Annotated in this window: 56 protein-coding genes (1 of these 56 only partly in view); 32 read left to right on the top strand and 24 right to left on the bottom strand. The window is 39.0% G+C overall.

Annotated features, from left to right (window positions below; all coding sequences use genetic code 11):
- Nucleotides 1–181: 181 nt before the first annotated feature.
- Nucleotides 182–838, top strand: a complete 657-nt coding sequence (locus CH361_RS06105) for an HD domain-containing protein (protein WP_100789921.1) — start codon at nucleotides 182–184, stop codon at nucleotides 836–838.
- 124 nt (nucleotides 839–962) lie between these two features.
- On the opposite strand, the gene CH361_RS06100 is transcribed toward CH361_RS06105, so the two are convergent.
- A complete protein-coding gene (locus CH361_RS06100) occupies nucleotides 963–1,829 on the bottom strand; it encodes a hypothetical protein (protein WP_100789920.1) in 867 nt (288 codons plus the stop codon).
- A 118-nt stretch (nucleotides 1,830–1,947) separates the two neighbouring features.
- Between CH361_RS06100 and CH361_RS06095 the strand changes: the two genes are divergently transcribed.
- Nucleotides 1,948–2,793, top strand: coding sequence for an SH3 domain-containing protein (locus tag CH361_RS06095; RefSeq protein ID WP_100790047.1), 846 nt, complete (start codon nucleotides 1,948–1,950; stop codon nucleotides 2,791–2,793).
- A gap of 5 nt (nucleotides 2,794–2,798) precedes the next feature.
- The gene (locus CH361_RS06090; protein WP_100790046.1) at nucleotides 2,799–4,052 is read left to right on the top strand and encodes a phospholipase C/P1 nuclease family protein; all 1,254 of its coding nucleotides are present in this window, start codon (nucleotides 2,799–2,801) and stop codon (nucleotides 4,050–4,052) included.
- Here the strand turns inward: CH361_RS06090 and CH361_RS06085 are convergent.
- The 3 genes from CH361_RS06085 to CH361_RS06075 all read right to left on the bottom strand — a co-directional run bounded on the left by CH361_RS06085 (nucleotide 4,049) and on the right by CH361_RS06075 (nucleotide 6,987).
- Complete coding sequence (locus CH361_RS06085) at nucleotides 4,049–4,429, bottom strand: DUF2237 family protein (RefSeq protein ID WP_100789919.1); 381 nt, start codon at nucleotides 4,427–4,429, stop codon at nucleotides 4,049–4,051. The two genes, CH361_RS06090 and CH361_RS06085, sit on opposite strands and share 4 nt — an antisense overlap.
- A gap of 153 nt (nucleotides 4,430–4,582) precedes the next feature.
- Nucleotides 4,583–5,785, bottom strand: coding sequence for a M23 family metallopeptidase (locus CH361_RS06080; protein ID WP_100789918.1), 1,203 nt, complete (start codon nucleotides 5,783–5,785; stop codon nucleotides 4,583–4,585).
- A complete protein-coding gene (locus CH361_RS06075) occupies nucleotides 5,782–6,987 on the bottom strand; it encodes a M23 family metallopeptidase (RefSeq protein WP_100789917.1) in 1,206 nt (401 codons plus the stop codon). The genes CH361_RS06080 and CH361_RS06075 overlap by 4 nt, the downstream gene beginning before the upstream one ends.
- Nucleotides 6,988–7,089: 102 nt before the next feature.
- Here CH361_RS06075 and CH361_RS06070 point away from each other — a divergent pair, with 102 nt between their 5' ends.
- Nucleotides 7,090–7,827, top strand: coding sequence for a glutathione S-transferase N-terminal domain-containing protein (locus CH361_RS06070; RefSeq protein WP_100789916.1), 738 nt, complete (start codon nucleotides 7,090–7,092; stop codon nucleotides 7,825–7,827).
- Here the strand turns inward: CH361_RS06070 and cutA are convergent.
- From cutA to CH361_RS06055, 3 genes are all read right to left on the bottom strand, one after another.
- Complete coding sequence (gene cutA, locus CH361_RS06065) at nucleotides 7,797–8,120, bottom strand: divalent-cation tolerance protein CutA (RefSeq protein ID WP_100789915.1); 324 nt, start codon at nucleotides 8,118–8,120, stop codon at nucleotides 7,797–7,799. The two genes, CH361_RS06070 and cutA, sit on opposite strands and share 31 nt — an antisense overlap.
- A gap of 49 nt (nucleotides 8,121–8,169) precedes the next feature.
- Nucleotides 8,170–9,213: a hypothetical protein gene (locus tag CH361_RS06060; protein WP_100789914.1), complete on the bottom strand. Its 1,044-nt coding sequence runs from the start codon at nucleotides 9,211–9,213 to the stop codon at nucleotides 8,170–8,172.
- A 108-nt stretch (nucleotides 9,214–9,321) separates the two neighbouring features.
- Nucleotides 9,322–10,416 carry a DegT/DnrJ/EryC1/StrS family aminotransferase gene (locus CH361_RS06055; RefSeq protein ID WP_100789913.1) on the bottom strand — a complete coding sequence of 365 codons (1,095 nt, stop codon included), beginning with the start codon at nucleotides 10,414–10,416 and terminating at the stop codon, nucleotides 9,322–9,324.
- Between the two features lie 133 nt (nucleotides 10,417–10,549).
- Between CH361_RS06055 and CH361_RS06050 the strand changes: the two genes are divergently transcribed.
- From CH361_RS06050 to CH361_RS06040, 3 genes are read left to right on the top strand one after another with little or no spacing between them, the layout of a single operon-like run.
- Nucleotides 10,550–11,824, top strand: coding sequence for a valine--pyruvate transaminase (locus CH361_RS06050; protein ID WP_100789912.1), 1,275 nt, complete (start codon nucleotides 10,550–10,552; stop codon nucleotides 11,822–11,824).
- Nucleotides 11,821–14,139: a hypothetical protein gene (locus CH361_RS06045; RefSeq protein ID WP_100789911.1), complete on the top strand. Its 2,319-nt coding sequence runs from the start codon at nucleotides 11,821–11,823 to the stop codon at nucleotides 14,137–14,139. The genes CH361_RS06050 and CH361_RS06045 overlap by 4 nt, the downstream gene beginning before the upstream one ends.
- Before the next feature lie 48 nt (nucleotides 14,140–14,187).
- Nucleotides 14,188–16,452, top strand: coding sequence for an arginine/lysine/ornithine decarboxylase (locus CH361_RS06040; protein WP_100790045.1), 2,265 nt, complete (start codon nucleotides 14,188–14,190; stop codon nucleotides 16,450–16,452).
- A 60-nt stretch (nucleotides 16,453–16,512) separates the two neighbouring features.
- On the opposite strand, the gene CH361_RS06035 is transcribed toward CH361_RS06040, so the two are convergent.
- Nucleotides 16,513–17,154 carry a hypothetical protein gene (locus CH361_RS06035; protein WP_100789910.1) on the bottom strand — a complete coding sequence of 214 codons (642 nt, stop codon included), beginning with the start codon at nucleotides 17,152–17,154 and terminating at the stop codon, nucleotides 16,513–16,515.
- Between CH361_RS06035 and CH361_RS06030 the strand changes: the two genes are divergently transcribed.
- Nucleotides 17,153–18,187, top strand: coding sequence for a calcium/sodium antiporter (locus CH361_RS06030; RefSeq protein ID WP_100789909.1), 1,035 nt, complete (start codon nucleotides 17,153–17,155; stop codon nucleotides 18,185–18,187). The genes CH361_RS06035 and CH361_RS06030 overlap by 2 nt on opposite strands.
- Here the strand turns inward: CH361_RS06030 and CH361_RS06025 are convergent.
- A complete protein-coding gene (locus CH361_RS06025; protein WP_100789908.1) occupies nucleotides 18,177–19,097 on the bottom strand; it encodes a DNA-processing protein DprA in 921 nt (306 codons plus the stop codon). The genes CH361_RS06030 and CH361_RS06025 overlap by 11 nt on opposite strands.
- Before the next feature lie 11 nt (nucleotides 19,098–19,108).
- Nucleotides 19,109–20,026: a tetratricopeptide repeat protein gene (locus CH361_RS06020; protein ID WP_100789907.1), complete on the bottom strand. Its 918-nt coding sequence runs from the start codon at nucleotides 20,024–20,026 to the stop codon at nucleotides 19,109–19,111.
- A 50-nt stretch (nucleotides 20,027–20,076) separates the two neighbouring features.
- On the opposite strand from CH361_RS06020, the gene CH361_RS06015 reads away from it, so the two are divergent.
- Genes CH361_RS06015 through CH361_RS06000 form a run of 4 tightly spaced genes read left to right on the top strand, consistent with a single transcriptional unit; the run spans nucleotide 20,077 to nucleotide 23,135 of the window.
- Entirely contained in the window at nucleotides 20,077–20,505 is a 429-nt protein-coding gene (locus CH361_RS06015) for a GNAT family N-acetyltransferase (protein WP_100789906.1), read from the top strand.
- Nucleotides 20,502–21,275 (top strand): SDR family NAD(P)-dependent oxidoreductase, encoded by a 774-nt coding sequence (locus tag CH361_RS06010; protein WP_100789905.1) that lies wholly within the window; start codon nucleotides 20,502–20,504, stop codon nucleotides 21,273–21,275. The genes CH361_RS06015 and CH361_RS06010 overlap by 4 nt, the downstream gene beginning before the upstream one ends.
- Nucleotide 21,276: 1 nt before the next feature.
- Nucleotides 21,277–22,611 carry a DUF445 family protein gene (locus CH361_RS06005; RefSeq protein WP_100789904.1) on the top strand — a complete coding sequence of 445 codons (1,335 nt, stop codon included), beginning with the start codon at nucleotides 21,277–21,279 and terminating at the stop codon, nucleotides 22,609–22,611.
- A gap of 5 nt (nucleotides 22,612–22,616) precedes the next feature.
- Nucleotides 22,617–23,135 carry a hypothetical protein gene (locus tag CH361_RS06000; protein ID WP_100789903.1) on the top strand — a complete coding sequence of 173 codons (519 nt, stop codon included), beginning with the start codon at nucleotides 22,617–22,619 and terminating at the stop codon, nucleotides 23,133–23,135.
- Here CH361_RS06000 and CH361_RS05995 read toward each other — a convergent pair.
- The 7 genes from CH361_RS05995 to CH361_RS05965 form a co-directional block, all read right to left on the bottom strand.
- Nucleotides 23,112–23,954 (bottom strand): alpha/beta hydrolase, encoded by an 843-nt coding sequence (locus CH361_RS05995; RefSeq protein WP_100789902.1) that lies wholly within the window; start codon nucleotides 23,952–23,954, stop codon nucleotides 23,112–23,114. The genes CH361_RS06000 and CH361_RS05995 overlap by 24 nt on opposite strands.
- Nucleotides 23,917–25,902: an Lnb N-terminal periplasmic domain-containing protein gene (locus CH361_RS05990; RefSeq protein WP_100790044.1), complete on the bottom strand. Its 1,986-nt coding sequence runs from the start codon at nucleotides 25,900–25,902 to the stop codon at nucleotides 23,917–23,919. The genes CH361_RS05995 and CH361_RS05990 overlap by 38 nt, the downstream gene beginning before the upstream one ends.
- A 43-nt stretch (nucleotides 25,903–25,945) precedes the next feature.
- Nucleotides 25,946–26,431, bottom strand: coding sequence for a DUF3015 family protein (locus tag CH361_RS05985; protein ID WP_100789901.1), 486 nt, complete (start codon nucleotides 26,429–26,431; stop codon nucleotides 25,946–25,948).
- Between the two features lie 16 nt (nucleotides 26,432–26,447).
- Nucleotides 26,448–26,951 (bottom strand): DUF3015 domain-containing protein, encoded by a 504-nt coding sequence (locus CH361_RS05980; protein ID WP_100789900.1) that lies wholly within the window; start codon nucleotides 26,949–26,951, stop codon nucleotides 26,448–26,450.
- A gap of 225 nt (nucleotides 26,952–27,176) precedes the next feature.
- Nucleotides 27,177–29,072: a serine hydrolase domain-containing protein gene (locus tag CH361_RS05975; RefSeq protein ID WP_100789899.1), complete on the bottom strand. Its 1,896-nt coding sequence runs from the start codon at nucleotides 29,070–29,072 to the stop codon at nucleotides 27,177–27,179.
- Between the two features lie 143 nt (nucleotides 29,073–29,215).
- Nucleotides 29,216–31,342, bottom strand: a complete 2,127-nt coding sequence (locus CH361_RS05970; RefSeq protein ID WP_100789898.1) for a toprim domain-containing protein — start codon at nucleotides 31,340–31,342, stop codon at nucleotides 29,216–29,218.
- Nucleotides 31,343–31,348: 6 nt separating this feature from the next.
- A complete protein-coding gene (locus CH361_RS05965) occupies nucleotides 31,349–32,719 on the bottom strand; it encodes a DNA gyrase subunit A (RefSeq protein ID WP_100790043.1) in 1,371 nt (456 codons plus the stop codon).
- Nucleotides 32,720–32,958: 239 nt separating this feature from the next.
- Here CH361_RS05965 and CH361_RS05960 point away from each other — a divergent pair, with 239 nt between their 5' ends.
- The 6 genes from CH361_RS05960 to CH361_RS05935 all read left to right on the top strand — a co-directional run bounded on the left by CH361_RS05960 (nucleotide 32,959) and on the right by CH361_RS05935 (nucleotide 41,524).
- The gene (locus CH361_RS05960) at nucleotides 32,959–33,672 is read left to right on the top strand and encodes a hypothetical protein (RefSeq protein WP_100790042.1); all 714 of its coding nucleotides are present in this window, start codon (nucleotides 32,959–32,961) and stop codon (nucleotides 33,670–33,672) included.
- On the top strand, nucleotides 33,669–35,213 hold the full coding sequence (gltX, locus tag CH361_RS05955) for a glutamate--tRNA ligase (protein WP_100789897.1): 1,545 nt from the start codon (nucleotides 33,669–33,671) through the stop codon (nucleotides 35,211–35,213). Before CH361_RS05960 ends, gltX begins: the two co-directional genes overlap by 4 nt.
- A 157-nt stretch (nucleotides 35,214–35,370) precedes the next feature.
- Nucleotides 35,371–35,913, top strand: coding sequence for an ATP-binding protein (locus tag CH361_RS05950; RefSeq protein WP_100789896.1), 543 nt, complete (start codon nucleotides 35,371–35,373; stop codon nucleotides 35,911–35,913).
- Between the two features lies 1 nt (nucleotide 35,914).
- Nucleotides 35,915–37,021 (top strand): glycosyltransferase, encoded by a 1,107-nt coding sequence (locus tag CH361_RS05945; protein ID WP_100789895.1) that lies wholly within the window; start codon nucleotides 35,915–35,917, stop codon nucleotides 37,019–37,021.
- Entirely contained in the window at nucleotides 37,018–39,837 is a 2,820-nt protein-coding gene (gene polA, locus CH361_RS05940; RefSeq protein WP_100789894.1) for a DNA polymerase I, read from the top strand. Before CH361_RS05945 ends, polA begins: the two co-directional genes overlap by 4 nt.
- Nucleotides 39,824–41,524, top strand: a complete 1,701-nt coding sequence (locus CH361_RS05935; protein ID WP_100789893.1) for a hypothetical protein — start codon at nucleotides 39,824–39,826, stop codon at nucleotides 41,522–41,524. The genes polA and CH361_RS05935 overlap by 14 nt, the downstream gene beginning before the upstream one ends.
- Before the next feature lie 35 nt (nucleotides 41,525–41,559).
- On the opposite strand, the gene CH361_RS19675 is transcribed toward CH361_RS05935, so the two are convergent.
- Nucleotides 41,560–41,697, bottom strand: coding sequence for a hypothetical protein (locus CH361_RS19675; RefSeq protein ID WP_165782228.1), 138 nt, complete (start codon nucleotides 41,695–41,697; stop codon nucleotides 41,560–41,562).
- Nucleotides 41,698–41,737: 40 nt separating this feature from the next.
- Here CH361_RS19675 and CH361_RS05930 point away from each other — a divergent pair, with 40 nt between their 5' ends.
- From CH361_RS05930 to CH361_RS05910, 5 genes are all read left to right on the top strand, one after another.
- The gene (locus tag CH361_RS05930; RefSeq protein ID WP_100789892.1) at nucleotides 41,738–42,514 is read left to right on the top strand and encodes a GNAT family N-acetyltransferase; all 777 of its coding nucleotides are present in this window, start codon (nucleotides 41,738–41,740) and stop codon (nucleotides 42,512–42,514) included.
- On the top strand, nucleotides 42,511–43,641 hold the full coding sequence (locus tag CH361_RS05925; RefSeq protein WP_100789891.1) for a hypothetical protein: 1,131 nt from the start codon (nucleotides 42,511–42,513) through the stop codon (nucleotides 43,639–43,641). The genes CH361_RS05930 and CH361_RS05925 overlap by 4 nt, the downstream gene beginning before the upstream one ends.
- A gap of 79 nt (nucleotides 43,642–43,720) precedes the next feature.
- Nucleotides 43,721–44,401 carry a biliverdin-producing heme oxygenase gene (locus tag CH361_RS05920; RefSeq protein ID WP_100789890.1) on the top strand — a complete coding sequence of 227 codons (681 nt, stop codon included), beginning with the start codon at nucleotides 43,721–43,723 and terminating at the stop codon, nucleotides 44,399–44,401.
- 3 nt (nucleotides 44,402–44,404) lie between these two features.
- On the top strand, nucleotides 44,405–45,658 hold the full coding sequence (locus tag CH361_RS05915; protein ID WP_100789889.1) for an MFS transporter: 1,254 nt from the start codon (nucleotides 44,405–44,407) through the stop codon (nucleotides 45,656–45,658).
- A 34-nt stretch (nucleotides 45,659–45,692) separates the two neighbouring features.
- On the top strand, nucleotides 45,693–46,055 hold the full coding sequence (locus CH361_RS05910; protein WP_100789888.1) for an LIC13410 family lipoprotein: 363 nt from the start codon (nucleotides 45,693–45,695) through the stop codon (nucleotides 46,053–46,055).
- A gap of 1 nt (nucleotide 46,056) precedes the next feature.
- On the opposite strand, the gene CH361_RS05905 is transcribed toward CH361_RS05910, so the two are convergent.
- Nucleotides 46,057–46,821: an LIC13411 family adhesin gene (locus CH361_RS05905; protein ID WP_100789887.1), complete on the bottom strand. Its 765-nt coding sequence runs from the start codon at nucleotides 46,819–46,821 to the stop codon at nucleotides 46,057–46,059.
- A gap of 63 nt (nucleotides 46,822–46,884) precedes the next feature.
- Here CH361_RS05905 and CH361_RS05900 point away from each other — a divergent pair, with 63 nt between their 5' ends.
- From CH361_RS05900 to CH361_RS05885, 4 genes are all read left to right on the top strand, one after another.
- Nucleotides 46,885–47,874: a helix-turn-helix transcriptional regulator gene (locus CH361_RS05900; RefSeq protein WP_100789886.1), complete on the top strand. Its 990-nt coding sequence runs from the start codon at nucleotides 46,885–46,887 to the stop codon at nucleotides 47,872–47,874.
- Entirely contained in the window at nucleotides 47,867–49,372 is a 1,506-nt protein-coding gene (locus tag CH361_RS05895) for a DUF2779 domain-containing protein (protein WP_100789885.1), read from the top strand. The genes CH361_RS05900 and CH361_RS05895 overlap by 8 nt, the downstream gene beginning before the upstream one ends.
- Entirely contained in the window at nucleotides 49,372–50,418 is a 1,047-nt protein-coding gene (locus tag CH361_RS05890) for an alpha/beta hydrolase (protein ID WP_100789884.1), read from the top strand. The genes CH361_RS05895 and CH361_RS05890 overlap by 1 nt, the downstream gene beginning before the upstream one ends.
- Before the next feature lie 69 nt (nucleotides 50,419–50,487).
- Nucleotides 50,488–51,297 carry an LIC13212 family protein gene (locus CH361_RS05885; protein ID WP_100789883.1) on the top strand — a complete coding sequence of 270 codons (810 nt, stop codon included), beginning with the start codon at nucleotides 50,488–50,490 and terminating at the stop codon, nucleotides 51,295–51,297.
- Nucleotides 51,298–51,333: 36 nt separating this feature from the next.
- On the opposite strand, the gene CH361_RS05880 is transcribed toward CH361_RS05885, so the two are convergent.
- The gene (locus CH361_RS05880; protein WP_002978805.1) at nucleotides 51,334–51,561 is read right to left on the bottom strand and encodes a hypothetical protein; all 228 of its coding nucleotides are present in this window, start codon (nucleotides 51,559–51,561) and stop codon (nucleotides 51,334–51,336) included.
- The gene (locus CH361_RS05875) at nucleotides 51,558–52,913 is read right to left on the bottom strand and encodes an MFS transporter (RefSeq protein ID WP_208861389.1); all 1,356 of its coding nucleotides are present in this window, start codon (nucleotides 52,911–52,913) and stop codon (nucleotides 51,558–51,560) included. Before CH361_RS05875 ends, CH361_RS05880 begins: the two co-directional genes overlap by 4 nt.
- 69 nt (nucleotides 52,914–52,982) lie before the next feature.
- On the opposite strand from CH361_RS05875, the gene CH361_RS05870 reads away from it, so the two are divergent.
- The 4 genes from CH361_RS05870 (at nucleotide 52,983) to lpxD (ending at nucleotide 55,526) form a co-directional block, all read left to right on the top strand.
- Entirely contained in the window at nucleotides 52,983–53,222 is a 240-nt protein-coding gene (locus CH361_RS05870) for a (2Fe-2S)-binding protein (RefSeq protein ID WP_322113120.1), read from the top strand.
- The gene (locus CH361_RS05865; RefSeq protein WP_100789881.1) at nucleotides 53,219–53,860 is read left to right on the top strand and encodes a RibD family protein; all 642 of its coding nucleotides are present in this window, start codon (nucleotides 53,219–53,221) and stop codon (nucleotides 53,858–53,860) included. The genes CH361_RS05870 and CH361_RS05865 overlap by 4 nt, the downstream gene beginning before the upstream one ends.
- Before the next feature lie 80 nt (nucleotides 53,861–53,940).
- Nucleotides 53,941–54,375, top strand: coding sequence for a DoxX family protein (locus CH361_RS05860; RefSeq protein WP_100789880.1), 435 nt, complete (start codon nucleotides 53,941–53,943; stop codon nucleotides 54,373–54,375).
- Nucleotides 54,376–54,467: 92 nt separating this feature from the next.
- Entirely contained in the window at nucleotides 54,468–55,526 is a 1,059-nt protein-coding gene (lpxD, locus tag CH361_RS05855) for a UDP-3-O-(3-hydroxymyristoyl)glucosamine N-acyltransferase (RefSeq protein WP_100789879.1), read from the top strand.
- Here lpxD and CH361_RS05850 read toward each other — a convergent pair.
- Nucleotides 55,523–55,999, bottom strand: coding sequence for an LIC_13241 domain-containing protein (locus CH361_RS05850; RefSeq protein ID WP_100789878.1), 477 nt, complete (start codon nucleotides 55,997–55,999; stop codon nucleotides 55,523–55,525). The two genes, lpxD and CH361_RS05850, sit on opposite strands and share 4 nt — an antisense overlap.
- A gap of 10 nt (nucleotides 56,000–56,009) precedes the next feature.
- Nucleotides 56,010–56,921: a nucleoside triphosphate pyrophosphohydrolase gene (mazG, locus tag CH361_RS05845; RefSeq protein ID WP_100789877.1), complete on the bottom strand. Its 912-nt coding sequence runs from the start codon at nucleotides 56,919–56,921 to the stop codon at nucleotides 56,010–56,012.
- An 83-nt stretch (nucleotides 56,922–57,004) separates the two neighbouring features.
- Here mazG and CH361_RS05840 point away from each other — a divergent pair, with 83 nt between their 5' ends.
- Nucleotides 57,005–57,517 carry a DUF6580 family putative transport protein gene (locus tag CH361_RS05840; protein ID WP_100789876.1) on the top strand — a complete coding sequence of 171 codons (513 nt, stop codon included), beginning with the start codon at nucleotides 57,005–57,007 and terminating at the stop codon, nucleotides 57,515–57,517.
- Nucleotides 57,518–57,534: 17 nt separating this feature from the next.
- Here the strand turns inward: CH361_RS05840 and CH361_RS05835 are convergent, their stop codons facing one another.
- Nucleotides 57,535–57,671, bottom strand: partial view of an alpha-L-glutamate ligase-like protein gene (locus CH361_RS05835; RefSeq protein ID WP_100789875.1) — the 3' end only. The gene runs 814 nt beyond the window's last position; 137 of the gene's 951 nt are visible here — the last part of the coding sequence; its start codon lies beyond the right edge, outside the window — the gene reads right to left on this strand; it ends in the stop codon at nucleotides 57,535–57,537.

The following is a 57,671-nucleotide window of genomic DNA, read 5'->3' as shown; positions in this document are numbered from 1 at the left end:
AACCAAGTAAAAAGGTGAACTTATTGGATAAGAATTTTTGGTTTTTGGAAATGGGTTTGTAGGAAGGGAGTAGATGTGATAAAAGGTGTGTATTGGGAGGCGGGTCTAGTTCCCCACCCATTCAGGGCGGGGATATAAGATTCACACCCCACAATACCTTTTTCAATAGAGGTTACAAACCATGAATACGGAAGAGGAATGTAAAGCTAGATTCCAAACCCTTCTAGAAGGGTACCAAGGCATTACTCAGCCAAAAAAGGATTCTCTGTGGGAAGAAGTCAAGAATCGGTATACAGAATCCCACCGAAGCTACCACAACCTAAACCATCTCTACCAAATGTTGAAGGAATACGATTTGGTATTCCCAAAATGGAAAGATCCAGAGGTCGCACTCTTTGCCTTATTTTACCACGACTTGATTTATGATGTCACATCCAAAACTAACGAAGAAGAAAGTGCAAAAATCGCCGAAAAAAGATTATCCGAATTAGCAATCACGCAGAATCGAATTGGAATTTGTGTAGGACATATTCTAGCCACCAAATCACATAGATTAGGTGAAAATTGCCACCCAGATACTTCTTATTTTTTAGATATCGATATCTCTATCTTAGGCAGTGAAGAATCAAAATACATAGAATATGCAAAAAACATTCGAAAAGAGTATTCGATTTATTCAGATGAAGACTACAAAAAGGGAAGAACCCAAGTGTTAAATCACTTTATCGAAAATGTGAGGCTCTTTCATACAGACTCTTTCTTTGATCGTTATGAAATGCAAAGTCGTCACAATATAAAAAATGAAATCCATAGTTTACAGAAAGGTAAACTTATTTGATAAGAATTTTGGATTTTACGAAAGCGAGCTGTCAGGGAGAGGAAATTATGGTAGAAGGAGCATATTGGGTGGCGGGTCTAGTTCCCCTCCCAATTCAGGGCGGGGTGATTAGACTCAACACCCCCTACCCCCCAAACCGCGTAAGCATCGGCACAAGCCCCTCTTTGGTTTGGTTTGCGGTATCATAACCTGGAGAAATCTTAAACAACTTAAGATAAAAATGTTTTTCAATACGTTTGTTCCCGCTGCTTGTTTTTTCAAAAACATCTTTGTTAAACAAATGAAATTCAAAATATCCCACCTTGAATTTCCCATCGGCCCCCAATCGATTTCCAACCCGAAACCGTATTGGATGATTTGTATCAAAACTTTCAAAACAATTTTCACCTTCAAAAGAAAGAGACTTAGAAATATATACTTTTTCTTTTACACCCATCTCTCGAAAATCTCTAACACCGGGTAATTGGATCAAAACTTTCCCTTCTCTTCGAAATTCCAAACTATATGATAAAATTTCTAAATTCGAAACATCTAATGCTTCAATATCGATAGTCAGGTGATGGTCTAAAACATCTGTAGAAAATGTGACGACATTACCTTCACGTTGGCCAATGGTTATGATTTTGTTTTTGTTTAAAGGAACCTGATACTTAAACACTAATCCAGGATTTGGCAAATCCTTTCCCTGTATGGTCATCGCAGAATGAACTGGAGTTTGTGTGATTGTATGGATATCAGGAAGTGAAACTTCAGACGTAGATACGAAGCCTGGTTTCGTTAAAACATTTACATCTTTCGAATTTGATTTTAATTTGAATAGTTCCAAAGATTTTAACTTGGCAATCGTCAGTCTTTGCATGACAGAAATTAGGACAAGTACGGCTACTAGCAAAACAAGCACAAACACCCAAGTTTCATAGGCATTCATCCTTTCTTCTAACAATCGTATTTGCTCCAATGAATACGGTTTTATAACTTCTGCGAGTATCATTTAAAATCCTTTTCGATGAAAGCCTACATTATGATTGTCGACTGATCATTCCGAGAAAAAAACCCTCTCTTTGGAAAAGAGATCGACTCTGAATCCTCTCTTCACTATTTTCTACACTATGTCGGGTTATAAAACTTTACTCTACATTCCCTTATTTTTAACCATTTTTCCTCTCTTTGCACAAAACCACTGGGATGATTATATAAGTGAGAAACAAGAAGGTTCCACCTATCAACTATTTGGTGATAATGTAAATTTAAGAGAAGCAGACAATCTCAAAGCAAATGTTAAAAAGAAACTTTCCATTGGTTCAGTAGTGACCATCCTAACAAAAACGAACCAGATCACAGAACAAGATTCAGTAAAAGAATATTGGTATAAAGTAAAGTCTGGAACAGACATAGGATATATCTGGGGAGGACTCATTGCCGATTACTCTTTCCCCTTGGAAGAAGGTAACACCATCTTATGCAAAAACTTGGGCGTCAAACTTCGAAAGATCGAATTAAAACTCATCCAAGGAGACAAACTCATTTCGCAAGCACAATGGGAAGTGGGACCAGTTAGTAACGAAACCTGGAAACACAATATTTATCCTAGAGAACGGTTTTCACCAAGTCCAAAATTCCTATTTGCATTAACATATTTAGTTTTTTCTGAAATTGAATATGGTTATACAAACGAACAATTGATTACGATTTCACCAGATCAAAAACTAATCTCACAGTTTTCTTGGAACCCGGGAGCTTGTGATCCACCTTCCTGTGCCGAATCTTGGTTAGTGTTTCCAAATGAATCACTAGAGCAAGATCCTAAAACGCAAAGACAGCTTACCAAAGGAAAAAAGAATACCATCCAAGAGTTAACTCATAGTTTCGACATAGAAGACTCTAACTTTCACGAATACTACAAAACAGAATATATTTGGGACGGAAACAGTTTCCAAAAAAAGGATACAAAATAAATTTTATGAAACAATTCATCACCTCTATTGTTATTTTAACTTTAGCGATGCCCGTTTTCTCATGGAACAATCATGCAGGAATTACCTATCTAATTTTAAAAGATCATTGGAAAAACCAACAAACTCCAAAAGTTAAGGTAGAATCCCTAAAATCCTTTTTATCTAAAGAAAAATCATCCATTCAGGATACACTCACGATCTCTGAAGAATGGTCCCTAAAACAACTTCCACACCTAACAAAAACAGCTGATAGTTTAAAATTCTCTAAAACAACTAAAGATGCAGATTTGGTCATAAGTTTTTATAAAGCCCTTAGGGTGAACCCAAATCATAAAGCAGCATTATACATTCAGTCAGTTCCCAAAAGAACTGGAAACAAACTTCCTTTGGCGGAACTCACCACTTTAAAGGAAAAGGGAAAGTTAGTAAACGAAACCTTTTTAGCCTTACAAGAAGGCCAGATGATTGGAGCCGATGAGGTTTTGATTTCCGCAACGGATGAACCTGACTACGATTTGGATTTATATCTATTCGAAGATAATGGAAGTGAGGTTGGAAAAGTTTATGGGTTTGGAAACCAACCCTTTGGGAATCCAGCTGTTGAATTTTCATCCCAAGCACCATTTCATATGGGATTTTATTATGAGCCAGGTCTTATTTTTGCCTTAGCAGGATTTCTAAAAAAAACCTATCCTGAATATCGTATCCATCAATTCACTGAACTTTCAAATTTAGCTTTTAGAACAGGCCATCCTTACTGGGGTTATCGTTTTGCAGGTTGGGCTTTGCATTACATTCAGGATCTTACACAACCTTACCATTCCTCAGTTTTACCAAGAGTGAGTGCGGCAAAACAAATTGGCGTACAACTTGTATCTTTTGTAGGATACCAATCACCAAAAGAAGATATGATCCGTTTTGTTTCGGGAAGGCATACGCTAATTGAAGAATATCAGTATTATCTAATTCGGAATTTGATTGAAACAAAAAATTGGAACCACTCAGTTGCAAGTTCCATCACAGAATTTTCAAATCATAATTCTACTAAATGGCAAGGAATTGATTTTCTACGGGAGAATGTTTGTAAAGAAGCTTATAATGCTGGAGAACCTACAGATGAACAATTGGAAAACCTAGAAATTCCAAAATATGAAACTCTTTATGAACCAACACATCCGATTCATACAATATTAGGGAGTTTACTCCATAATACATCCAAACATACAAGAGCCTATTTGGATGCATTAAAAACAAACTAACCCAACTCTTCAACGGCAAATCGTTCCAATAATTCCAAAGGAATGATTTCTAACGCGCGTTTGTGGGTAGATTCCAAAAAAACTTTGGGAGCTACCCCATTTCGATAAGCCTCCAACCACCTAGACGCACAGAGACACCACCTTTCACCAGGTTTTACACCGGGGAAGGCATACTGTGGCCAGGGAGTGATGAGATCATTCCCACTTTGTTTTTGGGACTCTAAAAATTCTTCAGTGGCAAGAACACATACTGTATGAGATCCAAGATCTTCATCAGATGTATTACAGCAACCATCCCGGAAAAAACCTGTGAGAGGCCGGGCAGAGCAAGGAACCAGTGGCCCACCAAATACATTTAAAGATTCATCCATTTCCATAGGAATCTCAAACTAGGGAAAGAACAGAATCTGGGAAGACGTTTCTGAATTTAGGTTAGAAAAAAGAGGGGGTTTGCACCCCCAGTAGAACGACCAAAAGGTCTTGGAAAGCCTATAGCCAATCTACTATACATACATTTACTTGTCAAACGATTATGGTTTTACATCAAAAAAAAGAATCTTTTTTTCTTCTCCATTCACCCGCACTCGCGCCTTCCATCGCCCAACTAATTTAGGGTTATTGGGAATGGAAACATACCTGGCCTCAAAGGCCAAATTTTTCTCAGCAACCCAGTCCAACTTCATTGGCTCAAAGGACTTTCCTTCAATCGATATATCTACCTCAATTTTTTGATTCCCCGGTCTTACAAACTCAAGAGAGACAAGAAAGTTTTCTCCCAATTGGAAAGCGGTTTTGCCACATTCCACCCTTTCCCGTTTTGGACTTAATTTACAAATCTGGATGTCTTCTTCTAAAATTTCAGCTTTGATCGGGTCAATCCCTGGTCTTGGATGCCAATACATAAAATATTCTTTTAAGGTATCTCGTTCGGAATATTGGGTTTTGAATGATGTCGGAATCGTTGTCACATCCAATTGTCTATTTGGTTTATGAACCTCAAAATGAAGATGCGGCCCTTGCGTATAACCAGTATTACCTGAATATCCAATTAACTGTCCCGCCTCTACGCTATCTCCAACTTTTACCACAACGCCATTTTTCATTAGGTGTGCATAATTTCCTAAAGTCCCGTCTTCATGTTGGATGATGATAAAATTAGCCTTGGACAATAATTCCTTTCGAAACCCACCTTCTGAATATTTGGATTCAGTTGCCGTGACATAACCTTTTCTAGCCGCATGAACAGGGGTTCCAACAGGAAGTCCAAAATCAATTGAGTGAGCAAAAGTACCAAAATGAGTCACCGATCCATTATAGCCTTGGACAACTTTGGTACGAATCCCACGAGCAAATGGTAAAAGGTAACTCACAGAATCATCATGTACACTATCCCAATCACCAGGTCGAAAAAGAAAAGAAAAGGAATGAAATGCATTTTTGGTTTTGTCATCTAATACAAACTTAGTAATATAAACAGGAGAAGGACCTTTTACCACTACATAATATGGAAAACTTATATCCGTTTTAAAATTAACTAATGTTGCATTTAATAAAACAGAATTTGTGACTTGAGGATTGGTGTTGTAATTACGAATAGAAAGGGTAATACCATCTTCGTCCTTTGTTTGAATCAAACAAATCCATTCTTGATTACATTCTTCGGTAACGTTAGATTCCGCATAAATAGCAAAAGAGAGAAAAAAATATAAAACAAAGAATATTAACCTTATCACTTTACACTCGTTAACTGGAATGACAATTCTTTTTGGATGACCCCATCAATCGAAACTGTTGCGACCCAATCGCCCTCCAACGGTTCCGCAGATTCCTCAAGTTGGACATCTAAATACGTGTCCCACCATTCAGGATTTGTCTCCCAATTATACAATTTTACAATAGAGGTGCCAATTTTACGAACGGAAATTTGTATCTTATAACGAGAAGGCTTCAAAAGCGGGATATAAAAATAGATAGGTCCTGTTTTTGCAAAAGAGGTAAGATTACACCCCAACCTCTCCAAAGTTTGAACTGATTCACAAATTTGAATTTCGTCTACGTCTGAATCAGTTTTGACCAGGGGTTCACTTGGATCTCGTCGCCAATGGAGTTGTCCTTCCGAAACGATCTCTGCTTCAGAGGATTCCGTACGAAACAACGTAGGGATTGTTTTTTTTCTTAATCCGGAAGTGGGTTTGTAAACTTCAAAATGTAGGTGGGGGCCGTCGCTGAATCCGGTACTTCCCGTATAACCGATAGGAGTTCCGGAAAGGACCTTTTGACCTCGTTTAACAAGAACACCCATATAACGAAGATGAGCATATTGACCAATTGTCCCATCCTCATGTAGAATTTTTACATAATTGGCTGAGTGAATGTATTTAATTTCAAACCCACCTTCGCTGTTTTTTTCTTCTGTATCAACAACAATCCCATCCCTAGCAGCAGTAATCAAATCCCCATCTTTCAAACCAAAATCAATTGAATAACGGTTGTCACCTTGATGACTTTTTGTTCCTTTATAACCTTGGTAAATACGAACCTTTTGACCTTTTTCAAAGGGTAAATCATAGATGGCCTTTGGGTTGTGTGTCACCGAAAAATCCCCCAAAATCCATTTGTATTTAATTTGGTATACCCAACGTTTATTGGGTTTATTAACATTTAAACGGAAAAGTTTTTTTCGTTTAGGACCGCTTAACACTGTGACCAATGGAAGTTTCACAGAGCTTTTCATATTTTTATAACTAGCATTCACTGATAAAGTTGTGTTCGTTTCTTCAATGGCAATTTTATTTTGAAAGTATACATCTACCCCTGTTTTATCTTGAATATAAATGACACAAAGCCTGTCCATGGAACAAAACTCGGAATGTTCTTTGGCAATTAAGAATCCAATTGGATAAAATAAAAAAATTAAGAAAATGCCAAATCTCATAAAACAGGAATCATGATAACGAAAGGAAAGAGAGATGACAATCTATTTTCCATCATAAAAAACTTGATTGCCGAATGATTTCTTTTCCGCAAACTTCAACAAATGAGTTCAACCCTATACACCTTCCCCATCTCACATTTTTCTGAAAAAGCTAGATGGGGTCTGGATCTTGCAAATTATCCCTACAACCTAAAACCAATGGTTCCCGGTGAACACATCCAAACCCTAAAACCTCTCGTAAACGATTTGTATGTGCCAGTTTTGGAGACTGAAAATGGAATCATCCAGGGTTCCGGAAATATCTTAGATATCATTGAAGAAAAAGCTTTTGGCCACAAGGCTTCCCCTGAGGAAAAACTGATGGAAGAGAAAGTGGACATTCAGATTGGAAAAAGTTTACAGACTTTTTTGTATCACTTTATTCTAGATTACCCAGAGATTGTAGGTAAACTCTTTTTGTTGGAACCTGCCGCGCCATCAGATTCAGTAGCAGCCCCTGAACATTTTGATCTCATCGCTCTTTCACTCAAAAGAAGATACAAAATCACACCTAAAAACCTTGAGGCCGTAAAACAAGCACTAGATGAAGGCTCAAAGGAATTAATTGCCGTTTACAAAAATCAAAAATACTTTAATGGAAAATCTTTTGGAAGAGTTGATCTGACTTTCGCTAGTCTTATGGGAATGCTCGCCGCACCTGAGGAATCACCAGCTTATCCTTGGTTTACATCGGTTCAAATGCCAGAAGCGTTTCTCACCTGGAGAAAAGAATTAGGATTTGAACTCTTATTTGATAAAATCAAAGAGTTCTATAAAGAATTTCGTAACCAATCCAAATAGTCAGAATCTGCAGTTACAATGGGCCAAACAACGATGCAGGGAGTTTCATAAGAATGTAATTCTTTGATTCTCTGCATTAAATGGTCCAGTTTCTCCTTTGTGGTTTTAAATAAACAAACAGTTTCCATAGACTCTTCTATTGTTTCTTTCCAAATGTAAATAGATTCCATCCCTTTGATGACGTTGGCACAGGCAGCCAATCTTTCGATTACAACTTGTTTGGCAATTTTCTTTGCCTCATCTTCTGTTGCATAAGTGCTATAAACTGTGTAGTATTCCCATCCTTCATTCATTGAATTCACCTCCAACAGACGTAACATTCATGATCTTATTATCGAAAGATTAATCCATCCAAGATTGCCAGATGGATTCCACCACGGAAGGTTCATTTTCCTCCTTGGTTTCAAAATAAACAACCGCATTTTGGTATGGTTTTCCTGAAAGATCTCTAACGGGCGTTAAAAGAATTAAACTTATTTCTAATTCTTTTTCCAATCGTTTGATTGTAGACCATTCCTCAAGGGAACCTTGTTTTGGATAAGGCAAAATTAAAATCCCAGATACAACTTCGGGCTTCGGATTTCTTTTTTTACGAACTTCCCAAAGAATACGTCCAATCGAATAACGAAAATTAAACTCAGATACTGGTTGGATTTGTAACCTTCCCTCTTCCCGGAATAAAAACCCATCAATCGCACATGGGCCGGAGTATTCCTTAGGGATAAATCCTTTTGTATCTCTGACTAAATCCATCACAGGTGGTAAAAAGTGAGCCGCAAAGGTAAGTTCACTCCCACCAATACGAATCCCTCGAAATACACCTTCTTTGTCTACCAACATGGCGGTTGATGTTAGATAAAAAAATTCTCCATCATTTACATCCCAAAGTGTAGAAAAATCAAAAAACCGCTCTTCTCCCACCCAAGACTCAGCAACCACAGGAAAACCAAACAGGCGTTTGTTTACTTGTGACATTTTCCAAGAATCAGAAGGAGACTTAAAAATAATATGATTTCTGCCTGCTAACCCGAATTCACTTTTAAGAACGATGGGGAGTTTCACCTCTTCTAATTCAGCGAACAAATGTTCTTCGGAAGAAATTACTTTTGCAGGAAGTGGGGAATGGTTTTTACGAAAATCTAGTTGGGTGATTTTGGAATTGAGATAACGCGAGGTTTCTGTGCGAATGGGATCTTCTACAAGCCTACCTTCATACCATTCGTTTCGACACCCCCATTCTAGCAAATTTACCTCACCAAGTAATCCTCCTTCTAAATGAGGGGTGCCAGGAGTAAAACCAGAATCTTTCCAATGAGAATAGAGTTCTTCACTCGGTAACTCTTCCACAAGGATAAAATCCTCTTCACGAGAAATCGGGAAAAACATCTTCTCTAAACAACGATTCCTCCGTTTAAGGGAGGAATCTAAGTTAGGAGGTGTGGATGGTAATCTATACTCAAATAATGAGTCTAGATAAAAGAGAGTTGGTACCAATCAATAGATTCGGCGGATGGCAGTGGCAATCCGTTGAACATTATCTTTTGTTAGGTTTGGATAAATAGGAATACAATGTCCTCTTTGATAGAGACGTTCCGCATTCGGGAACTCTAATGGATTTTCTTCCAAAACTCGATGGAGAGGTTCATCCACAGTTCTTTGAGTTCCAATATGGATGGATTTAAAATATCTTTGGATCTCTTCGTAGTTTTGTCCAGAGACTACAATAGGAAATCTTTGGAATGTATCTTCGTTCGAATTTTGAAAATAAGTTTCCAATCTTGAATTTTGAACGGCTTGTAAATAGGCAGAAGCAATTTTTTTCTTACGTTCTAAGATCACTCCAAGTTTGGATAGTTGTTCGATTCCAAGAGCTGCTTGGTAATCCACTAAATTATAATCATACTTTGGTTCGCCAAAGTTACGTTTTGCGGAAGAACCTGATTTATACGATTTTACAGAATTAGAGAGAGAAACTTCAGAAGTGATGATCATCGCACCATTTCCAGTAGTAATGATATTTTCAGCACTTAACCCACAAAGAGCGATTTTCGATTGTTTCCCAACGGAGATCGTTTCTGAGGTAGCACCGATGGCCTCTGTAAAGTCTTCTAAAACTTCTAATCCTTCTATAGAATAATCACTCAAACGAATGAGAGATCCAAAACTATGATCAAAAAGAGCGAAACGAGCACCCGACTCATTTTTTTTGCGAAGGAATTCTTCAGGGCATGGATGGAAAGAATTTCGTTTTAAATCCACAAGCACTGGTTTTGCTTGTAAAAGAAAAATGGCATCTAAAGCAGAAATAGGAGCATAACTGGAAAGTAAAACGGAATCTCCCGCCTTAACACCTAATGCAAGTAATGCTAAATGATAAGCAGAGGTGAGGGAATTGGAAGAAATGGCATGTTTGATTTTAAATGTATGGCAAAAAGTTTTTTCAAATCTCTCTACAATTTCACCATTGGAGAGGTGTTCTTCCACTAGGCATTCCAAAACACCCTTGAGGTCTTCGCGAGAAAGGGTAGGCTTAAAAAATTCGATGTCTTTTTCTTTTCGAACGGGTCTTTGTATTGTTTCGGTGCTCATCCAACAGCACTCCTATATATTATGTCACTTAAATACCCTATTTCCGAATTATGTCACTTCATTTTTCGAAATGAGAACATAATTTTAGAAATCCTTTAGAAAAAGGGTTCTGGAACGGGAAAGTCTCCTGAATATGACCCCCATGACGGACTCATCCACTTCCCTTTGGGCCACTCGCCTCCGCCAAAACCAAGGAATCCGGTCCCTGATGGAGGATCTAGGCCAGGTGACAGGCCATCCAGACGAAATCCTTCTCGGAGGTGGAAATCCTGCCCATATCCCGGAAGTGGAAGAAATTTTTGCCGAATGTTTTCGCATCCTCGGAGAAGATCCGTCTTTACGTTCTCTTCTCGGTGACTACCAAGCTCCTATTGGAAATGATCGTTTTCGTTCCCTCGCTGCTGAATATCTATCTCCGCATTTTGGTTCCAATCTCACGAAAGATCAAATTGCTTTTTTTAATGGCAGCCAAAATGCTTATTCCTATTTACTCAATATCCATTCAGGATATATGAAAGATGGGAGTTTCAAAAAAATCCTTCTTCCTATCGTTCCGGAATACATTGGTTATGCGGACCAGTCCATTGAAGAGAATGCTTTTTTAGCAAAAAATCCAGAAGTCATCAAAACGGGAAACCATCGATTTCGTTATGCTTTAAACAAAACAGATTTCGACCTATCTGAGGTTGGTTCTGTTGCCCTCTCTCGTCCAACGAATCCCACAGGTAATGTTTTATCCAATGCAGACATTGATTGGATGGAAGAAAGGACCAAAAAAAAATCCATTCCCCTCCTCATTGACTTAGCCTATGGAAACCCTTTCCCCAACTTAATTGGGTCAGAAGATCCTATCAATTACAATGAAGGAAGAACTCTCTCTTTAAGTTTTTCTAAAATTGGTCTACCGGGTGTACGATTAGGGATCATCATCTCAAATCCAGAAACAATCGAAATCCTTTCTTCTTATGCTGCTGTAGGCAATCTTGCAGTGGGGAACCTCGGCGTTTATATGATGGAAATCCTCTTTCAAAAGAATATCCTACCACACTTATCAAAAAACATCTTACGTCCGTTTTATGACAAAAAAAGAGAACTAGCCATTTCTATTTTTGAATCTGAATTCAAAAAACATGGTATCGACTATGAAATTCATGACCCGATGGGTGGCTTTTTCCTTTGGATCCGGTTTCCATCCCTATCTGTATCCAACCACAAACTCTATCACCTTTGTAAAGATAAACGGCTCTTTATTGTTTCAGGACATTATTTCTTTCCGGGATTAAACTCTGATTTTTCCCATACCAAAGATTGCATACGTTTGACATATTGTCGTAAGGAAGAAGAATTAGCCAGGGGAGCCCATATCCTTGCGGAAATTGTGGCCTCTCACCAGGCGAAATCCCAATGAGCGAAGACAGTATTGATCTATCAGACACAGTCCTAGACAACCCCTCATCGAAAGAGGAAAGTTCTAACGATAGACCATCCGCGCAGTCTTATATTTTTTTGTCGGATTCGGTAGGAAGCCTCACACCCACTGCACGTTGTATCTTGGATGAACTCAAAGACTGGCACAAACGTGTAGAAAAACACGGCAGCAAAGAAAAACATGCATCTTACCTCATGACTGTGGACAAACTTCCAGAAGCCTTGGGTAAATACACCAATCTCGGTGCACAGGGTCGTTCGGAAAATGCCATCTACCATGCCCTTCGGCAAATTTTAGACATTGACCACCGTGGCCAAAATAGAGCCGCTTACGCCTATCCTTATCTCATCCGCACAGGTAGTAAAATCTCTTCTAAAATTGCTCTCGTCGCACCACAAAACGAGAATAAGACGGATACCCAACCATATAGGCAAGCTTGTTTTCGGTTCTCACAAGAACTCATCAAAGTCCTCCTTGAGAACCGTGCCAAAAAAGGAAGAAGTTGGGATGAGGACAATCCAGGAACCTTACTATTACAAAAGAATAAAGAAGGAAACACTTGGTTGTATCCCAAACTTGGATCCCTGGAAGCAGAGATTTCTTCTCTTGTAAGAAAAGGATTTGGAAGTCTACCATACATCCCTATGCCAGACTTTCTCCAAGACTTCACTGTTTTTGCTAGAGAACAAAACCTTGCACTTTCTATTCTTTCTGATTACCATATTGTCATTGATGAACTAAACATCTTACCCGATGGAAGTTTCAAAAGATTACCAGAAGTTGTGAACCAAATCCTAGCTCAAATGAACGGGTTAGAACATTTTACAAAAGATCAACTCACCAAACTTGCCAAAGATGCAAAGTATGAGTCTTTCCTTGCCACTTTTAGTGATTATATATCCAAACCAAAATTTTCTTCTTTAGATTCCAAAATGAATCCAGAAGAAGAAGTAAAAAAGTTTGTCTCTATTATTGAGAACTTTCCTTATCCCCCAGAAAAAGGAAACAAATCTCTTTCTATCAAAGAAACAATTGAACTCAGTGTAAAAATTTTAAAAAGACTTTCGGAAGAGAAAGGTTCCGTTCTCACCCGTAAAGACGATAGTATTTACGGAACAGTTAAAAATGCAGTCATCTCAAGGATTCCAGAACATACAAAAAATCACAACACTCTTCTTAGGATCAACTTTGAAGAAGAAGTGGCAAAGGCAGGAATCACCTCAGAAGAAAAAGCAAACGAATACATCAAACGCCTGAAAGATGATGTCTTCTCTGATCATTCCTATTACGAAGAAAAACTCCCCGACGGGAGATCCGTGTATTATGTAGTGGATCATGGTTATATGGCTGCGGTCATCCACAAACTAGCGTTTGAAGGCAGAACCAACCCGGAATACAAAAAACAATTGGGTTATGCTAAAATCATCAATCATAAACTATCCAATCCAAAACATCCGGAACTCAACAATAAACTCAAACCCGAGTTAATTGCCAAACTCAATGCAGATGTTAAAAACATGGAAGTGGAAGAATTGGAAAAAGAACGTTCCAATGAAATTCGGTCTAGATTCAATGTAGTTCCAGGAATTTTAACTTTTGTAGTGAGTACGCTGATATTCATCACTGGAGCTTATTACCTTCGTTCCGCGATGCCAATCTTCTTTGGTGTCCCTTTTTCGGTGGTACTTGGTTTTATGGCAGCAATCTACTTCCGCGAAAAAACAACCGAAGAGATTCGAGAAGACATCAAAAATTCGGGAAAGTTTTCTGGAGTCGGTGATTGGGGAAAACCAACCTACAGTTCTGGTGCTTCCACTTCTTTCGAAGATGAAGCAGAAACGAGTAAAAAAGAAGAGAAACTTTCTCATATCTATAAAGCCGCAGATAATTTCGTATTTCCAAAACGTTTTAATAAAATCACAGACAAAGTTTTGGATCCGAAGTCACTCCGATCCCGTATCTACGAAAATTTAGACAATATCAAACGTAATAACATGACTCTCGGCAAAGAAAAGGATGATGATAAAGTAGCCTCTACCGTGGAATACGCAGTTCTGCAATCCGTATCAACCATCCTCATTCCTGACGAAGTGGCAATTCGGGATCTTCCGAGTACCATTCTCATCAACCGCAACGATATGAAGTCTGCCCTCTTCCGTGGCCAACTTGCAGACCACTACAGGGAGGAAATGAACAAAAAGAAGTTCGATAAAAAATTGGTTAAATACTACACCTACCTCATCAACACGGTAGAGATGGAGTATTATAAATACCTTCCGAAAAAACGAGTTTAAATACTAAAATCATTTGATTCCCTAGGGGTCGCTCCTCCTATGGAGTTGATGTATCAAAACGGTATCGTACAATTTCCTATCATCATCATTGATGAAGATTTTCGTTCCGAAAATGCCAGTGGTCTTGGCATTCGAGCTATTGCAAAGGCCCTAGAAGGTGAAGGGATTGAAGTGCTGGGAGTTACCAGTTACGGAGATTTAACCAGTTTTGTACAACAACAAAGTCGGGCTTGTGGATTCATTCTTTCCATTGACGACGAAGAGTTCACTCCCGAAACAGAAGGCGAAGTTCCTGATGCGCTTCGCCAACTCAAAGATTTTGTGACGCAAGTTCGCCATAGAAACGCCGACATACCGTTGTTTCTTTATGGTGAAACAAGAACCAGTCGCCACATTCCTAATAGTATCTTAAAAGAACTCCACGGCTTCATTCATATGTTTGAAGACACTCCAGAGTTTATGGCCCGTGCCATTCACAGAGAAGTTAAGTCCTACTTAGATAGTTTGCCTCCACCATTTTTTCGGGCACTCACACAGTACGCGCATGACGGAAGTTATAGCTGGCACTGTCCTGGTCACTCCGGTGGTGTTGCGTTTTTAAAAAGTCCCGTAGGCCAAATGTTCCACCAATTTTTTGGCGAGAACATGTTACGAGCTGACGTTTGTAATGCAGTGGATGAACTAGGACAACTTCTGGATCATACAGGTCCCATTTCTGCCAGTGAAAGAAACGCAGCACGGATCTTTCAATGTGATAGTTTGTATTTTGTTACCAATGGAACATCCACTTCCAATAAAATTGTTTGGCATAGTACGGTAGCACCAGGAGACGTTGTGATTGTCGATCGTAACTGCCATAAAAGTATTCTCCATGCGATTACTATGACAGGAGCCATTCCTGTATTTCTTATGCCAACAAGGAACCATTTTGGAATCATTGGCCCTATTCCCAAATCCGAATTTAAATGGGAAAACATTCAGAAAAAAATTGCAGAACATCCATTTGCCAAAGATGTAAAAGGGAATCCAAGAATTCTTACCATAACCCAAAGTACTTATGATGGAATTCTTTATAATGTGGAAGACATCAAATCAGAGTTAGATGGCAAAATTTCAACCTTACATTTTGATGAAGCATGGCTCCCGCACGCATCTTTTCATAGATTTTACAAAGGAATGCATGCCATCGGATCTGATAGGCCTCGTCCGAAAGAAAGTATGATCTTTTCCACTCAGTCCACACATAAACTTCTAGCAGGACTCTCACAAGCAAGCCAGATCCTTGTACAAAACAGCGAAAAAGAAACCTTAGACAGAAACTTATTCAATGAAGCATTTTTAATGCATACAAGTACAAGTCCACAGTATGCCATCATTGCTTCTTGTGATGTGGCAGCTGCGATGATGGAAGCACCTGGAGGGAATGCCCTTGTAGAAGAGTCCATTGAGGAAGCACTCGATTTTCGTCGTGCCATGCGCAAAGTGGATTTAGAACTCGAAGAAGATTGGTGGTTCAGCGTTTGGGGCCCAGAAGCTCTAGTTGATGAAGGTGCCGGAGAAAGAGACGAATGGATTCTCAAAGCCAATGATCGTTGGCATGGGTTTGGTGACATTGCAGAAGGCTTCAACATGCTTGATCCCATCAAAGCAACTGTCATCACTCCTGGTATGAGTGTGGAAGGGGAATTTGCTGATTGGGGAATCCCTGCTCTTATCCTCACCAAATACTTAGCAGAACATGGAATCATCGTTGAAAAAACGGGACTTTATAGTTTCTTTATCATGTTTACGATTGGAATCACCAAAGGTCGCTGGAACACCATGGTGACCGAATTACAACAGTTTAAAGATGATTATGATTCCAACCAACCCCTCTGGCGTGTGATGCCCAAATTTACGACTACTTATCCCAAGTATGATCGAATTGGGTTACGAGATCTTTGCCAATCCATGCATGAAGTATATAGGGCGAACAATATCTCTCACCTAACAACGGAGATGTATTTGAGTCCCATGATCCCTGCCATGAAACCTTCGGAAGCTTTTTCTAAAATGGCACATAGAGACATCGAAAGAGTTCCAATTGATGAGTTAGAAGGAAGGATCACCTCTGTATTGTTAACACCATATCCTCCCGGAATTCCACTTCTGATTCCAGGAGAAAAGTTTAACATGACCATCATTCGGTATTTGCAATTTGCTCGTGAGTTTAATTCGAAGTTCCCAGGTTTTGAAACCGACATCCACGGCCTTGTGGAAGAAAAATCAGAATCAGGACACGTAACTTACTTTGTTGATTGTGTATCGGAATAAAAAGAAAAGATTTTAGAAAAACCAATATCAGGTTACGAACCTGGTATTGGTAAAGTCTCTTCATTCCCACTCGATCATACGAATCACATCTTTCAGGCAGTCTTCTCTCGTTCCTTGCTCGTGTTTCAACGATGGTAAACCGGAATACCATTTTCCATCCGGATACTTTAAATCCACCCAATAGGAAAAGAGAGTGGTGTCTCCATTATTATTTTTGATTTCTACATTCAAAAGTTTTAAATCAGAAACCCCTGTTTCTTTATAAAAGACTTCTCCATTGCGGGTGCGGATTCGGATTTTTTTTGGCACCACTTCATAGGTGATTCCTTTTTTTTCTTCTCGTTTTTGTTTCAGTTCCCAGGAATCAATCCGTATCGAATCTAGTTCGCTAGTTGATAACTTTTTTTTATAGAGAATTCCATCCTTAGAGTGCTCAAAAGACATCGACTGACTACCGCTAGATGATTCGCCACGAACTGTCCGTCCATCACAAAGAGTTAAGTTGAGAACCTTGGGATCGGTAGATTCTTTGTCACCTCGAGCGTTCCTTGGTTCTTTTGATTCTTCCAAAGGGATAGAGGGAAGAGTTGGCTCTTTCGGAAGGCGTGGTTCTGCGAGGATCGGAGAAAAAAATCCGAGGGTTCCTACCCAAAGAAAGAGTCGCAGCCGGATGAAGTTTTCCATATTCTGACCTTTATCCATGGATGCATTTCTGACTGCAACTTTTCAAACCCTTCCTTTGCCAGTTCTTTTGCTTATCATCATCGGTTCCATCCTAGTTTTGGGAAAAGCCGCTGATGTTCTAGTCGACGAGGCAGTTTCACTCTCTACCCGTTGGGGAGTTCCCAAAATGATCATTGGGGCAACCATTGTGAGTTTAGGCACAACCCTTCCCGAAGTTTCCGTATCGGTTCTTTCCGCCCTTGATGGAAATCCAGGGATCGCATTAGGAAATGCTGTGGGTTCGATTATCTGTGACACGGGTCTCATTTTGGGAATTGCCATCCTCATTTCTCCACCTGACATCGACAAACGACTTGTCAACCGCCAAGGGTGGATCCAAGTTCTTTCTGGATTTTTACTTGTGTTTGCAGCCCTCCCCTGGTCCAACCTAACATCTGCTTTTTCCACAGGCGGGCGAATTGAGCAAGGCACAGGATTTGTATTTTTATTACTCCTCGCAGTCTATATTTATTTTAGCATTCGTTGGTCTCGTTCCAAACCCGGAGAAGTAGAAGCCGGTATCGAAGCCACAACAGAATTCGATGAATCGCCTTTTTGGATTCTTTTCTTAAAACTCGTTGCTGCCATTACTTTGGTCATCTTATCGTCTAAAGTCCTGATCCCTTCTGTGCAAGAAACGGCAGTTAGACTATCAATTCCTGATTCTATTATTGGTGCGACGCTTGTTGCTTTTGGAACTTCTTTACCGGAACTAGTAACTGCCATCCAAGCCTCTAGACGAGGCCACTCGGAACTTGCTGTGGGAAATATCATTGGAGCCGATATTCTAAATGTGCTTTTTGTATCAGGTGCTGCAGCGGCCGTTACTCGCGGTGGGTTAGAAGCTCCGGTTAGTTTTTTTACATTTTACTTTCCGTCGATGTTAATTGTTCTCATCCTCTTCCGACTAGGAATTGTTTTTTCTAAAGACAAAATCAAACGACCGTTTGGTTTATTTTTACTTTTTATTTACGTCCTAGCAACTGTTGCTGGCTTTGTTTTTAAAGGGTAAAATTGAAACCCAACCCACCATCTCTTCCCATTGCAGAAGGGATGGTTCGTTTTTCTTTCCATTCTTCATAACTCATAATTTCAGAATCGACTTTCTCTTTTTTGATCTCTTGTGTATAAAACAAGGGAACGGCACCCTGGCGTAGCAAGAACCGCCCACCTTCATTATCAAATTGTTTGGGATGATCAAATACATAAATCTCACGATTTTGTTCCATGGCACTGTAAGCAGTCGAAATGGTTCCCGACTTTCTCCCCGACTCCATAATGTACACCCTCTCGACAAGACCAGAGATCACACGATTGCGTTTGGGGAATGTCCATTTAGCGGGTTCTGTTTTTAAAAGAAATTCAGAAAGGAGGAGTTGGTTCGGATCTTCTTTGATTCGTTTGTATAAATCACGATTTCCAGGAGGATATTCTATCCCAAGAGTGGTTCCAAGAACTCCTACCACGGGAACACCAAATTCTAATGCCGATAGGAATGCCTTACGATCAATTCCAAGAGCCATACCCGAAACAACCGCCAAATTTTTGTTTGTTGATAGTAACCTCACCAACTCTTTTGTCGCAACAAGGGAAACAGGGGATGACTTTCTTGTGCCAACGATGGCAACTAATTGAGATTGTAATAAACTAAGATTCCCTAAACAAACAATGACCAAAGGAGGATCATAAATCTCTTTCAAATTTTTAGGAAATTCTGGATCATAAAAATGGACGAGCTTCCATTGAGGGTCTTTACGTTCTTCCCAAGATATACATTCCTGCAAACAATCATTCCAAAATTCCTCTTCGAAATAACTGGGAAGGGAATGATATAAATCTAGGAAGTTTGAAAATTTACGCCAAACCCTTGTTTTACGTAGAAAACTAGAAATTCGCGGATGCCCTAAAATTGAAACGACCACAACTAGTGAGGTCAGTTTGGCTTATTTTGGGCCCCTAATTGATTTAAGTTTTTGATGACATTACGATAAGATGAGTTTTCATCTAAGGGTTCGCGGATGTTTCCTTTTTCTTTCATCTCTTCTAAAATCGATTTGATCCGAGTGTATTCATCATAGGCTAAATTCGATTTACCTATTTGGTATAAAAAATTTGCCTTAGCGAAACGAGCGGGAACGTTGTATGGTTCTTTCCGTAAGATTTGATCCAGAAGGGAGAAGGCTGTTTCCACTTCATCATACCCACTTCCAAGTTTTCCATTCCACGCCTCATCCTTTAGAGATGAATCAAAATAAATGAGAGCCAACTGAAAAGGAAATCGAGAATCTTCTTTGTCCAATTTGGAAAGTTGTTTGAATAAACCAATGGCTCGAGTTCGACGAACGGGTTCCCAACCCATATCTTTCGATGCATTGGCATAGGCAACTGCCGTTTCATATAACAACTGTTTGTCTAACTTCCCTGACTGAATGGCTTTTTCAAAAAAAGGCAAAGCTGATTCGTAAGAATGAATTTCAAATCCACCTTGTTTGGCGTTGGGAAGACTTTCCGTAATGGCTTCTTCATAATAACGTGCGCCCAAATCAGAAGAACCAGCTCTCATATAAGCCCGGGCAATTTTCCAAGAAAGTGCTGCCGATTGGTTGGACTTCTGAACCATTTTTCGGATCCGTTTGTCCATCTCTTCAATTTCAGCCCCTTCCAAAGCCAATTTTTCTTTCCAATTCACAATGTCTTTCTCAGAGGGGAGTTCTCCCCCAATGCGTTTGCGGTATTTGGATTCGGTCAGTGACTTGAGATAGTCACAACCAATCAAACTAAAGCCTAGCAGGAAAATTAGAAAACCAAGTGGCAAGGAAACCAAAGAAAACCTGCTGTTTTTTGTGCCCATCGGTTCGATTTTAGTTTCTTTCTTTTGGATGAAAAGAAAAAAATGTGATTATGTCTCATAGTTTTCGAAGGTTGAGTGAATCAGATCTTCCCCTCATCCTCCAGTGGGAATCCTTATGTTTTCCTGGAGAGGAATGGACAGATAAAATGATCCAAACCCATCTAGAATTCCATGTGGCTTTTGGTATGGGAGACCAGGAAACAAAGAGTTATGCTCTTGTTTGTGAAACTCCTTGGGAGATTGAAATCTTCCGGATTGCAACACTCCCCAACTATCGAAAGTTAGGTTTAGCAAAAGAGCTAGTGTTTGCACTTTTCCAAGAATTTCCAAAAAAAGAATTCTTTTTGGAAGTGAAAGAATCAAATACGGCGGCCATTCGACTTTACGAGTCCGTTGGATTTATAGAATTAGAGAGACGTAAAAAATACTATCCGGATGGATCTACCGCTGTCCTGATGAAAAGGAATCCCGACGAATGAAAAATGCATATGTTACAGGCGCATCCCAAGGAATTGGAAAAGAATTTGTTCGAGCCCTTGCCAAAGATTATAATGTCTTTTTAATTTCCCGTACGGAATCCGATTTAAAAAAAGTAATTTTAGAATTAGAACCAAAATCTCGCGGTATCTTAAAATATTTTGCACTTGATCTTACCAAAAAGAAAGATGTAGAAGAACTTGCAGAAATTATTTCAAAAGATAAGGATGCGGAACTTGTTGTGAATAATGCTGGGTTCGGAACTGTAGGAGAGTTTGCCGCGTTACCTCTTGATAAAGAACTCGATGAAGTAAATCTAAATATCAAAACTTTGGTTCATTTAAGCCACGTTGCCCTCAATAGGTTCAAAAAAAATAAAAAAGGTTATTTGATTAACGTAGCGTCTATCGCGGGTTATTTGCCAGCACCAGGCAGTGCCATCTATGCTGCCACCAAAGCATTCGTAAAATCATTCACAGAGTCCATCCATGAAGAAGCGAAACTTCATGGAATTTATGTACAGGCACTTTGCCCTGGACTCACCCATTCTGACTTCCACCAAAGGGCAGGAATTAACAAATCCAAATATCCATCTTTTATGTGGCAAGATGCCGATGTTGTTGTTGAGGAATCATTAGATGCCCTTCGTTATAATCAAGCAGTATGTATCACAGGTTCATTCAACCAAGGTGCCGTTACTGTTTCCGAACTGATCCCACGAGGTTTTTTACGAAAGTTAAGTGGGAAATACTTAAAACTAGAAGAGGATTAGGATGGACGTTGCTAAATTAGACGCCTGGTATCGTAGACTACTTATTATTTTTTCCATCATTGGTGGAGGTTTCCAATTATACTACGAAGGTAATGTTTGGGTTAATGCGGTTTTTGTGATCCTTATGGCTGGAATGGTTGGATATTTCACCAATTTCCTAGCAATCAAAATGTTATTTCAACCTAAACATGGTAAGGTGCTCGGCTGGTCCGGCCTTGTTCCCAAAAACAAATCAAAAATTGCAAAATCTCTTGGGGAAAGTATCCAAAGTAATTTATTACATCCTGACATTATTTTAACCTACATCTACGAACGTAATCTTGTCGAAACAGGAATCCAAAAAATTGTCAAAGAAATCGATGAAGCCATCCATAACGATGAAATTCGTACGGTGCTTGTGACAAAAATCATTTCTATGTTAAAGGAAAGAGGACCTGAAATTTTAGAAGTCATCTTTGATTTTTCGGAAGAGACTATGAAAAAGATGGCGGAACGACCCGAGGAAGTTCAAAAACTTTGGGATTATACAAAGGAACGCCTAACGTATTATCTAACAGAAGAAACCAATCGCGAGGAACTGGGAAAACAACTCCGAGTGGTGCTTTTAGAAGAAATGCCTAAACTCGCAAACTTACTCAACGAAGGTTTAGAGGAATATTTAAAAACAAGAAGTACTCTTGGCAAAATTGGGATCGGAGTGAAAAAGATTTTTTCTTTTAATGAAGATGCTATCCGTGAACTTTTAGAACGTTTTGTCAAAGATCCAGAAACCTCAGACCAATTTATGAAGATGATGGATGAAATGATGGGTGGTCTCCAAGAACGACTAAACTCTAAAGAAACTCAAGAATTCATAACAGGAAAAATTTCCAATTGGTTAGATGCTAGTGGAGACTATGCAAGACAAAACCTTTTACCTTCCGGGATTGAAAGGTTACAATCTTATTTGGACGACCCCAACAACTGGGAAGAAATCGAAAAGAATTTCTTTCGTGCGGTAGATTGGGTAAAAAAACGCCTTCTCGAATTTATGAATAGTGAAGAAGGGAAAGTTTATCTCAAAACCAATATTGAAAAATTTGTTCACAATATTAATGTTACAGCTCTGGTAGAAGAACGAGTGATGGCCCTTGACACCGATGATTTAGAAAAAATGATTTTGGATAATACAGGCGGAAATCTAGTCGTAATACAGTTCTTAGGTGGAATTTTAGGAATGATTGCAGGACTTATCCAAGTTCATATTTATTTTTCCGTGCCTGTGGGAGCTCTTGTTCTCATTACCTATATTGCTCACTATAGAAACCAAAAACGGATTGTAGTAGAGGGATCGTAAAAATAATGAATTTAAAAAACAATTTCGGGAGAGTCACATTTCTCATTTTTTTTTCGACATTGATTTTATCCACATCACAATGTGCTAAAAAAAATGGTTTTGTTAGACTTATTCCCCCTGAATCAGAAACAGGACTTTTGTATTTGATCCGTCCAGAACAAGTTTCCCTTGCTCTTTGGGACTATGATTGTATTTTATCTCGTTATCCTGGGAAATTTTCTTCCCAAATCCAACCAATACCCATTTACAAAATACAATTGGAAAACGCTTCGTTAGGTTATCTTAGATTACAAGAAGGTACATATAGATTGGATGTAATTGGAAAACAGGATGTTACCAAAGTATTTCAAATCAAAAAAGGGGAGGAAAAATACATAGAATTTAAAATCTTCAGTGAAACCAGATTCAGCAGAAGCGAAATGACCTTCCGCGAAACCGATAAAGAATTTACTTTGGGCGAAATTCTATCCGTTCCCTTGTTCGTAGAACGCCCGTTTGAATCAGTACAAATGCCGATTGAGTAAAACTAAAAAATCTTTGGCAAACTTTGACTGACCCAAATTCATCCAGTCAACATGCCCTCCTCCACGAATTTCCCAAAAAACCTTCGGTTCTCCAGCCAAACCAAAAATCTGTTTTCCATTCTCAAAAAATACAACCGTATCTTCTGTACCATGAATGATGAGGATCGGAATGGGAGATAAATTTGCAATCGAATCACGAGGACTTGTATGGTCATGGAAAAGCCAAGAAAACAAGTTTCCTATCGGCGGAAACAAAACATGATTCATTGTTTGTTTGGCAACTTCTCTGTAGGAAGGGAAAGAACCATCGATGCAGAATAACACAATTTCCTTTTTCTCTTCCCAATCGGCAACAGCTCGCATAGCAACAGCACCACCCAGACTTTGTCCATAAACAATGAGTTTTGATTCTTTTTCTTTGGTTTCCTTTAGTGCGAAGTCTAATACAAGTTTACTATCTTCTAAAATATCCTCTGGATCCGGCTCTCCTTCTGATTCACCATACCCTCGGTAATCAAAAACAATCAGTTCATAACCATGATTCACAAGCCAAACTAGAGATATAAAATGAGAACTCATGTTTTGACCATTCCCATGAAATTGTAAAATTACCGCTTTGGGTTTTTCAAACTTTTGAGAATAGATTTTCCATACATTGAGTTTCAATCCATCTTTTGTCGTAATGGAAACAGGGGTGTAAGAAAATCCCATCTGTTTTGGCGTAAAATATGTTTCTTTCGTTGGATGGTAGTATAACGAAGAACAGTTTAAAAAAAGAAAATTAAAACAAATAATGATAAGATATAAGAGCTTCTTCATAAAACCTTTCTCCGTTTACTTCTACGCGCAATTCATGTGTATTTGAAAAGGCGTATCTAATTTTAAATGTAGCATAATAAGTATTTAAGTTCTGACTGAGTTGATAATTTTGAGCAGTGGCCCCTGTATAAACTTTCCAATTACCCAACTCCTTTTGATAGAGCAAACTGAAATTAACGCCATAACGAACATTATTTTCAAACATCCTACCATTTTGAGCCTTAACCCCACCAAGAACAGTTAACACTCCTAAACTCATCGGGTTTTTTCCAAATTCGTTTGAAAATGAATATCCCATTCGCAAATCAAAATTACCCACTTGTTTTCGTAAGGTTTCATCATTATTTCGATAAACGGCCGTTTGTACCCCAGTATCTAACATATAAGAAAAATCTTTAGAAATAGAATTAAAAGGATTAATCGATGTTACCTTGATAACACTCATCGAAGTTAGTTCCGGCTTTTTGTTTTCATAAGCTCTTATCGTTGTATCAAAAAAAGCCAATTCAGAATTGGGAGCATGTCCTTTACTGACATTCAACAAATCATGATAGGCAATTCTATACTGAAACTCTGCAAAATTCCCGAGCGAAGAAGCTCCAAATGATGTGGCTACCCGACTAAGAGGATGGGAAGCCTCGGGCGGTGTAGACAAGGGGATTTGTTCGTTTATATTGTATTCATCACTTTGTTTACTCCGAAAAACGAGCAACTTATCATAGTATTCTTTATGTTTTTTCGGAACTTCATTCTTTGTTGCATAACGATAACGATAAGTATCCAAAACAGCATCTGTGATCAAAGATAACCGAAGAGTTTCTTTTGGTTCAGGAAGAAACGCATTTTCAAAACGGATCATATCAAAGTATGTTGTTCGTTCCTCTTCCGTCATATCATAGAGTTTATATTTAATTTTAGAATAAAGTGAAGGACGATATTTCTGGGAAACTACAAGTCCATCCTCAGCTAAATAAATTTTAATTGTATCACTTGGAGCAACAATCCAACCAGGTTTATTACTGATATTTAATTCAGGCATTGCTACTTCTAAAATTTCCATCAAATGATAAGAACAGTTCTCATTGATAAAATAATAATCAAAGTCAGCTCTTCCCATCTCCCATAGGTGGCGTAAAAACCTTTCTCTTTCTTCTGGTTTTAATTTGAGTTTGTATTCCCAAATGTCGCGGCTTTCCATATCATTGTATTCATTGACTTTCAAATAGTAAGGAAAAATAGCAAAAGATCCAGGATATCCTCCCGTCAAACCCTTGTAAGAATAGGAAAACGCATTCATTTCCCCAGGAGTCGCTGCATAGTTCACACCATAGTCCAAAAGTTCCGCGTTTTCATTTACCTTATTATTGAGTTTGATCAAAGTATGACCAAACATAGAGGCTGGTGCTTGCATATAATAAGAAGAAAAAATGACAGATAAAGAATCAGGATTTAATGAATCCTTCCAAACCTCAAACCGAGGACACTTAACTTCAGCTAAACGCCCAGAATCAAAATTCAACTTTTCTTTCAGCCAATGGTATCTTTCTGGATAAGAACATTGTGGGTGTAATAAACCATCTAAAATAGGTTCATCGGTAAAAAAACTATGGAGAGTTGCAATGAGTTCTTTTTCAGGATTATATTTCCCTGATTCGGAAAGAAAATAACGTTTGTTATCCACCTCACTTTCCCAAAACCCCCATCGTGTTTTTTTAAAACGCATGAGTCGATACCAATGCCTATCTTCTGATAAATGTTTTTCCTTCGCTTCATTAACAAGTTCCTGAAGGTATTGTTGTGCTTTCGGAGACTTGGGAATGTTCTCCCCTTGTATTCGAGAGGTGCGAAAATCAAGTTCGAGAATATCTGCATTGCCAAGAGGTTCTATAGCCCCAAGCGAAGAAGTAAAGATGATGATGAAAAGGGTTAGTAGGTACAGAGGAAACACCAGAGTATCCAAATGATTGAATACTCTGATTTTTTATAAAGGATTAGATTTTGCAGTAATTTTTTACTGTTTGGTCTTTTTCCAAAGTTTCATGAAGATTAGACAACATTAAACTAGGGTTTGCTTTAGATTCTTCAGTGAAGATTCTAGAGTAGTTTTCTTTCACAACTTCATTGAAACGAACACCAGATTTACATTCGAAAAGAGTCGCTAGGTTAGAAAGTTTTTCACCTTTACCAGCTGCCATTTCTTGTTCTAAGCTATCAAAGTTCATGTGAACGTAAATTTCACGTGCATGTTCTTTTTGAGCAACACCGTCAGCTGTACAGTTAGATGTTCCTGTAGTGATACCGAAAGTTTGGCTTCCCGCAGTTCCGTTAGTTGTAGCCGCAAGAACTTGGTTACCACCAGGTAATACAAGAGTTCCAAGACCACATCCAGCCATACCGTATTTAGGTGCAGCAGACATTTGTGAAGCAAGAAGAATCATAGAGATTCCGATTGTGGAGATGAGTGTTAACTTTTTCATTTTATTTCATATCTCCTTAGATTTGTGAACAAGACTTAGCGAGGATTTTATCGCTTTTTACTTCAGATTTAACAGCTGAAAGTACACTTGCAGGTGTTGAGTCTTCAGTGATGAGTTTAGCGTAGTTTTCTTTCGTTACTTGGCCAAATCTTGAAATAGAATCGCTAGAACAACCAAGAAGGTTTCCAAGAGATTCTAATTTTTCACCTTTTCCAGAAGCCATTTCTTGGCCTAAAGAATCGTAGTTCATAGTGATGAACAACTCTTGAACTTTGTCTTGTTTTACAACGCCGTCAGCAGTACAATTGGATGTTCCAGATGTAATACCGAAAGTTTGGTTGTAATAGATACCGTTTGAAGTTGCAGCAAAAATCTGAGTTTTGTCATTGGTCGTGATGATCAATGACCCCAAACCGCAACCAGCCATACCATACTTTTTTGCTTCTACAGCAGTAGATGTCATAGTGACAGCTACAACAGCAGCAGACAAAAATAGGATTGAGGTAATTCTTTTTCCCATTTCGAATTCTCCTTTTGAAACTTTCGAATCAAATTCCGACGAAGACTATTCGATCTTTACGATTCGTCAAAAACTTTTTTGACTAGAATTAGAATTTCTTTCCTAAATGTTAAAGCGACAAAAAAGACTTAGAATCAGAGTAAAGGAACCATGGGCCGTATAACCCCTGCTTTTGTTTCAATTTGATGAAACAAATTCTCTGAATGGAATTCAGAATTTGATCTTTTAGATTGGTTCTGTCGAAAATTCGATTCCCGAATAAAGCAATCTGGGTTTCCCATCGACTTTCTTTAGTTCTATTTTTTCTGCTAAATTTCGCCCATATCCCAAAATTCGAAGGTTTGTGGCAGATTCCATCTGGCAAGGTAAGGTGGAGGAATACCCTAAACCACCCAACGAGTAGTGAATTGTCACCAATAAGAAACCACGTTTATCTTTTTTTAATTCCAGACGGGGAATGATGGAAACAGGATCCTTAGTTTGGTAGGTGGTGAAGTAAGAGGAGTCTGGAAGTTTGTGGTCTGGTTCAAACCTGAAAGCAAAACCAATACTTCCCTTTGTTAGACTCGAAGAGTACAAAGTAAAAACTTTGTTTTCTTCCCAAGGTTCAAACTCCAAACGAAAACTATCGATCGTTTTGTCTTTAATCGGAATGAGGCCGAAAAACAAATACAAGTTGGTTCCAAAACGGTTTTCCTTTTCCACCAAATCAAAGTTAATCCCCATTATATCCACTTGCGGAGGTTTTCCATTTTTCACCTCATGAACGCCATAAGGTGATGCATACATTCCGTAATAACCGTCCAACTGGTTTTGTTCTTTTCGTTCTACGAGAGGGGGAGACTCGAGCGAACCTCCGGTTTTATATTCATAAATAATATCCATAATCGTTTGGTTTGTTGGTTGGATGTTTGCCGTTGCAAAACCTGCAGTGTTTCCTGCAATAAAGCTAGCAGTTTCCGTTTCTGGGTCGTAAACCAAATCCGCAAAATAAGGTGGTAATGATCCGGAATGTCCAGCAATCCAAATGGATTTTCCTTCCACTACTTTTTCCTGGAGGATCAGAGGAAGCCCCATTTTCATTTGGAAATTAGAACTTGGACCTTTTTGAATGTGATGGAATTCTACAAAACTAGATTTCGAAAGTAGGCCCTCACCTTTTTTACTTTGGAAAAGAGCCTTCATAAACAAACCCATATCCTCCCCTGTGGTAGAGAGTGATCCTGCTGTCAGATCTCGAATGATCTGTCTCTTGGTTTTTGTTTTCCAAAACAAACCCGAATATCCAGATACTAACTCCGAACCTTCCTTTAACTCTAACAAGGTGGAATGTTTCATTCCTGCTTTTGCAAAAATTTCCTTCTGAAAGTATTCATCGATTCCAAAACCAGAAGCCCTTTCGATGACTATTCCTAAAAGTCCAAATCCAAAATTAGAATAGGAATGGACTTTGCGTGGAGGATTTCTTTCGGTCCGAGATAATTGTTTCGAAAGAGAATGAAATGAATCTAAAATTTCTTTGTCTGTAACTTCGGGCGAAAGAAAAAAACCAGAGGCAAAATCAGAAGGAAGGCCTGACTGGTGAGTGAGTATGTCACGGATGCTAATTTCTGATAAATTTGTTTCCCTAGTTTGCATTTCAGCGATTTCGGGAAGGTATTTGGAAACAGGATCATCTAATTTTAATTTCCCTTGGTCTTGGAGTTGTAAAAGAGAAATCCCTGTAAATAATTTAGTAATACTTCCTATTTTAAATCTTTGGATCTTATTTTTATCTGTTTCTCCCAGATTTCCAACATGAATCTTTCCATCACCTAACAAATACATATATGACAATGATTTGATTCCTGATTTTTGTAGTTCCTCTAACTTGGAATGAACTTCCTTTTCTGTATTTTCAAAATGATTGTGATAGACCTCTTTGTCTTTTTGCTGAATCGAAGAACATTGTAGTAAGATCAGAATGTTTAAAAAAAGAAACAAAGATTTCCGTTTGCGATTGGAGAGTGGAGGGATGGGGAAAAGTAAAGGTAAGGGTTGGAAGGGAAGTAGGGATTCTTCCTTTACCTTAGTTTTGGGCTGATTTGAAGACTTAGTTTTTTTGGGAGATCTAGGTTTCATCCCCCTCAAAAAATAAAATCATAGATTACCGTAAAGCCCATAAAACAACAAACTCCTCAAACCTACGGAATGAGGAGTGATCGCTATTCAAAGGAGAATCAGTAACATACAGCATCTAACACCGTATGAATTTTAGAACGAATTTAGTCTTCGATGACACTCATTGAGTATTCAGAAATCGCTTCGCGGCGTTTTTCTGCATAATCTTTGTGGAACCAAAGGTCTTGGGTATTTTTAGCAGTTTTTTTGTTTCCTACAGTAATCGTAGTCATACAATGATCGACTGCATACTTCATGGCTTCTTTACCCGTTTCTCCAAGTCCCTTGTTTCGTTTTTTACGAGTGATTTCCGCACCTTGTTTGTTCACTTTCGCAACTAACTTATCATAGTCGGAGTCATCAATACAGAATACAGTTTCTTTTTTTGCATCTTTCCATTTCACATCTACCTCATAAAGAGGGGCAGCTGAAATATTGATAAATCCTAACTCAAAAAGTTCCGGCCAATATTCATAGAAAAAAGATAACATCAGGGAACGAATTGCATACCCATCAAAATCCGCATCAGTAATGATACTAATTCGATCGTAATGCAATTCATCAATAGACTTCACCTTTTGGTCGAGAGGAAGGCCCACAATGGCAACAATGTTTTTCATCTCTTCATTTTGCATTGCCTTAGCAAGAGACATACCTTTACAGTTCAGTGGTTTTCCCCGAAGAGGGAAAAGGCCGTGGAGTTTTGGATTTCTGGCAGGACGCAAACCCGCAATCGCCGAGTCCCCTTCCGCCACAAATAGAATTCGGCCAGGATCGTTTGGTTTGCCTGTCGGAGGCATTAGCTTAGGGATATTGTTCCGAGACGCCTTACGGAGGCCTTTCTGAGCGTCCTCGAGCTGTTTCATCTGGGTTCTACGTTCCATCACCATCTTAATTTCTTCAATGAGGCCCGTTTTTTTCAAAAGTTTGTCCAGGTGTTTGTCCACAGACTTTCGGATGTCCTCATTCAAATCATTGATGAGATAGGACTTATCTTGGGATTTAAAACGTGGATTGAGAATGCGAAGGTTCACATACATGTGAAAACAACTTCTCACATCATTCCGTGTACATTGTGTATTCAGTTTCTTTTCTAAACTGACAATTTGAGATTTTTTACGAACCTCATCACAAAGCCTGTTTTCCAAATACTCAATGGCAGATCCGCCTTGTGGGCAAAAAATCGAGTTTACCCATGTTAGGTTTTTGTTTTGGCCCAAAACCACATAAGTTTCCATATGGATTTGAGAAGCAGAAGTTTTGTCTGCATAATCTAATTTATAGTAAACCATCTCCGAGTTACTAAAAATCTCATCAAAACCCTTTTTGAACTTATACTTCTCTTTTCCAGTTTTGTGAATGAATACAACTTCGAGTCCTGGGTTCGACATGGCGATGTCTTGGAGATACTGCTTCACCAAATTAATGTTAAAAGTAGTATCTAGATTATTAAAATAAGCAGGGTTTAATTCAAACTCTACAGTAGTTCCATGGTCTTCTTTTTTAGCAGTTTCAACAACAGCAGTCATCCCTGTTTTGTCACAAGGCGCTTTGAGTTGTTTGATTTGGTCTGCGGAAAGAAGAGGACAATCTGCAAAAGTTCCGTGTTCATCAAAATACAAAAACACTCTTTCCATGTCTTCTTTAGGAAGTTTGAAACTACGAATGACTTTTTTAGCATCATCATGAATGCTAAACATCTTCTTATATGCTTTTCCACCATTGATGGTTTTCACTCTGAAAAAAGAAGATACCATTCTTACAAGAGAGATCCCCACACCGTTTTGTCCGGCAACATGATCTTCTTTTGCAATATCATCAAAGTTTTCTCCATACATCAAATGGAGGTAAACCCCTTCCGCATTGTCTGCAGGAATTCCACGACCATTGTCTTGGATGGTCACTCGTTTGCGATCCGTAGACAATTGAATGATGAGTTTATTCATTTTGTCTTTTTCTGGAATGGATTTGTCGTTTAAGTTTTTACGATACTCATCCACACAGTTCATACAAGCTTCATCTAAACATTTAATTTTAGCCGGAATGTCAGAGAGTTCTTCGTGGGACACTTCATACGTCCCTGCATTGTTCTTAGTAAAAAAATGTTGCTCAAATGTAGATAATGAATTCTGGCCAAGCCACATCCCTGTCCGCATCCGAACGTGTTCTACGTGAGATAATTTCTTAAAATTTCGCGAATTTCCTGAGGTTTTTTCAGTTTTTTGAGCCATAACTTATTATTTCGGATCCCATTTTTTCTTCAGTTCATCAAGTTCATCGGTCATAAAACCGGTGAGTTTTTTATCATCTTTTTGTAACGCGGTATACTCAGTGTATTTCGTTTTTGCTTCTACAATGGCATCTTCACATTTACGAACTTCTTCCAAAGTCATTCGATAAACAGGAATCGAACTCAACCATTCGAAATAAACGAACTTGGCTGCTTTTAGTTTTTCCTCGAATTCCTTCTTAGATTTAATCCCTGTTACTTTCTCGTTCCATTTTTCTTTGATGAATCGGATGAGTTCGGAGTTACGATCGATCTTTTCTTTTTCGAGTCCTGCGAGTCGTTTGAAACGACGAATGAGATGGGTCTTTCTAAAATCACAGAATCTTTTGATGATTTCTTCAGGGTTAAAGTTACGAAGTTTTCCTTCGTGAGTGATTACGTTGATCGTAAGCACTTCATTGTTTTCTTTGGAAAAAAGTTCCTTTATTTCTTTTTCAGAAGGTTCTTCCCCTTTTTTGGCAACGAGTTCAATTTTAAAAGTTTGGCTGGAATGATCCACATAGTCTTTCAGCCAATTGTCTTTCTTTTCTATCAGGTCATCCAAATAACCCACTACTTTTTCGCGGTTCCAATTCATAGGAGCATCGACAAGAAACAACTTCCCATCTTCTTTTTTGAACCCAAACGTAGTCGACATCACAGTGCTACCATTGTCGTTTTTGGACAATTTCACTTCTCCACCGTACCCTTTGTACCATGGTGTGATCTTTTTCGGTTTCCCTGTTTTTAAATAAGTAACTTGAGAATCAATGACATCACTCAGTTTATGAGCTGGAATGAAACAACGAAACCCCGTTGCAATTCCTTGGATGTTATTTAAGAGTACAACTGGAACTTTTCCCACAAAATGAATGGGTTCATCTTCGGTTTCATCATAGTTTTTGACATAATCAATGTCTGGTAGACTTTCAAAAAAGCCTAAATCCTTAGCGAAGTCGGACAGTTTGACCTCTGTATACCGAGGAGAAGCAATGGCATTGGGATCTAAAACATCTCCAAAGGTTCCTTCTCCATTCACTAAAGGATAATTATTCGCAAATGCAAAGTCTTGTGCCATTTGGGAAAGGGCATCTTGGATGGACCTATCTCCATGTGGGTGGTATCCCATGGCAAGACCAGCCACTTTTACTGTTTTGGTATGACGATTTCGGGCATCAGAGTTCCACATCGCCCATAAAATCCTTCGTTGAACAGGCTTTAGACCATCAATTTCTTGCGGAATGGCTCTTGAATCGCATACATAGCGAGAGTATTTCCTTTGGTCATCATTCACTTGGTCTTCAAAGGGGCGTTTCGGATACTGTTCTTCGTTCTTCATGGTTCCAAATGACACAGGGATGGGGTGAATTGACTTGTCAAGCGGTTTTCCCTTTTTAGACTGGCGATACACACTGATCTATGTCCCCAGAAACTCAAGAATACTCCCGATTCTATTGGCTTTTATGTACCTTGATTTTTTTTTCTGGATTGGGCTGCCAGAACCTGAAATCACTCATCATTAGAGATCCAATTTCAGAAATTCCTGCATCCGTTCTCTATCTAAAATCTCCCAGAAAAATGAACCAAACTTTCTTCAGAGAAGGGTCGTCTCACTTCAGAATCATTGGATGGGAACCAGGTAAATCCACCGGATATGCGGAAAAAATTGAGCTCAGTTTCCTTGCTTATGATACCAATTTTGTAACAAAAGTAAGAGCTGAGTTTGGTGAGGAACCTTTGGAATCCTATAAAATCATTTGGAATAGAAAGGTTGGAAAATTTAAAAAAGAAGAATCAGAAAAACGATTTTTCTTTGTTTATACGGAATCTTATTTTTCGGAAACTAAGGGATCTTCCCTCACAACATTACTTGAAAACAAAGTAAGTGCAAAAGAAAACAAAACTCAAATTGAAGAGTTCGATATATTTGAATTAGGTGGTGATACAGGTCTACTCATTGAAGAAGGAATTCGTTCCCCTTTAGGTGGTGATAGTCGATGGTCGCATAGTTTTGGAAGTTTAGAAATTTTTTCTCCTTCTACTGTATTCACCAAACAAGAAGCAGGCACAATCAAATCGGAGCATGTTTCCAATTATTACGATTACTTACAACTTCGTTACGAATGGAACGAAACAGAATCCGATAAACTATTCTTCAAACTCATCTATAAGGAAAATGATACACAAATTTTCTTTGTTCCGCCGTATACAAATGGACTGACTACCAAAACAAAAGAACCGTTTGGATACAAAAGGATCGGAGACTTTTTACTCAAAGAGGAAATGAAATGACAGAAGTTCGCACTCGTTTTGCCCCGTCCCCATCTGGATTTCTCCATGTGGGTGGAGCAAGAACCGCTTTATTTAATTATTTATATGCGAAAGCTAAAAAGGGAAAGTTTTTACTTCGGATTGAAGACACCGACCAAGATAGATCCACAGAAGCATCTTTTAAAATCATTTTAGAATCTTTGAAATGGCTGGGAATGGAATGGGATGAAGGTCCCGGAGTGGGCGGTCCGAATGGTCCATACACTCAGTCCGAAAGAATTCATATCTACAAAGAATATACAGACAAACTGATTTCTGAAAAGAAAGCATACCGATGTTTTTGTTCTGCAGAGGAACTCGAAGGCAAAAAGAAACAAGCCGATGCCATGGGAATTCCCTACATCTATGATGGGAAGTGTTCCGGCCTAACCGATTCTGAAATTGAGTCCCAAATCGATAAAAAGATTCCTTTTACAGTAAGGTTCAAAACACCAAATAAGATTGTAATCGTTGACGATATGATTCAGGGGAAAGTGAAGTTTGAATCCAAACTCATTGGTGACTTTATCATTGTAAAATCGGATGGATTTCCTTCGTATAACTATGCCGTGGTGATTGATGATGCCCTCATGAAAATCACGCATGTGATTCGGGGAGTGGGGCACCTTTCCAACACACCGCGTCAAATTTTAATTTTTGAAGCCTTTGGATTTCCCCTCCCACGATTTGCTCATGCCAGCGAGATTGTAGGAACTGATGGAAAAAAACTTTCCAAACGTGCGGGTGCTACTTCGGTATTAGCATTTCGTGATTTAGGTTATTCCAGCGATACCATGCGAAATTATATGGCACTCCTCGGTTGGACTTCACCCGATGGAAAAGAATATATGAGCGACGCAGAACTTTGCTCTGTCTTTGATGTAGAACGTTGCTCTAAGTCTCCTGCAACCTTTGATGTATTCAAAAAACTAAAAGAAGAAGAAACTGTTGATTTCAATAAATTAACGCTTCTTGGACTTGCCGAATACCTAAACCCCAAATCAAAACTCAATTGGATGTCGAATAAATACATTCGTGATGTGAAGATTGAAACCTTAGGAAAAGAACTCGAACCCTTCCTCAAAGATTGCCAAATCCCTGAGGAATATAAGTCGGGAACCAACCCACAACTTTTATCGATTTTAGATTCCGTTCGCGTGTATTTGGACAGACTCATCCAAGCCCCGCCCTACATCGAAGAATTCTTTTTAGAAAACCTTCAATTTGAAAACGAAGAAGCCAAAGGGCTTATTTTGGAAGGGAATGGAAAAGCAGTTGTTTCTGCCTTTTACCAATACGTAAAATCAAACACTTTAGTAAGTCCAGACGAGTACAAAGAAGCCATGGCAAAAGCTGGTGAGACTTCAGGAGAAAAGGGAAGGACTCTTTTTATGCCGATCCGAGCCATCACTACGGGGAAATCTCATGGGTTAGAACTTCCTATCCTTTTTAGCCTTCTCGGTCAGGAGAAGCTCATCAAACGGATGGAACACCTGGCTGCGGCCTTAAACATCACAGTTTAGGAAATTTTTTCCCCAGGGAGTTGCGTTTCTTGGATTTTTGACTTTTTTTCTCCCTCTCCTTCGTGTAATATGAGTAGAGAGGGGGAGAAAGCGGCAGTTGACAGCACCATCCGAAGTTTTACCGTATTTGTTATGTCCCTCCGCGGGGTCGTATGCGATGTTTTTGCCTCCCGATATGTCCTCTGTCAGACATTTCCGAAAAGAACTCAAACGCACTCTGGAAGACAATGGCTTCAGCTCCGACAATATCATGCACATTGAGCTGGCTGCAGACGAAGCCCTGACCAACGCAGTTGCGGCCAATGTATCCTGTCATTGTGATGAAACCATCATCTGCCGATGGCGAATCGATTCTTCCAAATTCACACTTTATATTTTAGATTATGGATCTGGTCTTTCAGAAGAGACCTCCCTTCCAGAAACAGACAAAGAACTCCTAAGATCCAACCAATCCCAATGTTTTAGTAATTTTCTAGACCACATCAAAAACCACCAAAGTAAAAAACCGGATACCCTTCCTTATAATGGTTCAGGCCAAAAACATAAGAACATGGGAAAAGGATTGAAAATTATCAATGCCATGATGGACTCCGTTAAAGTAATGTTTCACGGAGAAGGAATGGTAGACGAAGCGCCGGCTGGGTTCAAAGTTATGGGCTCCATCATCGCTCTCGAATACGATCGTTCCAAACACTTATAATTTGATCCTTCATATCAACACTTCCCGCGAATGGCGTGGTGGAGAACAGCAGCTTTATTATTTAGTCCAAGGACTCGCCAGTTATAAAATCTCACAAATCGTTGTAGGCCAACCAGATTCTCCTCTAGAAACAAAATGCAAAGAAAATGGATATGAATTTGTCCCAATAGATATGCGAGGAGAATGGGATAGAAGAGCATATAAGAATATTCGATCTCTCTGCATTTCCAAAAATATAAAACTAATCCATACTCATACAGCTCATGCTCATACCCTGGCATTACTTGCCAAACGGAATCATTTGAACATTCCACTCATTGTTTCGAGAAGGGTGGACTTTAAACCGAAGTCGAGTTTTTTCTCGAGATGGAAATACCAACATCCAGCAAACGACTATTACCTCCCTGTTTCTCAAAAAATAAAAGAAGTGATGATCGAAAGTAAAATTGCTCCTGAAAGAATTATCACTGTTTATTCGGGAATTGATTTAAAACGATTTTCCAAATCAGTACCTCATGAATATTTAAGAGAAGAGTTTCATATTCCCAAAAAAAGTATTGTGATTGGAAATGTGGCCGCTCTTGTCGATCACAAGGACCAAGAAACCCTACTCAATGCTATCTCTAAAATGAGAACAAATATTGATTTTCGCCTAATGATTGTAGGTGATGGCAAACTAGAAACCAAACTCAAAAACCAAGCAGAACAATTAGGAATCACAAACAAAGTTATTTTTACTGGATACCGCAAAGACATCCCCGCCCTACTTTCCTTATTTGATATATTCACACTCACTTCCAAAGAAGAAGGGCTGGGAACCTCTGTTTTAGATGCCATGGCTTCTGCCCTTCCGATTGTTGCTACAAATGGTGGTGGGATCGGAGAGATGTTAGACCACAACGAAGGAGCTTATGTATGTTCTGTGGGTGATGCAGAAAGTATTGCCCAAGGCCTCGACAAACTAGTGGGATCCGAAGAACTAAGAACCAAGTTCGGAGCATTCAATAAAACTTCAGTCAAACGATTTTCAGTCACCAAAACAGTTGAAAAAACAAAACTGATCTATTATTCCTTTTTAGGAGATACTTTGTACGGAGAAGGGACATGAGCGGAAGATTACTCATCATTGATGGCCATGCTTTGGCTTTCCGAGCTTATTTTGCTTTTGCTGCCTCGAACCTTACCAATTCCAAAACAGGACTTCCCAGTGGAGCCGTTTTTGGATTTTGGAGGATGTTATTCAAACTCTTGCAAGATGAAAAAGTATCTCATATTGCCTTTACCTTTGATCCCGGCACAAGGCTCGAAAGAAATGATTTGTATGAGGACTACAAGGCACACAGAAAACCAATGCCTGAGGATCTAAAACCACAGATCCAAAAAATCTATGAGATGTTAAAGGCTTTAGAATTTCCAATGTATAAACTAGATGGAATCGAAGCAGACGATATCATTGGTTCATTATGTAAAAAATTTGGAAAAGACTTTGAAGAAATCGTAATTTTGTCGAGTGATAAAGACTTATACCAAGTTCTTGACAAAAACATACATATGTTACGCGGGAAACGAGGAGTTTCTGAATTTGAAAAAATTGATCCGAAATGGGTGAAAGCCAATATCGGAATCACCAAAGAACAAGTTACTGACTATATGGGTCTTCTTGGGGATGCCTCCGACAACATTCCTGGTGTCAAAGGAATTGGAGAAAAGGGAGCCGCCAAACTCATCCAAGAGTTTGGAGATTTGGAAACCATTTATAAAAAACTAGATAAAATCAAAAACAAATCTCTGATCGATAAATTGGCTGCTGAAAAAGAAAATGCATTTTTATCGAGAAAACTGGCAACCATCGTCACTAACCTGAAACTCGATATTAAAAAGAGTGATCTAAAGCTTCCTAACTATTACGATCCAGCCAAAGTACAATACTTCAAAGACGAAGGTTACAATGTCCTTCATAGAGATCTTGCCAAACAAGCAGGAATTCCTATCGTTAGTGATGGAGACAGTAAAGAAGCAACACCCGAACAGGCGACAGGGAAAAAGGGTAAAAATTCTAAAGAAGATACAACAACCGGTGGAACAGATACGAAACCAAACAAAGGTTCTGTGGCCACAAAAAAAACTTATAAACGTATCCAAACTTTAGAAGACCTAAAAAAAATAGTTTCAAAACTAGATCCGAAAAAAACAATTTCGGTCGATACCGAAACCACTTCCCAAGATCCTATGCTTGCCGAGTTACTCGGAGTTTCTTTTTCAGAGGAACCAGGTGTTGCCTATTACGTTGCATTTTCACATCCTGAATCAATTTACAGCCACATGCTTCCTTCCCCAGAAGAAGGCCTTGCCGTTCTAAAATCAATGTTGACCGATTCCAAATGGAAAAAAGTAGGTCAGAACATCAAATATGATCTTTTAGTACTTCGTAATTATGGAATAGAGCTCGCAGGCATTCATTTCGACACCATGCTTGCTTCTTACCTTTTAAATCCAGGAGAACGACGCCATAATATGGATGATATGGCTGTTGATTATTTGAATTACAAAACTATCACCTACGAAGAGTTAGTTGGGACAGGCAAAAAGAAACAAAATTTATATGATGTAGATCCAGAACGCGTTTCCGAATACGCCTGTGAAGATGCTGACATCACTCTACAACTATATAATGTGCTCGCTCCTAAAATGGAGGAGAACATTCACAAAAAATTGTTTTTTGAGATTGAAATGCCAGTTCTGTTCACTTTGGCAGATATGGAATTTGAAGGAATTGCTGTGGAGCCAGGTTACTTCGAATCTCTTTCCAAAACTTTTGAGGCAAAAATCAAGGAACATGAAAAAAACATTCATTTCTTTGCGGGTAGACCATTTAACATTAACTCAACGAAAGAATTACAGACCGTTTTGTTCGAAGACCTAAGACTCCCAGCTGAGAAAAAAACACAAACCGGATATTCCACCGACCATTCTGTCTTGGAATCTCTTCAAGGAACTCATCCTATCATAGATCATTTGTTAGAGATCAGAAAGTTTTCCAAACTCAAATCCACTTATACAGATACATTACCAACACTTATCAATCCGAAAACCAGTCGCATTCACACAAGTTACAACCAAACCATTGCTGCTACAGGAAGATTATCCTCCACAAATCCTAATTTACAAAATATTCCCATTAAAGACGAAGAAGGAAGATTACTCCGTAAGGGTTTTATTGCAAAAAAAGGATATGAAATTCTTTCTCTAGACTATAGCCAAATTGAACTACGAATTATGGCTCACTTTGCCAATGACTCGCAGATGATGGATGCTTACAAATCGGGAGCAGACATTCACAAAAGGACGGCGGCAGGGATTTTTGGTGTTTCCGAAGACCAGGTAACATCAGATATGCGAAACAAAGCAAAAGTAGTAAACTTTTCTGTGATTTATGGAGTCACTTCCTTTGGACTTTCCAACAACTTAAGGATCAGCCGTAAAGAAGCAAAAGAATTTATCGAAAAGTATTTTGCCACCTATACTGGTGTGGGAACTTATATGGAAGAAATCGTTGAATTCTGCAAAGAACATGGATATGTCGAAACATTACTCGGTCGTAGACGTTACCTTCCCGACATTCACTCCAAACATAAAATGGCAAGTGAAGCTGCCAAACGCGTAGCGATCAACTCACCCATCCAAGGAACTTCAGCGGACATGATAAAGTTAGCGATGATTCAGATTGATAAAAAAATCAAAAAAGAATCTTTCCGCTCCAAACTCCTACTGCAAGTTCATGATGAACTTGTATTCGAAGTGGATCCAAAAGAGAAAAAAGAATTCTACCAAATGGCCAAAGAAGAAATGGAATCTGCGATGAAACTAAAAGTCCCCATTGTCGCCCAAGGGAAGTTTGGCGGGAACTGGGATGAAGCACATTAGGCCATATGCCTTAGTTTTTCTTTTTTTTATATTTTATCTTTGGAACACAAAAGTCCTATTCGAGACGGACAATCTCTATGGCCGTTTCGATTGGGATATGTATTCCTTCCATGTTGAATTTTTAAGAAAGTCATTTTTAGAGTTTGGAACTTTCCCTCTTTGGAATCCCTATTATGGAGCCGGGTTTCCTGTTTGGGAAAATCCAACAAGTAAGGTGGGGAGTTTTACTCACCTCTTTGTTTTATTTTTCCCGACACTCACTGCACTCAAAGTTAGTTTTCTATTCTACTTCGTCCTTTCTGGGTTCCTGAATTTACATTCATTTCGTCTTTATACAAAATCGAAAGATTTAGCTTCACTTATATTTGTATTTACCTTTCAATTTTCCGGATTTGTCTTCCAAAAACTCTATGCAGGTCACCTAAACCAGATCCCTGCTTTGTTTTTGCCAGCTTTAGTATTTTACATTTTATATTTTATCAAAAATGGGAACTGGTGGATTGGAATTTTAACCACAATGATCACCTATATTTTGTTATCTGAAGGAAGTATTTATCCTTTAACACAAACAGCTTTTTTACTTTTTTTTCTAGTGATTAGAGAAATACATTTATCCGATTCAAAGAAAATAGCAATCAAACGTTTGATAAAACTATCTTTCTTTGTACTTGGGATTTTATCCTTCAAATGGATTCCTATGTTTCAATTTGTCCACTCGGTGGGAAGGTACTTTGTGGGAGACGAATATCCCTTAAGTGGAAGGGATTTTTATTATATTTTTTTTGGATCCTCGCAACATCCACTCCTTGCCCAACCTTTCGCTCCCATGCAATACAGGTATTGGGAATACGGAAATTATTTAGGCCAACTTCCATTTTTTATTTCTCCGCTTCTCCTCTTTGTCAGAAAAAAAATGTTATCTGTGTTTCTGCTTCTAGTTCTTGTATTACTAGTAATGGCCGGGAATTTTTCCCTCTATTCACCGGCTGCCTTATTAGAAGGTCTACCTATTTATTCCTGGGAACGAGTGTATCCTCGTTGGAGCCTTAGTGTCGTTTTCCTATTTAGTTGGTGTTTGGCGGTAGGATTTCAAAATCTATGGACTTTGGTTCCGTCACGGTTTTATAAAATATTAGGAATCATTACAGTTCTATGTTTGGTCTTTCATACCCAAGATACAAAACGAATGAATACAAAGTTTCTTTCTGAAATATTTATTTTACCTTTGCCAGCGGTAGATATTAAAAATCCAAACATCTATCCAATCACTGTGTCCACAGTTCCTGATTATGGTTCTGATTCGAGGATGTTACCTGCTTTAAAAGCAAATCTATCAACAAATGATATCTATGAAAATTTAACCTTCTATTTTACGAATAAGACTGTAAAAGAAAAAGATTATCATGGTGAGTTTTATCTTCTTAGCACCAAAAAAACGTTTATTCCTAAAGTTTGGAATCCAGATCATTCTGAATTTGGTCCACTTCCCAAAGGAGAGACTTTAATCATCAATCAAAAGTTTCACTCTGCATTTACCACTTCCATTCCTGGATTAGAACCTTGTTCGTATCATGGATATTTGGCAGTGTATACAAAAGAAAATATTACTAATGTTGCGATTAATTATTCTTTGTATCGAAGTTTTAAAATTGAACCCGCGTTATCAAACGGTTGTGAACTTGATTGATTGTATTGATTTTTATAAAAGCTTACGGGTTAGAACTAAACAATGGCCGTATCTTTACACCCAATCAAGATTCGACTGTCCAAGTTCTTTGTGTCACAGATTTGTAACATAACAACTTTAGAACGATACAAACTGATTTTCACCTTATTGTAACATTGTCGTAACCGATCCATTTTATCTTATCCCATAGATAAACAAGAGGATAACACTCCGATGAAACCAAATACAATTAACAAAACAGAACGAATTTTAGAAGTTCGTTTAGCTGAAAACCAACTAGAAATTGAAAGAGCACTTGCTTTACGTTATGAAGTGTTCAACTTAGAAATGGGTGAAGGTCTGCCACAATCTTCTGCCACACGAAAAGACCGTGATGAGTACGATTTGTACTGCCACCACCTAATCGTTATCGATAAATCTACTGATGATAAAAAAATTGTAGGAACTTACCGTATTTTAACACGCCAAAATGCAAAAAACGGAATTGGTTTTTACAGTGAAAACGAATTTGATATCACTTCTATTTATAACCTCCCAGATGAAATTGCTGAAGTAGGACGTTCTTGTGTTCACCCTGACTACCGTGATGGTTCTGTGATTTCACTTCTTTGGCAAGGTCTTGCCGAGTTCATGAACAAACATAATGTTCGTTATTTGATGGGTTGCGGATCCATTCACTCCACTGATGCAGATATCGCTTCACAATCCTATGGATTTTTAAAGGCGAAAGATGCAATTGCTCCTGAGGAATTTCGGGTGTATCCAAACCCTGACTTTGTGCTTCCTGGGTTTGATGCTAATTTTCATGTAGAAGATCCGAAAACGATCTCTAAAAATATCCCTCCACTTTTGAAAGGATACCTCCGGGTGGGTGCTAAAATCTGTGGAATTCCTGCACTGGATTCTGTTTTTGGTACTACGGATGTGTTTATTCTTTTCGACCGCAAGGAAATCACGGAGAGATATGCGAAACACTATATGAATGCATGAACCCTAACCAGGAAATAGATTACCAGCACCCCACAAAAAAGGACCAAATTCGATTCTTCGCTTTTACCCTTTTTTTGGTTCTTACGATCTGTGCCGGTTATTTCCTGGGCCTTCCTCGGTATTATCTCGGATGGTTTTCTTTTGCGATTGCATCGTTCTCTGTGGCTGGAAACGATGCAGTCCAAACCATCGGAACCTTTATCGAGAGTAAAAAATCCGTCCACTGGCTCCAAAAGATTCTCGTTTTCGGTGGTCTTTTATTTTTTGTCCATCTTTTGGCTTGGTTTTTACATGGTGGGGAAATCCACTTCCATAGACTTGATTCCATCCCTGAAACCAAAGATTTCAATCTTCTCCAACTCTTAGCTCCTGTCCTTCTTGTTGTCATCACAAGACTGAGAGCACCTGTTTCAACAACTTTCCTCGTCTTAGGATTGTTTGGTGGAAAGAGTATCGATCAAATGTTGACCAAATCCTTTTTTGGTTACGGCCTTGCCTTCCTTGTTGCCATTGTTGTCTGGGCCATCCTTGTCAAAGTCGACCCACACGAATACCACGAGGTTCACACACCCGACCCAGTAACGGAACGCCGCTGGTCTCAATTACAATGGCTTTCCACTATGTATTTATGGGTGGCGTGGTTATTCCAAGACACTGCCAATATTGCTGTGTTTTTACCCCGCCAGTTGGGAATCATTGAATTTTTAACTGCTGTTTTCATTCTCATCGTCGCCCTTCTCATCATCATCCGCACAAATGGAGGGACGATCCAAAGGGTGGTCTCTGAAAAATCAGACATCCAATGGGCCAAAGCAGCAACCATCGTGGATTTGGTGTATGGAAGTTTGTTATTCTTTTTCCAGTACATCAGCAATATCCCCATGTCCACCACTTGGGCCTTCCTTGGACTCCTGGCCGGAAGAGAAATCATCCTCAATGTCATCACTTACAAAGACCTACCCTACCTAGATACCTTTCGCAAAGTGGGAAAGGACGTAGTTCTGGCCACAATCGGGATTGCAGTCTCCATTTTAGTCTTTTTTCTCTCCTATTTCTTCTATCCGGAACAAAGGGCGAACACCCCTCTCGAATTCTGGAACTCCCCCACTCAGGAAGATTCTCTATAATTTTCTTTGACAGGACTTGCAATTGTCAGGGTAGTGTCATATATGAGATTGATTCTCACATAGAGACCAAGGAGCCATTATGTCTATAGCAATGATGTTACGAGAAGGAACAGCAGACAAACACCAGGAAACTGAAAAAGTTCCTTATATCCGGGCAATTTTTCGAGGCGGACTCGACACCCAAACTTATACTTACCAATTGGAAAGTCTTTTAGCAGTTTACACTGTTATGGAAGAACTTTACCGCCAAAACAAAGACAACCCCATCTTGGCTAAACTTTACTTCCCAACTCTTTTCCGTGAAAAGGCGCTAAAAGAAGATATCGCTACATTTCAAAAGAAATTTGGCACAAAACTTCGTGGAAGTATTTCCCAAGCCACTCAAAACTACATTGACCATATCAAAAATACAGCAGCCACCAAACCAGAACTTCTCGTAGCACAGGCTTACGTTCGTTACTTGGGAGACCTTTCTGGCGGACAATCCATCAAAAAAGTAGTAGCAAAAACTTTTGAATTAGAAGGAAATGAAGGAACTGCTTTTTATGAATTCCCAGAAATCGAAGATCTTATGGCTTTCAAAGGAATTTATCGCCAAAACTTGGATACTCTTCCTTTGAACGATTTACAAAAAGCAGAACTATTAAAAGAAGCAAATGCTACTTTTGATTTGAATAAGTTTTTGTTTATTGAGCTCGATTCCGATCTAAAAGAAAATATCGGAATGGAACGTTACCAAACTCTTTTACCAGCAGGTTAATTTTTGAGCTTCCCGTATACTTTAGTAACTTTAGTTTTTTTATCCATGTTACCGGTGACAATGATTGTGCCGGTAGTCAAGGATGTAGTAAAGGATCGGTTACTTGGATCCAACTGGGAAGTGGCTTACTTCACAAGCATTCCCATGTTAGGTTCCTTTCTTTTTTCACCGATTGCGGGAATCGTTTCTGATCGTTTTAAAAACAGAAAATATTTCATTAGTTTTTTCTGTTTTTTGGACGCTGGACTTTTTTATTTACTTACCATCGTTACCGATATGAATCTCTTTCTTTTTTTGAGATTCCTTGAGGGTGCTGCTCATATCTTTATCATTGGACTCCTCCTGAGTTCTGCCGCAGATCGCGAAAACGATCCAGATAACAAACGTTACTATGGCAAAGGAATTCTAATGGGCATCACGGGAATGTTTTTATCCCTGGGTGGTGCTTTTGGAATGCCACTTGGAATTTTAGGAAGAAAAAACCCTCTTTTGCCTTTTTATGTAGGTTCAGGAATTCTTATCTTTGTTGGCCTATTTAGTTTACTCATGTTAAAGGATAGAGGCATTCATAAAGTTAAGGACTTCAAACTGAACGACTTAAAAGTTGCTATTTTTGAAAACCCGTTTTTATTTGTTCCCTTTTTATTCAACTTCATCGACAGGTTTACGGTTGGGTTCATTATCTCATCCTTTAATATCCACTTACGTGAAACACTTGCCTTCCACCCAGGACTTCTCGGAGTTTTTCTAGGACTCGTTCTTTTTCCTATGAGTTTACTTTCCTATCCATCGGCTCTTCTTTCTCGTAAAACAGGTGTTTTGCCTTTGGTTCTTGTTGGATCTACAATTTACGGAATTTTTCTTGGCCTTTCTGGAACCACCAATGATTACTGGTATCTTTTTATATTTTTACTCATTTGTGGGATTGGAGCCGGTGTGATGTTTGTCCCTTCCATGATGCTTGCCAGTAAAATGTCAAAACCGGGCCTTACCGCAACTACAATGACAGCATTTACGGGTGTGGGTTCTCTTGGATTTATGTTAGGTCCCATTGTTTCAGTACAAATGCAATTGGTCTTTGAATCGGCTTTACCACCAGAGTATAGTTTTTCTGCCCTTTCTTTCTTTTTTGGATTTTTGGAGATCGGACTTGTGTTTTTAACCATTCCTTTTTTCAAAAAGATTTTGGGAAAAATGAACCGAATTGATGAAGAAAGAGAAAAGATATCACTTGCCAACCCTGATCCTATCCTATAGAATCTTTCCTTAGTCCATCTTAAGGTAAGGGTTTATGATCAAAAAACTTTTGATACTCAGTACACTCGCTTCGGTTCTGTTTTTGGTTTCTTGTACTTCCGGAAACAAAGTAGACGCAGGAAGCAACAAAGTCCATCCACACACAGCACTTCGTAAATTAGAAATCGATATGATTAAAGTGGGGGATGGTTTGGTAAAAACAGAAGCTGTTCTTGGTAAATCAACAGAAAAATCTTCTGATCCAAGTGGAACCGTTATGGTATGGTATTTTGCAGAAGACCGTGATGTTCCAGAACAATACTATACTTTGAAAGAAAAACCAGATGTAGTAGAAAAGTTTTTGAAACTGACTTTTGATCCGAAAAACAAAATCACTGCCAAAGACTTTAAACTATAAATCATTCTGCTGATTCAGACTCAGTTTCTGCATCAGTAGGAGCTGGAAAAGGAAAACCAGGGAAACTTGGTTTGACTTTTCCTTCCACATCATCATCTAACAAATCAATAGTGGTAAAACCCACTAAAAAATCAAAAACCTCTGCTACGTTAAATCCAACTCTAGCCCCACCATAAATTCCGGCTGTCAGTTCCACATTCCAAGAGTAACCTGGAGGATATCCAAATGGCTTTAGGTCTTCCTCTGGAAGGTAAATTAAAAATTCTTTCTGACCCGTTGCCGCTACCAAGTCCTTTGTTAACTCACGACGAAAATGTTCTTTTTTTCTTCTTTTACGATCCTTAACCGGATCATAGAGATAAGAATAATAACGCATTTTATAACTTTTGATATTGGCTCTTTCTTCATTGGTAAGTGGGATTCCCTTTTTATCCACAAGCCAATTACCTTTGGCATCCATTGTTGGTAACCCAGAATGGAAACTCTCACCACCTAAGATTCCAAATACGAGCTGTTGAGAGTGGTAAGTACCAAACTTACCTCCCCGTAGGCCAGCACCACGACCCAAATCTTTTTTACCCATTTCTGACTCCCCACCTTGGAAAAGAAATCCAATCGGTAAAGGGCCTACTTTAACAGCTGCTCCATACATAGGTGTTTCGACCCCAACAGTGACAATGTCTTGAAAATCATTTTTACGATTTTTCCAATAAGTTGCACATTGTAGAAAAAAAGATAAACTAAGGAGGAGGCCTGTGATTCGCATTCTTTTCCAGTTTTTTTCATTTTCTACTTTTCGGAATCAAAAAAACGCACAATTTAGGAAGATATGACTTCTTTTGAAGACTTTCCAATGATTGAAGTAAAAAAAATGAATGAGACGGAAGTCCGCCTTTTTGCTCTTCTTTTCAATCTACTCCGCGAACCGAAAGGAATCAGTTTCCAGAGATTTAGAAACATTATGCCACGGTTTTATAAAAACGAAGACATTGAATCAGATCGGAAAAAACTCTACCGCGACCTGGGCCAATTAAAAAGTCTCGGATTCAATATCAAGGTAGCACAGTTTGGTTACCAATCCGAAGACCATTTCCCCTACTATTTAGAAAAAGAATCGATCGATCGCAGTTTAAAATTCAACAAAGAAGAGTTAGAATATCTATCACAGGTTTTGTTTGCCTCCGATCCCAGCCCTGAAGGGATCAGCCTTTCACAAAAACTATTTTCTCATCATTTAGATCTCATTCCTAAATTTGCCAAACAACCCAAAGAAAATCAGGGAGAAGAAACATCCGATACTTCTAATACAGAAAAAATCCTTCAGGCCATCAAAGACAAAAGAGCCCTGACCATCCAGTATGGTTACGAGACAAACGAAAGGATGATCGAACCCTATCGACTTGTCAGAAAAAACACAACAGACTTCTATCTAATCGCCTATGACCGCGGGAAAAAATCCTTACGTAGATTCATCCTACCCAAAATCACTGTAAAAAAAGAATCCAAAGAAGAATTCCAATCCAATATTAAAATTACAAAAGAAGATTTGAACTTTCATCCTCTATTACTTTCTCAACATGAAGAACTAGAGTTTACATTTCAAATCCATCCTGATTATGAAGATCGTTGGAAATTATTTTTGGATGGAGCTGTATTTCAAAAAATAGAAAATGAATACCGAGTCAAAACCACAAACCAAAATGCTCTTTTCCAATTTTTTGTCATCTCTCCTGAAGCTCTGATTTCTAGTTCCGAAATTTGGAAGGAATCATTCCAGTCCTATACAAAACAATGGGAAAGTTTGTATCAATTTGTTTGATCTCGCCTTAACATCTGTTACAAAATCTCAGTTTTTACAATTTTTACGTTGTACCAATGCCTTCCATTTGGTGAGAGAGGGGATTGTCCCCAAACCACCTTCGGCATCTTTTGGTGGTCATTTAGAATGGAACCAGTTTCTACAACTTTGTAGAGAACGATTTCCGAGTTCCGCGACCATTGAAAAAACAATGGAGAAAGAAGAGAGTTTCCAAAAAACCTTAGAGTGGATCTCTGAAAAAAAATCCATCTTTCACGCTCACCTTCGTTCCGATCGGTATGTGTCCACAGTCGAGTATTTGGAATATGATGCGGAACGCGATGGTTGGATCCTTTGGGACTTTCGACCCATCGGTTCTCTGAAACAAGACATCCTTCGTTCCTTCTACTTCCACAAAAAAGTGGCGGAAGGTATGTCATTAAACATTCTGGCCTTTAAACTCATCCGAATCCAAACCAAATACATCCACCCCGGTGGAGAGATCGACCTCGAGAATTATTTACTCATAGAAGACATAACTTCTCGAATGTTTGCCGAGATGGGAACTCGTGAAACGGAATGGGAACAATTCGAAGAAGAAATCAACAAAACAATCGGACAATCTGTACGGTTTTCTTTTTTGGAAGCCAAACCAAGTTGCCGATCCTTAAAAACCTGTTTGTCTCCCAATCATTGCGCCAAAGGCAAAGAGAATGCAAAGGAAATCTTCGATTTCAGAGATAGTTCCGAACTGGCAAAAGGTTGGTTTGCCCTTGGGTACAATTCGTACGAATCCGTTCCCAATTCCGAATTAAGTCCCATTCAAAGGATTCAAAAAGAAGTTCATGTCACAGGGAAAACCCATTTTGATAAGGTTGCTTTTGAAAATTACCTAACGAATGTTACAAAAACAGTAGCTTTTTTAGATTTTGAATCAATCAATCCGTATCTACCGCTCTATCCACAAACAAGACCCTTCCAACACGTTCCGTATTTGTATTCTTTGCATATTTGGGACAGCGAAACCGATACCCTAACACATAAGACATATCTCCATGAGGATTTAGGAACAGACCCACGTATTTCTGTCCTTTCTCAGTTGCAAAAAGACCTTCCAGCAGGGATCACTATTTTCTCTTTTAATGATTTCTTTGAAAAACTGATCATCCAAGAGACGGCCGAGGTGTTTCCAGAGTTTTTAGAATTTTGGGAAAGAGTCAAATCGATGTTTATCGACCTTGCAATGCCTTTCAAAAAACTTTGGATCTACCATCCCGGCCAAAATGGGAAAGCATCTCTCAAAGAAATTTTGCCTTGTTTTAGCACAGAAAGCCATGGCGGACTTTCCATTCGTGAAGGACAAGACGCGAATTACCAATATTTAAGATTAATAAAAAAGCAGGTGACAGCCGAAGAAAAAAAACGTGTTCTGGATGATTTGATAGCTTACTGCAAACTTGATAGTTATGGTTTGTTTTTAATCTATAGAATGATATTAGAACGATTATCGGTTATTTAATGTTAGGTATCAAAAAATCAGTCGCACAACTTGTCTTTTCGTTACCTGAAACTTGGATTTCTGCTTTGGTGCGAAAGAACGGCCAACCAGAAACCAACCAATTAGATCCCTATTGTGCACTTGCGTGTAACATTGCCAGACTCCTTCCCAAAATGGAACAAATGAGTCCAGAAAAGGCAAGGCGGCATTACCGCGACCAAATGCGAATCTTCGATGAACCGGAATTTCCGATTCCTCACATCGAAGACAAACTCATTCCCACTCCTAGCGCTTCCTTCATTCCGATTCGAGTCTACAACGCAAACCCACAAAAAAGAAATCTTCCTACTATACTCTTCTTTCATGGTGGTGGACTCACCATTGGCAATTTAGAAACTCATGATAATTTTTGCCGTAAAATGTCTCATTACACAAAGAGCATTGTCATTGCTGTGGATTATCGATTGGCACCAGAACATCCTTATCCGGCAGCACATGATGATGTATGGCTAGCTTACCAGTATGTTCGTAATTCTGCTTACCTCTTTGGAGGATCACCCAATGCCATAGCTGTCTGTGGTGATAGTGCAGGAGCCTTACTGGCAACTTCACTTTGCCTACGTGCTAAAAAAGACAAAGTGCCGGTTCCCATCTACCAAGCTTTACTCTATCCTATGCTTGATACTTCCAAAGAATCCGAGACCTATGAACTTTTTGGTGAACGTTATGTGCTCACTCGTTCTCTGATGCGTTGGTTCATCCAGAATTACTTACCGAACCAAAAAGACAGGCGCACTTCTACGAACTCTCCCGTTTTGGCTGACCCCAAAGAACTGAAAGGCCTTCCCCCAACTTATTTAGGAATCGCTGGGTATGACCCACTTCGAGAGGAGGGAGAAACGTATGCCAAACACCTCCAAACGGCTGGGGTAAAGGTAGAAGAACGCCATTTTCCCTCCCTGATCCACGGTTACATCCAATTGACAGGTCTAATCCCTAAGGCCAAAGAAGCAGAACAAGACCTCTTCCAGTCCTTGGTGCGTTTTTTTTCGACAAGAAAAATCTGATCCGATCCATTCAAGAATCGACAAGGAAGGATTCGATACTATAAAAGACAGAAATCTCTGAGGTACGTCATGATTTTACGATTCTCCATCGCTCTCTCTTTCCTATTTGCGATTTCAGCCCTTTATGCTGAAAAACCGGCATCTGCTACCTTAAAAGAACGTGAGTCCCAAAAACAAATCGACCTCCAAAGAAAAAATGGATTTGGGGATAACGAAATTGATACCTTACATGCCAGTATCAGTGGAAACTTAAAGAAAATTAAAAAACTCCAAGACTTAGGTGTGGATAAAACGGCAGCACAGTATCTCGCACACATTCCTGAAGAACACAAAGAACTATATAAAAAAGACAAAGACGGAAAACCGTATTTGGAAATCAAACTACCACAAGGGCAGTCTTACATTGATTATCCGACAGTTTTTTTATACGATGGAATTGCTTATATTTACCCTAAAGATGATTTTAGTGACCTAGAAAAAATCATTCTTGTTTTCCGCCGAGTGAATGCTGACGGAACCATCCATGTAAAAGAAATGAGAAGACTTGTGAATCCAACTCCTAAATCAGAAGGAACAGAAAAGGATGAAAAGGGAGAAGCTAAATTAGATACAAACTCTGATATCAGACTCGAGTATTACAGATCTCTTACTTCAGATACTATTTGGCCCAATGACCCTGTGCAACCAGCAGAACCAGACATTGCCATGGTTTTGAATGATGAAAAAGATCCACTTCCTTATGACAAACAAAAACACATTATGATGTCTTACAAAAAGATGTTACGTAAGATTTCAAAACAGACTGCTTTTAAACTCAGAAACATTGAGTTAGATCAAAAGCAGATGATTACAAAAATTTTAGATTACAACACAAACTAAAACTACTTCAAAAACAAAAAACAACAAGCTTCTTCTTTAATTTTGTTGTTTTTCCCTCCGACTGATGAGGAGCTGCGAAATCGTTTGCTCCTCGGTCACATACTTCCTCTTTAAATAAGAAAGGGCATTGTTAATAAAACGAGGCACTTTTTTTTCTGCATCCAATAGATCCATCTTTGTTAACATAAGTTCATCTATGGTTGCCAGAGCCAAATTTCTTTGGCTTTGGTGTAATTCGAAATCGTCCTCGTCTTCTACAATCATGGTTTTTCTTGGAAACGCTTTGCGGCGTCCACTCCCCTTTCTTCGTTTACAAATAAGTTAATGAGTAGTGATAGAAAATAAAAGAAAGCAACCACAAGGAAAGCATTTCGAAGAGTGACTAATGTTTGGATGTATCCAAAAAGAAAAAGCCCTGCTGCCGCGGCAATTTTTCCAGAAAGTCCCCACATTCCAAAGAACTCTCCCGATTTGGATTCCGGACTAAAAATACCAACAAGAGCTCTCGAAGCCGACTGTGTGGACCCAAGTCCCATCCCTGCGAGAGAGGAGATAAAAACAAAAACCCATTGGACTGTCCAAGTTTTACCAAAGGCAGCATTGGCAAAGTTTGTGATATCATATACAAAATAGATAAGCGCACAAGTTAGAAGCCAAAGAACGAGTGTCAGGTTGAAAGTTTTTTTAGCCCCAATGCTATCTTGGATCACACCAAAGGCAAGAGCACCAATCGCCGCAAAAATTTGGATAAAGATAAACATGGCTTGTTTGTGTTCTGCTTCAATATGGATTTCTTGAGATCCATAAATGAAAGCAAAAGAAATGACAATGGCAAGGGCCGCCATAGTAAAAAACAAAGAAACCAAGTAGATCATCAAATCCTTGAAGTTACTTGCATCTTTTAAGGTTTGAACCACTCGATCCTTTCCAATTTTGAAGTAGTTCACATTATGAGACACACCTAAAGGCAAATGAGGTTCTTTGAGGAAAAGAAAGGTAGGAATGGCAGCCACCAAAAAGAAAATTGCAGTGTAAGGCCCCACTAATTTCAGGTTTTCAAAGTTATCTAAGGTGTAACTACCAAGAGTGGTAGCTAGAGCCACAGAGCCGATCCCGCCGAAGTATCCAATCCCCCAGGCATAACCGGAAATTTTTCCTAAATCTTCCTTGGAACCCAGAAAGGGTAAAAAACTCGAAGCGAAGTTCTCGCCAGAAGCAAAGAAAAAATTAGAAAGGGCAACGAGTGCCATACCAAGCCAAATCATACCCGGTTCTACGTAATAAAGCAAAAAAGTAGCGATGACACAACCAATGTAACTTAGGAAAAGAAAGAATTTCTTTTTGGAACTATAATCGGTAATGGCACCAAAGATGGGACCTGTGGCCACCACAAATAAATAGGAAACAGCCAGAGCCCATGCCCAAAGAGAATTTCCCAAACGGTATGGATTGTCCGAACCCAAATCTGCTGGAACAACGAGAGTTGTAAAAATTTCACAATAAACGACACTGATGATGACTGTGGTGTAAGAAGAGTTCGCAAAATCGAACATACACCATCCAAAAATTTCACGGTTTTTTTTCTTTTTTGCTTCCGGGCTTTTGTCTTGGGACATAGAGGTTGATTGAATTTTCCTTGAGTGAAAGTAATTAAAGAGTTTCCCTCCCTTTCGTAAATCTGTCAAATGAATAGTTCAGGTATGGATCCTTTCGATTTAAATTCCCTTATGAGGCCCAAACGGGTCTGTTTATGTCGAATGGTGACAGAAGATGAATTAGTCCGGGCCATCCACGCAGGTGCTGTGACCATGGAACAAATCAGAGAAACCACAAGGGCCTCTACCGGCTGCGGCACTTGCTCCATGCAGGTGTACCACATCCTCCAGCGCGAATTGCAGAATCTCTCACGGAGGAAAATTTCATGAAACTTTCGATCAATATGGCCATGACCTTGGATGGAAAGGTCGTTCGACCCGATGGTCGTTGGTATGGACTCACTTCCAGTGAAGACAAAACCCAGATGGATGTCTATCGTTCCCAGTCCGATGCTGTTCTTGTAGGAAAAAACTCTATATTAAATGACAATCCTATCGTAAAAATCCGTGCTGTTCCCAATGCTTTAAATCCAAGGCCCGTAATTTTAGTTCGGAAAGGAACCCTTCCTCCAGACAAACATGTCTTCGAAGAATCCGACCATATCCCCCTCGTCATTTGTACAAAAACCAATTTAAAAGAAATCAAAACCAGCTTAGAAAATAAGGCGGAGATCTTTGCACTGGATTCGGATGACATTGATCCCAAAAAAGTCACAGGGATCCTCAAACGGAAAGGATACAAAAACGTTCTTTTGGAAGGTGGGCCCAAACTCAATTTTTCCTTTTTAGAAGCGGACCTTGTGGACCGGATTTATCTTACCATAGTACCATATATCATTGGAAAAAACGGGCTCTCAGGGATTGCCGATCACAGTTCAGAACTTCCCAACTTTGATAAGAATGGCTGGACCCTCAAAGACCATTTTACCAAAGGAAACGAAATCTTCCTCGTTTACGAAAAAGCTTAAAAATTTGTAAAAATTAGGATTGACGGATTTGGCCATTATTAAGTAGTTTAATATCAAACTATTTAGCAATAAGAGGTTCTATGTTTTACAAATTACTCGCAACAAACAAAGACATTACACTCACCATCCTTCGTGTCACTCTTGGAGTGGTCATCCTTCCCCACGGAGCTCAAAAAGTTCTAGGTGCATTTGGTGGATACGGATTCGAAGGAACTATGGGTTTCTTTACTGGACAACTGGGCATTCCGTACTTCTTTGCTCTTCTTGCCATCATCGCTGAATTTTTCGGTGCGATTGGTCTGATTGTAGGACTTTTTACAAGAGTGGCTGCGTTTGGAATTTTTGCTACTATGCTCGTTGCAGCGGCATTAGTGCACTTACCTAACGGATTCTTTGCTGACAAAGGTGGATACGAATACCAACTTCTAACTTTTGGTTTAGCGATCCCACTCATCATCAAAGGTGCTGGTTCTTTTTCTTTAGATGATATCATTGCGCATAAAATCGAAGGATAAAAAGAAAAATCATGACTAATACTAATTAATAGTGTTAGCCAAACTTTGACCTCTCTGATCCCTTGTCTTAAACCATTGATAAGGAATCAGAGATGAACCAACTCAATCTATCAACTCTCCAGTCATTACTCCCAGAAGCAAAATTTCAAAATACAGAAAGTATCGTTTCTGTTTCCTTTACTGGACTTACCTCTCTCAGTTTAGCAAATACAAACGAAATTTCTTTTGTAGCCTCTAAAACTTTTGTAAATGATGCCAAAGCATCTAAAGCTTCCTTACTCATTGTATCCTCTGATGTGGTGGATTCTTTAACTGATAAAGCATTGATCATAGTTCCCAAAGTAGAACTAACCACCGCAAAAATCATTCGCCACTTCTTTCCAGAAAAAAAACCAACAGGAACACATAGCTCACATGTTGTCATTGATCCCACAGCTAAAATTGGATCCAATACCGACATCGGACATTTTGTAACCATCGGCAAAAACTCAGTCATCGGAAATGATTGTATCATCGAAGACGGAGTGAAAATCGGAGATCGTGTTCATATCGGTGACGGTGCCCGCATTGGGAAAAACTGTGTGTTCTTTGATGATACCATTGTTGGAAAAAGATTCATTGTATTTGGGAATTCCAGTTTTGGTGGGGATGGATTTGGATTTGTTTTTGCAGAAGGAAAACATAACAAAATTCCGCAAGTAGGTCGCGTTGTCATCGGGGATGATGTGGAAGTAGGAAGTAATTGTACCATCGACCGCGGTGCGCTTACTGATACAACCGTTGGGAATGGTTGTAAATTTGACAATATGGTTCATATTGCCCACAACTGTAAGGTGGGAGACCATGTCATCATCGCAGGCCAATCTGGTCTTGCGGGAAGTGTGACCCTAGGGAACCATGTCATCATCGGTGGAGCTTGTGCCATTAGTGACCATTTAACATTAGTTGATGGAACCATCATTGCCGGCGGATCCAGTTTACGCACCTCTCCCAAAACAAAAGATGTATATGTGGGTTGGGACTTAGGTCTTACCTTCCCTGAATTTCAAAAGTATCGAGTGAACATCAAAAACATTGTGAACTTAAACAAATGGCTGAAACGCATTGAAAACATTGAAAAAAAGGTTGGGATCGAACAAAAAGAATCTTAAATAGAATCCAGATACAATCGGATTCTATTTTGAATCTCTATTAGAATAGATGGATTTGGAAAAGGAACTAAATTTCCTTCTGGATCTGTCCAGTGAAACTTTTCCTCTTCTGATTTTCTTAAACTCAAATAAAAAATAGGGGCAGGGTTTCTTCGATTCCCTTCTAATCCACCTAACCTAAGTGTAATGGAACCCATCTCCGATACCACCCATTCGAATTTCTGTCCCAGTTTTTCCATCGTCCATCGAATAGGAAATTCTATTAGTTCTGCATCTATCTTTCCTTTCTGTTCAAAAGTTTTATCCTTTTTTTGGGGGGATTGTAGTTCTTGATTTTCTTCGTTACTACTCTTGTTTTTATCAGATAGAATATTTTGATTGGCAATCTCTGGGTATTCGGCAAGTAACCAACGATACGCACGAAGGGACTCTTCTTTTAAAAAAGGTAAATCGTTTAAATCAAGAGAATTCATATTCTTTTATTTACCGATTCTGGCTTTGGTCAGATAGATTTTTAACATTGCCATCAGGATTTTTTTGAATTGAATTTAAAACTTTATCTCTTAACCGCAATTTAGCCTCGTCCCAAAACAAATCAAGTTCCGCAAGCGAATGGTCTTTTAAAGTTTTTCCAGTTGGTTCTACGAGTTCTTCTACAATACGAAATCTAGTTTCAAATTTTTCATTGGCTCTTCGGAGGCAAGTTTCGGGATCCACAGAAAGTTTACGTGATAAATTTACGAGTAAAAAGAATAGATCACCTAACTCGTCCTCTACTCTTTCATTATATGGTAATTTTTTAGAATCAAGTGATCCTTGGGATTTTAATTCTATATTGAGTTCCCCGATCTCTTCGTGAAATTTTTCAAATACACCGGAGACTGTCGGCCAATCAAATCCTTGTTTCGTAACTTTACTTTGAATTTTTTCAGAGCGTTGGATGGCGGGGAGTGCTTTTGGAATTCCAGCGAGAATACTTTTGTCAAGAGAGCCTTGTCCCTTTTTCTCTTTTTCTTTTTGTTTCAATTGGTCCCACTGGGTCAGAACCTGATCTCCCGAATCAATTCCCGACTGATCCCCATAGACATGAGGGTGACGGAAAACTAATTTTTGGAATACATCATTTGCCACGTCTTGAAAATCAAAAGCACCTCTTTCCTTGGCCAGTTGGCTATGGAACGTGATTTGAAAAAGTAAGTCACCAAGTTCTTCTCGTAAGTGGTTGTCGTCTCCCCTTTCGATGGTATCCACAACCTCGTAGGTTTCTTCGAGTAAATGGGGAATGACAGAATGATGGGTCTGTTCTTTGTCCCAAGGACAACCCTCAGGGCTACGTAGATCAGCCGTAAGAGCGAGTAGGTTTTCCAGGGGAGAATCAAAATTAGGAGGGTTCACTGATTGTATTTTTCCGAAACCTCACGAGAAGCAAACGGAAATTTTATCTTGCGAAAGGCCCCCCCCTTTACGAGTCTATCCCTATGTTCCAATCCCGTGTTTCTATTGCCATCCTTATGGTGATCGCTACTGTCATCAGCAGAATCCTACCACACCCACCGAATTTTACGCCAGTTTTGGCTGTTTCTTTGTTTTCGGGTGCTTATGTGGCAGACAGACGACTTGCTCTTTTTGTTCCTCTTTTAGCGATGTTCCTTTCTGACCTTTACATCGGTTTCCACGACCTTATCCCTGTAATTTACGGATTTATGATTCTCGCAGTCCTTTTTGGAAAACAAATTAGATCTTCCTTAACGAAATCCTTTGGTTATACAGTGGTTGGATCTGTGGTTTTCTTTGTTCTCACAAACCTTGCGGTTTGGGCAACAAGTGGGATGTACAGTTTGGATCTTTCTGGACTTGTGACTTGTTTTACACTTGCCATTCCTTTTTTCCAAAACTCGATTGTAGGAGACCTGGTGTATTCTGGAATCCTTTTTGGATCTATGGCTTTTCTCAATCGAACTGTATTTTCTACAGCAAAACAAAACGCTTAAGACAAAGTTATTTCTCTTTATAACTCTTGAAACATTCGGTGGACTCGGGTCTTAGGACCATCCGCCGAATTACGAATCTTTTCCACCAAACGCAAACGGTCCCGTAATCCCATCCGATTCGCAATTTGAATTCCTAGTCCAGGCCTTGCATTCA

Source organism: Leptospira brenneri (genome assembly GCF_002812125.1).
Classification (GTDB): Bacteria; Spirochaetota; Leptospiria; order Leptospirales; family Leptospiraceae; genus Leptospira_A; species Leptospira_A brenneri.
Note: the sequence above shows the minus strand (reverse complement) of the source record. Positions and strands in the feature narration are given on the sequence as shown.

Coding starts and splice junctions, on each gene's coding strand:
- CH361_RS06105 (WP_100789921.1), top strand. CDS start 182: ATGAATACGGAAGAGGAATGTAAAGCTAGATTCCAAACCCTTCTAGAA.
- CH361_RS06100 (WP_100789920.1), bottom strand. CDS start 1,829: ATGATACTCGCAGAAGTTATAAAACCGTATTCATTGGAGCAAATACGA.
- CH361_RS06095 (WP_100790047.1), top strand. CDS start 1,948: ATGTCGGGTTATAAAACTTTACTCTACATTCCCTTATTTTTAACCATT.
- CH361_RS06090 (WP_100790046.1), top strand. CDS start 2,799: ATGAAACAATTCATCACCTCTATTGTTATTTTAACTTTAGCGATGCCC.
- CH361_RS06085 (WP_100789919.1), bottom strand. CDS start 4,429: ATGGAAATGGATGAATCTTTAAATGTATTTGGTGGGCCACTGGTTCCT.
- CH361_RS06075 (WP_100789917.1), bottom strand. CDS start 6,987: ATGAGATTTGGCATTTTCTTAATTTTTTTATTTTATCCAATTGGATTC.
- CH361_RS06070 (WP_100789916.1), top strand. CDS start 7,090: ATGAGTTCAACCCTATACACCTTCCCCATCTCACATTTTTCTGAAAAA.
- cutA (WP_100789915.1), bottom strand. CDS start 8,120: ATGAATGAAGGATGGGAATACTACACAGTTTATAGCACTTATGCAACA.
- CH361_RS06060 (WP_100789914.1), bottom strand. CDS start 9,213: ATGTTTTTCCCGATTTCTCGTGAAGAGGATTTTATCCTTGTGGAAGAG.
- CH361_RS06055 (WP_100789913.1), bottom strand. CDS start 10,416: ATGAGCACCGAAACAATACAAAGACCCGTTCGAAAAGAAAAAGACATC.
- CH361_RS06050 (WP_100789912.1), top strand. CDS start 10,550: ATGACCCCCATGACGGACTCATCCACTTCCCTTTGGGCCACTCGCCTC.
- CH361_RS06045 (WP_100789911.1), top strand. CDS start 11,821: ATGAGCGAAGACAGTATTGATCTATCAGACACAGTCCTAGACAACCCC.
- CH361_RS06040 (WP_100790045.1), top strand. CDS start 14,188: ATGTATCAAAACGGTATCGTACAATTTCCTATCATCATCATTGATGAA.
- CH361_RS06030 (WP_100789909.1), top strand. CDS start 17,153: ATGGATGCATTTCTGACTGCAACTTTTCAAACCCTTCCTTTGCCAGTT.
- CH361_RS06035 (WP_100789910.1), bottom strand. CDS start 17,154: ATGGATAAAGGTCAGAATATGGAAAACTTCATCCGGCTGCGACTCTTT.
- CH361_RS06020 (WP_100789907.1), bottom strand. CDS start 20,026: ATGGGCACAAAAAACAGCAGGTTTTCTTTGGTTTCCTTGCCACTTGGT.
- CH361_RS06015 (WP_100789906.1), top strand. CDS start 20,077: ATGTCTCATAGTTTTCGAAGGTTGAGTGAATCAGATCTTCCCCTCATC.
- CH361_RS06010 (WP_100789905.1), top strand. CDS start 20,502: ATGAAAAATGCATATGTTACAGGCGCATCCCAAGGAATTGGAAAAGAA.
- CH361_RS06005 (WP_100789904.1), top strand. CDS start 21,277: ATGGACGTTGCTAAATTAGACGCCTGGTATCGTAGACTACTTATTATT.
- CH361_RS06000 (WP_100789903.1), top strand. CDS start 22,617: ATGAATTTAAAAAACAATTTCGGGAGAGTCACATTTCTCATTTTTTTT.
- CH361_RS05995 (WP_100789902.1), bottom strand. CDS start 23,954: ATGAAGAAGCTCTTATATCTTATCATTATTTGTTTTAATTTTCTTTTT.
- CH361_RS05985 (WP_100789901.1), bottom strand. CDS start 26,431: ATGAAAAAGTTAACACTCATCTCCACAATCGGAATCTCTATGATTCTT.
- CH361_RS05980 (WP_100789900.1), bottom strand. CDS start 26,951: ATGGGAAAAAGAATTACCTCAATCCTATTTTTGTCTGCTGCTGTTGTA.
- CH361_RS05975 (WP_100789899.1), bottom strand. CDS start 29,072: ATGAAACCTAGATCTCCCAAAAAAACTAAGTCTTCAAATCAGCCCAAA.
- CH361_RS05970 (WP_100789898.1), bottom strand. CDS start 31,342: ATGGCTCAAAAAACTGAAAAAACCTCAGGAAATTCGCGAAATTTTAAG.
- CH361_RS05965 (WP_100790043.1), bottom strand. CDS start 32,719: ATGAAGAACGAAGAACAGTATCCGAAACGCCCCTTTGAAGACCAAGTG.
- CH361_RS05960 (WP_100790042.1), top strand. CDS start 32,959: ATGAACCAAACTTTCTTCAGAGAAGGGTCGTCTCACTTCAGAATCATT.
- gltX (WP_100789897.1), top strand. CDS start 33,669: ATGACAGAAGTTCGCACTCGTTTTGCCCCGTCCCCATCTGGATTTCTC.
- CH361_RS05950 (WP_100789896.1), top strand. CDS start 35,371: ATGTTTTTGCCTCCCGATATGTCCTCTGTCAGACATTTCCGAAAAGAA.
- polA (WP_100789894.1), top strand. CDS start 37,018: ATGAGCGGAAGATTACTCATCATTGATGGCCATGCTTTGGCTTTCCGA.
- CH361_RS05935 (WP_100789893.1), top strand. CDS start 39,824: ATGAAGCACATTAGGCCATATGCCTTAGTTTTTCTTTTTTTTATATTT.
- CH361_RS19675 (WP_165782228.1), bottom strand. CDS start 41,697: ATGGATCGGTTACGACAATGTTACAATAAGGTGAAAATCAGTTTGTAT.
- CH361_RS05930 (WP_100789892.1), top strand. CDS start 41,738: ATGAAACCAAATACAATTAACAAAACAGAACGAATTTTAGAAGTTCGT.
- CH361_RS05925 (WP_100789891.1), top strand. CDS start 42,511: ATGAACCCTAACCAGGAAATAGATTACCAGCACCCCACAAAAAAGGAC.
- CH361_RS05920 (WP_100789890.1), top strand. CDS start 43,721: ATGTCTATAGCAATGATGTTACGAGAAGGAACAGCAGACAAACACCAG.
- CH361_RS05910 (WP_100789888.1), top strand. CDS start 45,693: ATGATCAAAAAACTTTTGATACTCAGTACACTCGCTTCGGTTCTGTTT.
- CH361_RS05905 (WP_100789887.1), bottom strand. CDS start 46,821: ATGCGAATCACAGGCCTCCTCCTTAGTTTATCTTTTTTTCTACAATGT.
- CH361_RS05900 (WP_100789886.1), top strand. CDS start 46,885: ATGACTTCTTTTGAAGACTTTCCAATGATTGAAGTAAAAAAAATGAAT.
- CH361_RS05890 (WP_100789884.1), top strand. CDS start 49,372: ATGTTAGGTATCAAAAAATCAGTCGCACAACTTGTCTTTTCGTTACCT.
- CH361_RS05885 (WP_100789883.1), top strand. CDS start 50,488: ATGATTTTACGATTCTCCATCGCTCTCTCTTTCCTATTTGCGATTTCA.
- CH361_RS05880 (WP_002978805.1), bottom strand. CDS start 51,561: ATGATTGTAGAAGACGAGGACGATTTCGAATTACACCAAAGCCAAAGA.
- CH361_RS05875 (WP_208861389.1), bottom strand. CDS start 52,913: ATGTCCCAAGACAAAAGCCCGGAAGCAAAAAAGAAAAAAAACCGTGAA.
- CH361_RS05870 (WP_322113120.1), top strand. CDS start 52,983: ATGAATAGTTCAGGTATGGATCCTTTCGATTTAAATTCCCTTATGAGG.
- CH361_RS05865 (WP_100789881.1), top strand. CDS start 53,219: ATGAAACTTTCGATCAATATGGCCATGACCTTGGATGGAAAGGTCGTT.
- CH361_RS05860 (WP_100789880.1), top strand. CDS start 53,941: ATGTTTTACAAATTACTCGCAACAAACAAAGACATTACACTCACCATC.
- lpxD (WP_100789879.1), top strand. CDS start 54,468: ATGAACCAACTCAATCTATCAACTCTCCAGTCATTACTCCCAGAAGCA.
- CH361_RS05850 (WP_100789878.1), bottom strand. CDS start 55,999: ATGAATTCTCTTGATTTAAACGATTTACCTTTTTTAAAAGAAGAGTCC.
- CH361_RS05840 (WP_100789876.1), top strand. CDS start 57,005: ATGTTCCAATCCCGTGTTTCTATTGCCATCCTTATGGTGATCGCTACT.